Below are 49,137 nucleotides of genomic sequence, written 5' to 3' on the forward strand. Positions count from 1 at the left end.
CGCCGCTCGCCTCGCCGCTCGCCTCGCCGGTGCCTTCGGTGTCGTCCGCGGCCATCTGGGCGACGCGGCGGCTGAGCAGCGTCTCGGCTACCACCGTGACGACCAGCGCCAGCACGACGGAGGAGGCGAGCGAGAAGAAGTAGTTGGCGACCGGGGTGACCGCGTACTCGGGGTCGATGGTGTGGGCCGCCGCCGTGGTGAGCGCGGCGAGCGTGGCGTCGGACGGGGTGACCAGCGGGCTGGCCGCGTGGCCGCCGGAGACCGAGACGAACGCGACCACGGCGCCGAGCACCGGGCTGCGCCCGATGGAGCGGTAGGCGATGGCGCCCAGCGGGATCATGACCACGAACGCCGCGTCGGAGGCGATGTGGGCGATCATGCCGGTGAAGGCGATCATGAAGGTGACGGCCCTGACCGGCACCCGGGCCAGCGCGGCCCGCAGCATGGCGGTGAGCAGCCCGGCCTTGTCGGCGACCGAGACGCCGAGCATCACGACGAGGACGACGCCGAGCGGCGGGAAGGCCGCGTAGTTCTCGATCAGCCCGTCGAGCATCATCGTGACGCCGGCGTCCGAGATCAGGCTCTTGACGGCGACGGTCGCGCCGTCCGTCGGCGACTCGGCGGACACGCCGGCGGCGTTGAGCGCCCAGCTCAGCACGAGCAGCACGCCGCTGAGTATCACGAAGAGCCAGAAGGGATGGGGCAGTCTGTTGCCCGCCCGCTCGATGACGCCGAGCACGCGCAGGGTGACGGCTATCGAGCCGGTGGGGCGGTCCCCCGCTGTCCTGGTCTCCACACCCGGAACCTCTCTCGTCCGATGGTCAACCACCCGGGCGCACGCTTGGCGCAGCAGGTGGCGTATTGCGCCATCATGAGACGCCACTGTGAATGAATGTGTCAATGGCTATGCGCTTCGCGGTTGTTTCGCCCGCGTAACTTCCCGGCGATGGACGCGCCCCCTCCCGCGCCGACTAGGATCGACGCCATGCCAACGGCCACCGTCACCACCCGGCGGTCATCGAAGCGCCCGGAGGAACGGCTGCTCGACGACGTCGACCTCGATCTGGTCGCGGCGCTCCAGATCGCGCCCCGCACCCCGGTCAACGCGCTCGCCGAGGTGCTGGACAGCTCGGCCAGCACCATCGCGCGCCGCCTCGGCAGGCTGCGCTCCGAGCGGCTGCTGCGCGTCGTCGGCCGCCTCGACTGGCCGCTGATCACCACGGAGAACCCGCGCCAGGTGTGGATCAACTGCGTGCCGGGGCGGTCGGCCGAGGTGGCGGGCCACATCCTCGAACTGGCCGAGGTCCAGACGCTGTTGCTGACCACGGGCAAGGCCGACATCTACTGCACGGTCTACCCGCTGCTCGGCACCGACATCTTCGACCTGCTGACCAACCGGCTGCCCGGCATCCCCGGCATCGTCTCCACCGAGTCCCAACTGGTGCTGCGCGCCCACACCATGGGCCAGAGCTGGCGGCTGCACCGGCTCGACGCCGAGCAGACCGAGCGGCTGCGCGAGCACGCCGTCCAGGTCACGGGCGAGCGGCTGACCTCGCCTGAGCAGCTGTCGGACCTCGAGCGCAGCGCACTGGAGCTGATGGCGGCCAACGGCCGGATCACCGCCGCCGACATCGCCCGCGAGCTGGGCGTCAGCCGCTCCACCGCCTACCGCACCTCACAGCACCTGCTGGAGTGCGGCGCGCTGTGGCCGCGGGTGGAGATCGAGCCGACGCTGCTCGGCTACCCGCTCAACGCCCTGGTGTCGCTGACCGCGCAGCCGCAGGCCATCCCCGAGCTCCTCGACACCCTCGGCGGCCACCCGTCGGCGCGCTATGTCTCGATGGTGGCCGGCTCCTCGTCGGTGATCCACTACGGCGTCTACCGGGACGAGGAGGACCTGGCGCGCTTCATCACCCACGATCTCGGGGCCTTCCCCGGCGTCACCGGCGTCGACACGTGCGTCGGCGTCCGGGTGCTGCGCCGGCACTGGACCGCGCGGGACGGGGTGCGGCTCGGCCCGCGCCTGGACGGCTTCCTGCGGCGGGGCGGGCACGACACACGAGAGCCCGGTGACGGTCACTGACCGCCTCCGGGCAGAAGAAAGACCTGCGAGGTGGGCTCCCTGCGCCGGCATGACCCGGATCAGGTGGTGGAGGTCGCCGTTGGTCCGTCTGCTCGACCTTCGGCCTCTCAGCCCGACCTTCGAATCTCGGTCCGATCTGGTCTCTAGCCAGTCTTCCGAGTGATCTCCGGTTCGAACTCCCTCGCTCGCCCCACAGGCACTTTCTACGATAAAACGACCCATACCCCCCGTCAAGCGGCTGGCTCGCCGGGGCCCCCGCGGAACATCGCCCGGAACACCCGCCGCGCCACGGCCTCCGGATCCTGCCCCGGGTCGCGGGCCTCGGGCAGCGCGCCGTCCAGCCAGAGGCCGGCGAAGCCGTGCGCGGCCGACCAGGCGGCCAGGGTGACCGCCCGGTCCCCCGCCGGCTCTGCCGAGAGGCGCCGCGCGCCGGCGGCGAGCACGGCACCGGCGCGGTCGCGCGCCGCGACCAGCGCCGGATCGTCCGGCCGGTAGAGCTCGGGGCGGAACATCACCGCGAAGTGCGCCCGGTGGCGCACGGCGAAGCGCACGTACGCGACCCCGACCTCCTGGAAGTCCCCCTCGGCCGCCCGCGCCTCCAGCGCGTCCGCGAACAGCTCGTACCCCTCGGCGGCCACGGCCGTCAGCAGCCCGGCCTTGTCCCCGAAGTGGTGCACGGGCGCGGCGTGCGAGACCCCGGCGCGGCGGGCCAGCGCGCGCAGGCTCCAGCCGGTGGGCCCGGACTCGTCGATCGCCTCCAGCGCCGCGTCGATCACGGCCCGGCGCAGGTTTCCGTGGTGGTAGCCGCTCGCCTGACTGATCTGCCGACTGATGTGCCCCACGCTCCCTTCCTCTCCCGACACCCGGTCTTTCCACTGACAAGTTATAGTCGACGCCAGGATCTTTCCAATGACAAGATTTGGGGTGGGCAGATGGCTCCCTTCGTCTTCCTGGTCGGCGGGTTCGCCGTCCTCAGGCTCCTCGGCCTGGTCGGCGTCGACGCGCTCGACGCGTGGCAGCCGGCGCTGCGCGGGGGCCTCGCGCTGATGTTCCTGGCCACCGGCCTGGCCCACTTCGTCCAGCCGAAGCGCGACGAGCTGATCGCGATGGTCCCGCCGGCCCTCCCCCGGCCCCGGCTGCTGGTCGACCTCACCGGCGGTCTCGAGCTGGTCGGCGCCGCCGGCCTGCTGATCCCGCCGGTGGCGCCGTACGCCGCACTCGCCCTCGTGCTGCTGATGCTCGCCATGACCCCGGCGAACGTCTCGGCCGTACGCCGCCGCCTGCCGGGCGCCACGCCGCTGCCCACCCGGATGGCGCTCCAGGTGGTCTTCGTCGGCGCCGCCGTCGCCGCGGCCCTCTGACGCCGGTCCCTCAGGCCGCGCCGCTCCTGGCGAACTGCGCGGCCTGGATGCCGTACATCTCCGCGTACCTGCCGCCGCCCCGCAACAGCTCGTCCGGCGTGCCGGACTCCACCAGACGCCCGCCGTGCAGCACGTGCACCAGGTCCGCGTCCCGCACCGAGGCCATCCGGTGGGTGATCAGCACCACCGTCCGACCGGCGTCGGCCAGCGCCCGGATCCGGTCGAAGACCTCCTGCTCGGCCCGCGCGTCCAGCGCCGCCGTCGGCTCGTCGACGATCAGGATCGGCGCGTCCCGGTAGGCGGCCCTGGCGATCCCCAGCTTCTGCCACTGCCCGCCGGAGAGCTGGTGACCGCGCTGGAAGACGCGGGACAGCAACGTCCCCCAGCCGTGCGGCAGCCCCGCCACCACGTCGCCCGCGCCGGCCTGGGCCGCCGCCGACTCGAGCCGCTCCTCGCTGATCGGCACCGCCGTCCGCCCCACCGCCACGTTGACCCGCGCGGTGAACGGCCAGCGGTAGAAGTCCTGCCCGACGACCGCGAACCGCGAGAAGAGGTCCTGCCGGTCGGCCGCCGCGATGTCCTGCCCACCGAACCGGATCCGGCCCGCCTGCGGCTGGTACAACCCGCACAGCAGCTTGATCAGCGTGGACTTGCCCGAGCCGTTCTCCCCCACCAGCGCCGTGACCCGCCCCACCGGGATCGTCAACGACACCCCGCGCAACGCCGGCGGCCCCTCCGTGCCGGGGAAGGCGAACGTCACGCCTTCCACCTCGATGGACTCAGGCCGCTCCGGCAACGGCGCCCCGCCCACCGGGATCTCCCGGCCGGTGGACTGCTCGACGATCTGGTGCAGGTCGGTCACGAACAGGCTGTCCTCGTGCATGGAGTTGACCTGCGCGATCAGGTTGTCCAAGGACGAGGAGCCGGTGCGGATCGCCACCACCGCCGCCCCGGCCGCCGCGACCTCCATCGCCCCCGACCACAGCAGGCCACCGAGCACCAGGTACGTCGCCAGCGCCGTGGTCCCGGTCAGCGCCGACGCGACGAGCCGGGTGCCGGCCGCCTCCCGCGCCAACCGCGCCTGCTCGCCCTCGTACGACTGCGACATCGCCCGGAAGTGCCGCAGCAGGAAAGGACCCACCCCGTGCACCCGCACCTCGGCCGCCGCGTCCGCCTCGATGATCAGCCGGGACAGCGTGTTCGCCGCCCGCGAGTGCTGCACCCACTCCTGGTACGACTGGTAACGGCGGCGCGCGATGGTCAGCGCCGACCAGGCGCTCGGCATCGTCATCAGCAACAGCATCGGCATCAACACCGGGTGCAGCACCGCCAGCACGCCGGCCGCCGCCGCCAGCGACAGCAGCGCCGAGATCACCCGCGTCCCGTGCCCGATCATCCGCCGCGCCGACGACGCCCCGAACTGCGCCGACTCCAGCAGCTTGTGGAACGCGTGGTCCTCGATCGCCTGGAGCTCGACCCCCAACGCCCGCTCCAGGTAACGCTCCTGCGCGTGCCGCTCCACCTTCGGCTGCAACGTGCCGTCCGCGTACGTCGACACGGCCCGCGCCACCGCGCCGACCGCCCCCACCACCGTCATCACCGCGATCGCCGGCATCGCGTCCCGTAACCCGTCGGTGACGTCCGCCGGCTCCAACAACGCCACCAGCACCGCCTGCACGCTCAGCAGCATCACCGCCTGCGCGACGCCCCGCGCCACCTCCGCCAACGCCACCGCCCGCGTCGCCCGCCGATCCGCCGCCCACGCGAGCCGCACGCTCATCGCCACCATCTGCGGCAGCCGCACCAGCGTGCGGCGCAACGTCAGCTCCAACACGGCGTCGTCGTGCCGCGACCACCCCATGTCGTACCGCAACCGCCCACCGAACAACAGCCGTTCGGACTCGGTGACGAACTCCCCGGACTCCTTCACCTTCCGGCCCCACATCGGCATCCCGCCCTCCACCCCTCGACGCACACCGTGACCATCCCAGCACGTCGGGTAGCGGCGGCGCATCCGAATTAACGAGGCGACCGCCGGTGGGCGAACTCGGCGAGCGCCAACGCCCCGGCCTCCACCACGGCCGACGCTCACCCTGCGACCTAGACTCTCGGGAAGTTCCGCTGGAGCCAGTGCTGCACCGTTTCGACGGTGGTCTGACCGTGCTGCCGGAGGACATCGACGATGTCTTTGCCGCATACAAGCGCTATGGGGTGACCATCGTCGTGTATTTCCTCCTGGACCTGCTTGTGGAAGTAGGACGTGGTCACGAGCACGCCGAAGTTGCGGTGCCTGAGGCGCGAGATGAGGCGGGACACCTCTCTCACACCGACCGAGTTGCTGGCGGCATAGCACTTGGCTTCGAGGGCGAAGTCGATGGTGATCGTGGCAGCTGGAGGCCCCAGGATGTACTGGCCTACCGCGTCCCGCCCGCCGTCGCGACTGGGGCGGGTGATGTCGCAGGCGCCGGTGCGGGGTGCGATGAGGCGCCATATGGCGACCGCGCAGGCTTCGAAGTCGTGCTCCCGGCCTCGGAAGTGGCTGCGGATGGCTTCGAGGATCGCGTTCCCCTCCTGATTCCCGGGAAGTTGATCAGCAGTCGAGCGTATGGCAGTGGTCGCCGGAGCCAACAAGGAACTGTATGTGCGCCCCGCAATCCAACTCGCCCAAGCCGGCGGGCAGTCGCCCTCCACCGAGCTGCCACCACTCAACAGGTGCTCGATCCACGACCGAGAGATGTGGCCCTCGTCCAAGACGGTGAAGCGGGCGCGGTAGTTCTGGAACCGGTCGCCGGCGCGCGACCTCCAGATGGCGGCGAGTTCGTCGTCCGGCGTGAGAGCCGGCCCGCCGGGCGCGAGTAGTCCCCGGAACCGCACGGCACGCCCAGCACCCGCCGCCTTCTCGAAGAGCAGAAAGGGCGGCACGTACCTCAGACGGTCTTCCGCCGTGCCATGAGACGCAGCGAAGGCGTCCCGCAGCAGTATGTTGCCTCCGGGAGCGGTGCCATGGAGATCCTGGCCCGGCTTCTTGTTGTCTCCGTAGTAGGTGAAGGTCCCTGTCTCCAGGTCCAGGTGATCGGGCCAGTCGACATCGGTGCCCGTCGTATACAGCACTGCCAGACGTACCGTGCGCTTGGCCGGAGAACCGGCGCTCCGGATCCCACCCTGGTTGCCGACCCCCCTGATCAGCGGGGCGATCGGGTCGTCCCCAAGGTTCCCCTTCGTCCCGCCGGCATAGACGGCGTCCACGACCAGGTCTGCAGTCGCCAGGTCCTCGAAGGCCACGTGGGGCTCAGCAGGGTCGACAAAAGTCATACGGTACGTCTATCACCCGGCTCGGACGCTCGGCCTTGGCTAGATTGCCCAACCGTGTCCGAGCAGTGGGTGGGGACGTCGCACGCCGCTCCAACGCCGCGTCCAACTGTCGACATGGTCGGGTTGACCATCCGTCACAGATTCCCCACAAACGACGCCCGGCACGTGCGAAAATCCACCCGGTCGCCATCGCCACCCGCAGGCTCCGCGCCGCCTACCGCGCGCGGGAGAGGAAGCCCAACATGGCCCTGCTGTCGTCGAGCCCCAAGTGGCCCACCGCTCCTGACTACTTCCACGACTGGGCGCTCGTGGATGTGGAAACCAGCGGGCTCAGGCCCGGCCGGGACCGTGTCCTGTCCCTTGCGGTTCTCACGCTCGACGGACTCGGCCGACAGACAGGAGAGTTCTCCACCCTCCTCAATCCGGGCTGTGACCCCGGCCCGGTGCACGTCCATGGCCTCACACCGGCGCGTCTTGCGGGCGCGCCCGCCTTCGAGGAGATAGCGCCGCAGGTGGGGGCGCTGCTCAGCAGTCGCGTCCTCGTCGCTCACAACGCGCAGTTCGACTACGACTTCCTGGCCCATGAATTCGCCCGCGCCCGTTCCTGGGTTCCCGTCAGCAGACGCCTGTGCACTCTGGCGCTCAATCGCCTGGTTGGGCCCGCGACGCCCGATCTGAAGCTGGGCACTCTTGCCGCGCACTACGGTGTGCGCCAGGAACGGGCCCACGATGCCCGAGACGACGTGCGGGTGCTCTCCGGCGTCCTGCGCGGCTCGCTGGGCGCCGCCGAACGTTTAGGTCTGCCCTTGCCACTGTTGACCTGCCCGCCTCGCCAGGACTACAAGCCCTATGTACCCAAGACCCCATGTGCTTACCGCAATCCGGGCCGCCTAGCTGCGGGCGGTCCGCTGGTGCAGGGGATGAAGGTCGCCATCTCCGGGGACACACACGTCTCCCGTGAGGAACTAGTCGCCCGTTCGGTGACGGCCGGGCTGAACATGATGACCTCGGTCAGCAGCCAGACGAGCCTCGTCGTTACCAACGATCCTGGCGCCGCATCCGACAAGCTGCGTCGCGCCGCAGCCGAGGCGATTCCCCTCGTGGACGAGCCGACGTACCTCCAACTGCTGGAGCATGTGCAGCCCGGCCAGGCCAAGGGCGCCGCCCGCGCTGGCGCCCCAGCGGAACGCCGCACAGCCCAGAGGGCTGGAAGCGCGTCGACTACACAGTCCAGGACCGCGCCGACCGTCCCAGCGCCGCGCACCACCGCACCGACCACAACCTCTGCCGGCGCGGACCGGACGCTCACCGGACGTCGGGTCCTGGTCCTGGGCGGCACTCACGGCGAGGCGGCGGCGGCACGCTCTCGCGCTGTCGAACTCGGAGCCTCCGCAGCGGTCAACCTGTCGGCAAGAGTGACCGATGTCGTGGTGCTTCCCGGCGGCGAATCGGACCGGCGCATGAGCCGCATCGCCTCTCTCGGACTGAGCCTGCACGCCGCCGACTGGCTCCTGGAAACCGCTCTTGCCCCATCGCCCGGGGCTACACCGCGCACGCCGGAAAACCCGCCGGACACGAGAGAAGTGCTGGTCCGAGGCGCCGTCATCGACCTGCCAGACAGCGACACAGCCTGGACGGTCGCAGCCACGTGGGACCAACACACCACCTGCGACGTGGACGTCGTCGCTTTTACACTCGACGATCGCGAGCAGGTGGCGGGGGATGAGGACTTTATCTTCTACAACGCACCCGAACACCCGGACGGCACCGTACGACTCGCCACGGACGGCCCGACGGAGCAGGCTGTCACGGCCCACCTGGAGCGACTTCCCTTGGAGGTCAGCCGGATCGTTGTCGCCGCCGCGATCGATGGCGTCGCCACCTTCTCCGACGTCGGCGCCATCGAGATCACCGCAACCTGCGGTATCGGCGCAGCCCCCACGGCCCGGGCTACCCTCGACGCCGCCACCACCGAGCGGAGCATGATCCTTGCCGAAATCTACCGCCGAGGCAATGGCTGGCGACTGCGTGCCGTCGGACAGGGCTACGACCACGGCCTGGCCGACCTAGCCCGCGGCTACGGGGTCGACGTCACCGAATGACCGCCAGATCGGCAGCGATGGCGCTTTCTCGGGTTTTCGGATCGGGGTTGCGGCCCCGGTGCGCACCGGGGCCTCTGTCCCACGTCACCGGATCGTTCCTACTCCGCACCTGATAGGTCGTCCACCAGAAGGTCGAGTGTCGCCTCCTCATGGAGCGCGACCCCGAGGGCGGTCATGGCAGGGGCCAGACCCGGGTCCCAGGCCGCGCTGACGGGCTGGCCGTCGAGCGGTAGCTGAGGAATCCCCGCGGCCTGGCTGCGAGCGGCCAGCTGCTCGTAGTCCTCGGCGCCTATGCGCCATGGCCGGGCTTCGTAACGGCCGATGATCCGGTTCGCCAGGGCGATGCCAGGCCAGTCGAAATCGCCGTGGTACGCGAAACGGCAGCCTGTGGCAGCGAGGGCGTCGAGGAGTGTGAGGACCACCGTGGCGGCGCCGCCCGAGGTGCACACCAGGGGGTGGACGCAGGCGGCGTCCGCCGCGGCTTCCACCACGCGCGGGTTCTCACAGATGTGGATCACTGTTTCGGCAGGTAGTCGCAGCCGCATGTCGTGCAGATCGCGTGGCGTGAGATGGGCTTCAGCCTGGTGGTCGGCTCGCTCCCGCAAAGCCTGCTCCCGCCAGCCTCCGCCGACGGGCCGCAGCCCGTAGGTCAGCACGGTGCTGGAGACCTCGTCCGGTGTGACGGACACCAGGCGCCACAGTGCGCGCCGGCCGGCCGCGTCGCCGGGGAAGTCGGTGCCGTGGGCGAGGGCGATACCACGTTGGACGAGGCGTGCGAGCCAGGTGCCGTCGTCCAGCCCGTGCGCGGACCCGGTCGCCAGGGCAGCGAGTTCTCCTCGGCCTCGGTTGCCACGCTGTTCCGGTCCGAGCAGCACGGTGAGGACCTGCACCGCCTGCCGAAGGGTGCGTACCGCCGTCTCAGGCGTCACACCTCTCGGGACGCCGGTACGGCGGAGCAACTCGTACCACCGGCCGGTCCACTCCTGGCCGGCGAGCGGAGAGGCGTCCAGCGCTGAGGCGAGCGACGACCAGACGTGCTCGCGTCGTGCCACGATGCCCGCGCGGACGGCACGGCGGTCGGTTAGCGGAGGGCCAAGTTCCTCCAGGACCTCTCTGAGCCCGAGTCCGGCCGCCGAGGCGCGCAGCCGCGTGTCGAGGGCGTCGAGGCGCACAGTGACGGCAGCACCCGTGACGGGCTTGCCCAACAGGAGCGACAGGTCGTTGCGCTCCTGAGGGTTCATTGAGGTGAGCCGCAGGGAACCGGTGGCCTGCACGCCATTGTTTTCCAGACGCCTGCGCACCGCTTCCCAGAGCCGGGTGAGCCCGGTACCGGAAAGCCAGTCCCGTGTCGCCGCGGGCAGCTTGCTCATACGGACACCAGACGCCGGTGCCGGCCGTTCCAGGTGTAGTGCAGGGTGGCCACCCCGCGCACATGGGGATCACGGAGGCACTCGTAGATGTGCAGGGACGGCACCTCCGGCCAGTTGCCCATGAGCCGTTCGCTGGTGAGGACGAAGTCGAGGTCGAGATCGACGAGGATCCGCCCCAGCCTCCCGTGGGTGGGTTCATCGACCTTGGCGAAGGCGTCGTCGAGCAGGATCAGCCGCGGCGCGTGGGGAGCCGACTCGGCGAGACTGGTGAAGTGGGCGGCGGCCGCGGCAAAGAGCACGAGGTAGGAGAGCACCCGCTGCTCGCCCTGGCTGAGCCCGGTGCGGCCGGTCAGTTTACGCCGCCGTCCCGGAGCGGCGTCCTCGACCACGAAGGTGTGGAAGCGGAACCAGTCGCGATAGTCCAGCGCGGTCCGCAGATGGGCGGCGTAACCGGCTGAGGGATCTGCCCGTCGGGCATCCTCGATCCGTCGTTGCAGCACCTCGCGCAGCTGCTCGGTCTGCTCACGCGTGCGCAGGCTCGACGGACTGCGCAACAGCTCAACGGCCGCCCGTACGTCTGCGTCGACGTCCTCGTCCAGCTTCCACAACAGCTCCACGCCGAGACCGTGAGAGGTGCGCACGGTCCGCAGGGTGTCGTTGAGAGCCGCGACCAGGTTCGCCGCGGTGATGACCTGGGCCGAGAGATGGTCGCCGAGCTCGCCGGTCAGGAACCGCTGGAACACCTCACGTTCGCGCTCGGTGAGCCGTCCCCGGGCCTCTGCCGCCTGGGCGGCGATCCGCTCGCCCACGGCCGCGACATCGTGAGAGCCGTGGTCGTCGATCAGGCGGCACACCTTGATACCGTCACGTTCCTCCAGTTGCGCGTCGTAGCCGCCGGCCAGTTGGTCGCGCAGTTCGGTGTGTCGGTTCAGCAGGGTGCTGTCCGAGACTTCGCCTTTCGGGCGGCCGAGGGCCTGCTGTACCGCGTCGGCCAGGGTCTGCAGCGCGCGCAGCCGGCTGCGGACGTCCATGGCGGGATCGTCCGCCACGTCCTCGGGCAGTGCGGATCGGTGGAGACCGGCGCCGCGCACCACCTCCGGTCGGCCGAGAGCGCCGCGCAGGGCGCCGCCGGTTGCGATGACCGCGGTCTCCTGAGCGGCCAGCTCTTCGCGCAGGCGCCTCTCCTCCTCTTCCCCGCGCACGCGCCGGTCGTGCAGGTCGTTCCACACACGCTGTGCCGCCGGGACGGCCTGGGCGGCGCGCGCGATGCGCTGCCTGGCTTCCTGCTCGCGGCTGAGGATCTCTTCTTTGGTCGCCCCGATGGCCTCTTCGCGGGTGCGCAGGTCCTGTTGCGCGGTACGCAGCCCGACGAGGCGGAGCTGGTAGTTCTCCTCCGCCGCCCGACGGTCTCTACAGGCGCGTTCGTACCGCTCGGCATCGGCGTGATGGGCGCCGAGCCGCTCGCCCGTCCCGGCGACCGCCCTGCGAAGACGCCCGACGCCGGTGAGCAGGTCAGCCAGCGCGGCGCGTACGGGCTCCAGCTCGGCGGGGTCGCTTGGCAGGTCATGGGCGGTTGCGGTGGCGTCCGCCTCGGCGCGTGCGGCTACGGCGAGAGCGCGGGCCTCCTCGGCCAGCCGTGCCGCGCGGGTCGCCTTGGCGGTCAGCTCACGCAGCGTCCTCTCGTCCGAGTCGACCCTGTTCCAGGCGTCGGCGAGATCGCGCGCCCGGGGGAAGCCCTGCTCCGCTGCCCTGAGGGCCCGGCGCTGGGCATCGGCCTCGACGAGTTCGTGGCGGGCGTCGGCCAGACGCTGTTCCGTCTGCGTGAGCCGTTCCTCCAGCTCGGCCAGGATGCGCCGCCGGGTCTCGGCGCGTACGGCGGCTCCCACGTACTCGGCGTCACTCTTGTGGTGCCGGCCGCTGAGGATGCCCAGACGCCAGCTTCCGTCGTAGTACACCGCATTGTGAGCGGCCGTCTCCGCGGCCGGTGCGAGCGCGATGGCGGTCAGCAGGTGTTCCACCTGCTCGGACGTGACTCTGCACCCAGGCTGGGGTGCTGGGCGCAGGGCCAAGGCGAGGGTCGGCTCGTCCGGCGGCGCCGGGCCGGGACGCAGCAGCGTGTCACGCGTGCCGGGGTCGATGAGGGCGCCGTCCGCGCCGACCCATGCGTCCAGGATCCCGCTGGCTTCCAGCGCCGCTTCCAGACCAGCCCGATGCGCGGAGCCCAGATCGTCCACGAAGTCCACCAGCCGATAGAAGGGCGCCCCCGTGCCTGGTGCCCTTTCGGCGGCGCGGTGGTAGGGGACTGGCGGCTCGGGATCGGTACGTCGCTCCCAGTCACGCTTCTGACTCGCCAGGCGGCCGAGTTCCTCGTCAAGCCGGCCAACGGTGAGTGCGAGGGCGTCGCGGCGCCCGGTGAGTTCCTCGCCGTACGGCTCCAGTGCGGCATGGGCCGCCTGCCACGCCTGGCCGTCGATGTCCGCCGGGAGCGTGCGGTCCACGAACGGGGCGTCGGCGGAGCTCTCGCAGGCGACCACTGCCTGGACGGCATCCAGCGGCGGGCAGTCGGCCCCGACGGTGGTCCGCGTGCGGGCGACCCACTCGGCGACCCGTCGGCCATAGGCACCGCTCTCCTCGGCGACCTTCTCGCGGCCGGCGTCGAGACGGCCGGCGGCCTCTTCCGCCTCGTCTTCCAGTCGCTCCCGCTCGGTGTCGGCCTGCACCGCCCGGCTTCTGGCCTCCTCGGCTCGCGCGGTGAGACGCGTCACTTCCTTGACCATCCGGGCCCGGTTCTTCGCAACCGTCTCGGCGTCCCGCAGCTGTCCCTCCCAGGACCGCAGTCCGTCCTGCACCGCGGCCGTGTCCACGCGGACGACCGATGGCTGCCGCATGATGTGCGCTTCCCCGTTCGGAGCGGTCAGCTCCACCTCAGCGGCCTGGGAGCGGTTCGTGTGAGGCAGGGCGACGGCCTCGCCGAGATGGCCGGTGGGAAGCCCTGCCTTCTCCGCCTGCGTCAGCAGTTCTCGGTGTTCAGTGCCCAGTTCGGCGAGCCGACTGCCGAGGTGGTCGACACCGTCGGCCAGCCGCTCGGCCGCGCCCTCCTCTGCGCCGTGCGCGCTGCTGAGGGCGGTGAAGGCCGCCAGGGCGGCGGTGTGCAGCGCCTCGACCGTGGTGCGGCGTTCGGACAGTTCACGCAGGCTGCGGTAGGCGTGGCTGGCGTGCAGGGCGGCCAGGTCGGTCCTGGCGGCCTCTTCCTCTTCATGCAGGGTCTCCAGCCGGGCTTCCGCCTCCTGCTCCCGCGCCCTCAGCTCGCCGGTTCGCTGTGCGGCGTCTCCGGCCGCCCGGCGTCGCTGCGCGAGGACCTCAAGCTCCCGGCTCACCGCCTGCGCGCAGGTGCGCAGGACTCCGGACAGATAGCCGCGGTACGTGGTGAGGAAGGTACGCAGCGCCGTATCGGTGCGCTCCAGGCGGCCGAGTTCGTCGCGCACGGCGTCGAGGTCGTGGAGGTTGCGCGCGACCGTCTCCACCACGCCCTCGTCGAGTCCCGGCAGGGTCTCGCTCAGCAGGGAGGCGAGTCCACCGTGCTCGATGCGGTCCCCGACCGTGGGCCGCCGCAGCCGATGGAGGAGCTGGGTGAGGTTGCGGTAGCGGGTCGCGTCGGTGATGCCGAACAGTTCCCTGGCCACCCGCGAGCGGTGGACGACCGCGCGGTCGGTGTGGTTGTCGGAGCCGACGATCTCCTTGAGCCGGTCGACCGGCAGGGGCCTTCCGCCCTCGACCAGATGGAGGTCCTCGCCGACGCGCAGCGAGGTGACGAAGAATGTCGCCAGCGCCTTCTGCGTCGACTTCGAGGCACGGATGGCGGCGCCGAGGGTGAGGTGGCGGTGGTCGCCGCCCTCGGTCGTGCCTTGGAACTCCACCCACAGGTAGCCGAGACGGTTGGTCTGCTCGAACCCTTCCAGCATCAGCCAGGGGAGGGTGGTCCGGCCGGTGCCCGTCGCGTCCAGGGCCCGCGAGTCGCCGTCCAGCAGATACGGGAGCAGCATTTCCAGGGCCTTGGACTTGCCCGCGCCGTTCTTGCCGCGGAGCAGCAGCCGTCCGTCGCCGAAGGCGAACTCCTGCTCGTCGTATTGCCAGACGTTCTGGATGCCCGCGCGGTGCAGCCGGAAGCGGGTACCAACGGTCGTCGCGGGGCCGGAACGCGGCAGCGGGATGAGGCCACGCGCATCGGTGGTCACAGCGGCAACTCCTCCTGGACGTCGGCGCCCTTTCGGGCCGCGGTGGCCGGGCGCAGGGTCACGCGGGTGGCGTAGCGTGCCGCCCCGGCCAGCAGCACCCAGCCGTCATCGCCGGGCCGCGCCGCACGGACATCGGTCACGGTGCGCCCCTCCGGTGCCTCTTGGCCGTACCCCGCAGGCAGACCCTCTCCGTCAGCACGCAGTCGGCCGGCGCGGGCCATCAGCCGCATGCGGGCCAGCAGGTCAAGCACGGCCTCCCGCAGGGTGGGGACGTCCTCCAGGTAGCCGCGCTGCCAGTTGCTGCGCTGTCCGTACTCGGTGACCAGTTCGGCCAGCAGCTCGTCCACGAGGCCGTCCGAGACGGCCACGCCGATGACGAGCGTTCCTCCCGTCGCCGGGTGTCCTGGCTCCTGTGGCCGAAGCCGCTCCACGAGCCGTTCCACCAGCAGCAGCGCGGCCTGCGCCACCGTCCCGGTGCCCGGCAGGTGCAGATCCGTCAGCTCGTCCTCGGGGTCCACCAGTGCCACCCCCTCTGCGCGGATCTCCGTCTCCAGACCGAGGAGTTCGGAGAACGCCTGCGCTTCGCGGCGCTGCCGGGTGCGCAACCAGTCACGTTCGGCGTCGGTCAGCTCGTCGAGGTAGACGACGGGTGTCTCGACGAGCATCCGGCGCACATAGGTGCGAGGCCCGCCGAACCCCGGGTCCGCTGCCCGCCGGACCAGGTCAGCCCCGTCACGGGCCTGGGCGAGCGGGCCGGCCACGACGACGCGGGCCAGCTCCCGGTCCACTGTGATCAGGGCCTCTCCGCCCCCGTCCTGCGCGAGCGCGGCCACATGGCCTTCGGTCTCGATGAGGACGCCCCAATCGACCAACAGGCGCAGGGCCGCCACCAGGGTCCGCTTCCCGGCCGCCCTGCCGGTCTCCTCCAGCTCGATCTCCGCGTCGGCCGCGGCGGCCCGGATGTCGGTCACCAGCTGTGACAGCAGCAGTTGCTCGGGGGCGGTCACCAGCACGGACAGGGCCAGCGCGAGGCAGGCGTACGTGTGCGGGGTGAAGGGGGTGCCGGTGGAGCGCTCCAGCCGGTGGCCCGCGCCTGTTCCCAGGCCCGCCTTGAACAGCCGGGCGTAGGAGCTGTCGACCAGCAGACGGTAGCCGAGCACCTGCTGAAACCGCTTGCTCAGCCAGTCGGCATGCCTGCGGATCAGCGGGAAGAGGTCGGAGTGCGGGCCGTCCGAGGTGACCAGCGGTTGGGCGAGCAGCAGCCGGGCGGCGCTGCGGCGCTCGGCGGCCAGGGCGACATCGTGCGTCGAGGGAAGGGTCATGACGCGCTCACCTCCGCATCGCGGTCGGCCATGTCAGAGGAGGTACGGCCGACGTCCAGCTCAAGGTCGTCCAACAACAGGTCGCCGTCGACCGAGTGCAGGACGCACCGGGCGCCCGCCGTGCGTCGCACGGTGAGCCGGATCCCCAGCTCGGCGTCCTCACTGTGCGCCTGGTCGAGGTCGAATTCCGTCGCACCCTTCCCGTCCGTGCCGGCGCGACGCCGGAGCTGCGCGTTCCCGAGTGCGGTGGCCAGCAACTCAAGGAGCAGGCCGAGCGCCGCGGAGGTGAGGCGCACCTCCGCGAACCGCCCCGAGGCACTGCGCAGTTCGTCCGCCGCCGCTGTCCTGGCCGCGGCGCGCTCACGGGCGGCCTCCCGCAGCCGCTGCTTCTGCGCGGAGTGGTCCTCCACCGTGGGCGTCCTGCCCCGCTGGGCGCGGCTGCCCCTTTCCCGCAGGGCCACCGGCACCTCGACCACCGGGCCGGTCCACCAGCTCGTGTATGCGGGCACCACCTCGGCGATGGCCGGAGGTATGCCCAGATGGCGCGCGGCGTAGAGCCCGAAGGCGGCGACGGCGATGTCATGCGCGTCCTGCGGCGCCGCTTCGTCGAACCACCGGGCCAGCCGCAGCAGATCCCTGCGCCGGGACATCTCCCCGGTGGCCGACCGCAGCATCCGCTTGGCGTTGGCGAGCAGCGACTGCAACGCACGGAGGGTGGCGTCCCGCAGTTGATCGACCTGGCTGCCCTGCCCGTCGGTGTCGCTGAACCAGCCGCGCAGGCCCTCCCAGTCCGCGAACTCGCGCCCACGGCTGCGCTGGACCCGCGTCTCCAGGCGGCCGTCGCCCTGCGGTGACAGCCCGGTGAGGCCCTGCGCGTGGGCGTCAAGCCGGTCCAGTAGACCCGGAATGTGCGGCCACAACGTGTCCAGCGCCGCTGAGATCCGGGGTGCGCGGAACGCCACGTCCTCCGTGATCGCCTCGACGTAGTCCAGGAGCAGCTCCTTGAAGCCCTGGTACTCGGCGCTGTCCAGGTCGTACCGGGCCAGCACTTGGCCGAGGTAGGCGTAGAAGTCCCGGATGGAGTCCGCGAATTCGGCGAACTGCACGAACAGCGTGCTGACCCGCTCAAGACCGTCCTGCGGTTCGATGCCGCCGGGCGCGGTGACGAGCTCCGCAAGATCCCGGAGTCCCCGCTCAACCAGGGCGAGCAGCTCGTTGCTCACCTCGCGGGCGGCGTCCGCCTCGGCCAGGACGCCATCGGCGTCCCGCTGGATGCGCTCGCCCAGCTTCGACAGCTGGTAGCGAGCACGGGATCGCTGGTACTCGCTGATGCTGGATGCCTTCACGGTGTGGCTGCTGCGCAGCAGGTTGCCCCACTTCACCAGCTGTTCCAGCCGGACGGTAAGAGTATCGGCGTCGAGCCCGGCAGCAGGGCCCCCGGCCTGGCGCAGCTTCGCCAGGACGTCCGGGACTGCCAGGTCCGCCAGCAGGGTCCCGCAGAAGACCCGCATGATCGCGAGGTGCTCCAGCCGCTCGGGCGCGCTGAGATAGCTGTACGCCTCCAGCCGCCGGCGCGCCTCGCTGTGGACGTCCTGCGGTGTGGCGTTGTGCGCTGCCCCGGGTGCGGGTCCCTCCATGTCTGCGAGGCTACGCGGCGCATGCGGCCGCCGCCGTTGTGTTGCCGAAAATTCCACGGACGCATGCCAGGCGGCAGCTCGGTCTCCAGCCACCCTGCGGCCCGGGACCACAGAGGGGCCCGATCTGCAGTGCAGATCGGGCCCCTCTGTGGTGACTCTGTCGGGGTGGCGGGATTTGAACCCACGACCTCTTCGTCCCGAACGAAGCGCGCTGCCAAGCTGCGCCACACCCCGGTTCAACGGGGACTACTCTAGCCGACCGCCTGGCGTACGGGAAATCAGGTTTCGCGGGGGGTGAGGGTCAGGAGGGTGGCCTCGGGGGGGCAGGCGAAGCGGACCGGGGTGTAGCGGTTGGTGCCGCAGCCGGCGGAGACGTGGAGGTAGCTGGTGTGGCCTGGCGTCTCGTGGGTGGAGAGGCCCTTGACGCGGTCCGGGTCGAGGTCGCAGTTGGTGACCAGGGCGCCGTAGAAGGGGACGCAGAGCTGGCCGCCGTGGGTGTGGCCGGCGAGGATCAGGGGGTAGCCGTCGGCGGTGAAGGAGTCGAGGACGCGCAGGTAGGGGGCGTGCACCACGGCGAGGGAGAGGTCGGCGTCGTGGTCCGGGCCGCCGGCGACCTCCGCGTAGCGGTCGCGGCGGATGTGCGGGTCGTCGAGGCCGGTGAGGGCGATCTCGGCGCCGGCGGCCTTGATGCGGCCGCGGGCGTTGGTGAGGTTGGCCCAGCCGGCGGCGTCGAAAGCGTCGCGCAGCTCCCACCAGGGGTTGCGCGGCACGTTGCGCGCGGGCGCGTTGCCGTTGAGGCCGTGGCGGCCGGAGGCGCGCTCGGCGAGGTAGCGGGCCGGGTTGCGCAGCCGGGGGGCGTAGTAGTCGTTGGAGCCGAAGACGTAGGCGCCGGGGAATTCCAGGAGCGGGCCGAGCGCGTCGAGGGCCTCGGGGACGGCTTCCGGGTCGGAGAGGTTGTCCCCGGTGTTGATCACGAAGTCGGGCCGCAGCCCGGCCAGGGACTGGAGCCAGCGGCGCTTCTTGTTCTGTCCTGACACCATGTGGATGTCGGAGACCTGCAGTAACCGCAGCGGCGGCATCCCGGGCCGCAGGACGGGGACGGTCACGCGACGCAGGCGGAAGGCTCGGGCCTCGTAGCCGGCGGCGTAGGCGACCGTGGCGGCGGAGAGCGCGGTCACCGCGAGCGCGGCTTTGAGGGAGGCCTTCAGGGGAACGGCGTATCGGGCACGCATGGGTCCCATCGTTTCACGACTGCCACAATGGCTCGCATGACCACCTTCAAGTCCCGACTGCAGAGCGACCTCACGACCGCGATCAAGGCGCGGGACGAGCTGCGCTCGGCCACGCTGCGGATGACGCTGGCCGCGATCACCAACGAGGAGGTCGCCGGCAAGGCGGCGCGTGAGCTGTCGGACGAGGAGGTGCAGAAGGTCGTCGCGCGGGAGGCGAAGAAGCGGCGTGAGGCGGCCGAGGCGTTCGAGAGCGGCGGCCGGCCGGAGCAGGCGGCGCGGGAGCGGGCCGAGGGCGAGGTGCTCGCCGGCTACCTGCCGAAGCAGCTGAGCGACGAGGAGCTGGCGGCGCTGGTCGCCGAGGCGGTGGCCGAGGCGCGGGCGGGCGGCGCGGAGGGGCCGCGGGCGATGGGCGCCGTGATGAAGATCGTGAACCCGAAGGTCGCGGGCCGGGCCGAGGGCGGCCGGGTGGCGGCGGCGGTCAAGCAGGCTCTGGCGGGTTGAGCCGTTCGTCCGCCGCACGGGAGCGGGCGGCGCCCGCGAACATGGCGGCGGCGAACATGGCGAACATGGCCACGGTGGCGGCGGCGAGCCGGGTCTGGGCCTTGCGTTGGGCCCAGTACTCGGGCTCGGTGAGGATGATGCGGGTCGCGTCGGCGGTCAACGGGGAGTAGGAGTAGCGGCCGTCGACCGCGTCGATCGAGGCGAGCACGGGGAGCGGGCCCACGGCGACGCAGAGGACGCTCACCAGCAGGAGCCCGCCGGCGGCCCAGGCGAGGGGGCGGGGCACCGACCAGAGGGCCCCGGCGGCTCGCTCGACGCGGCCCGCCCGCGCGAACGAGAAGATCGCGGCGACGAACACCAGCAGGACGAGGATGGCGAGGACCGGCACGGTGCTCACTGGTAACAGTGGGGCGCCGGGTAACAGCGCGAGCGCCATGACCAGGACGCAGGCGCCGCAGAGGGTCAGGGCGAGTGGCACGGGACGGCCTCCTCAGGTCGGGCGGCGGCGGACGGCGATGGCGGTGGCGAGGACGGTCGCGGCCGCCAGGGTCATGACGACCGGGTTCATGTACCCGGGCACCGTGTCGATCGAGTGCCCGTCCTGCCAGCGGCAGACGTAAACGAGTGGCAGGTAGCTCTCGTCAGCGTCGGAGAAGAGTGGCTGGACGATGGAGGGCGCGACGGTGCCGTAGCGCTCCTCGGAGCACTCGGGGAAGGGGCCCTCGCTGTTGAGCATGTTGAGCAGGCCGAGGAAGTAGGCCCCGGCGGTGAGCCCGAGCAGGAGCAGGGCCCGTGAGCGACCAGGACCATCTCCTGCCGAGGCCGACGGCGATGCCGAGCCCGAGGATCAGGACGAGGGCGGACACGAGTGAGGCCCAGAAGAGTACGTCGTACACCCCTGGGCCTCCTCACCTCGTCCGGCTGTGGGTCAGTCTCGGCCTCGGCCGCCTCCGTTGCCGTTGCCCCAGGTGTCGGGCCACTCGATGTCGGGGAAGTCCGGGATGTCGGGGATGCCGGTGTCGCCGGAGTCGTTGCCCCCGCCGCCGTTGCCGTTACCGCCGCCGTTGTCGTTGTCCCGGTCGTCCTCGTCGCGGTCGCGGTCGCGGTCACGCTCGCGGTCGCGGGCTCGGGGGACGTCGACCTCGTTGAACTGGTTGTTCGGGACGCCCTGCAGGGCGCCGATCATCGCGCTGCGCCAGATCGGGCCGGCCACGCCGGCGCCGCTGGCGCGTTCGTAGTACTGGCCGCCGATGGTGATGTCCTCCATCGAGATCAGTTCGTTGAGGCCGCCGACCCGGACCGCGGTGGAGACGTCCGGGGTGTAGCCGACGAACCACACGTTCTGCCGCTCGTCGGTGGTACCGGTCTTGCCGGCGTTGTCGCGGTCGGTGAGGCCGACCGCCTGGCCGGTGCCGTCCTCCAGCACGCCGCCGAGCATCTCGTTGATGGTGTCGGCGGTGTTCGCGGACATCACCGGGGAGCACTCGGACTCGGGGACGTCGAGTTCCTCGCCCTCCGCGTTGGTCACCGAGGTGATCGCGACGGGGGTGCAGTAGGTGCCGCGGTTGGCGAACGTCGCGTAGGCGTTGGCCATCATCAGCGGGCTGGTCTCGTGGGCGCCGAGGGTGGCCGCGGCGTCGGCGGGGATCGGGTCGCCGTTGCCGAGCCTGACGCCCAGGTCACCGGCCATCTGGATGGTGTCGCACAGGCCGGCCTGCTGCTCGAGAAGGGCGAAGTAGGTGTTGATCGACTCACCGAGCGCGGAGGTCATGTCCCACTCGCCCTGCTCGTCCTCGCGCTCGTTGTTGACCTCCCACTCGCCGGTGCCGGTCGGGCGGTTCTCGCAGTCCCGGAACTCCGACTGATCGAGGATGACCTGGTTGTCGGTCTCGTAGGTCTGGGCGGGCGAGATGCCGTTCTCCAGCGCCGCGGCGGCCGTGAACGGCTTGAAGGTGGAGCCGGTCTGGAAGCCGTTGTCCGGACCGCCCATGGCGGCCGGGACGTTGAGGTTGATCGCCGTCTGGTTCTGCGTGGCGTCGACCCCGTACGGCTTGCTCTGCGCCATGGAGAGGATGCGGCCGGTGCCGGGCTCCACCTGGACGACCGAGGCGACGATCGGGTCGGTCTCGGCGGCGCCCTCACGGGCCGCCGCCGCGGCGGCGGCCTGGGCCTGGGGGTCGAGGGTGGTCTGGATGGTGAGGCCGCCGAGGCGCCAGAGGGCCATGCGGTCGTCCTCGGTCTCGCCGAAGACCGGGTTGTTCAGGATCTCCTGGCGCACGTAGTCGCAGAAGAAGCCGGAGTCGTCGACGGCGGTGGTGCAGCCGGTGCGCGGTTCGCTGACGTCGAGGCCGAGGTCCTGCTCGGCGGCCGCGTCGGCCTCCTCCTGGGTGATCGCGTCGTTGTCCACCATGCGCTGGAGGACGACGTTGCGCCGGTCAAGGGCCGTCTCGGGGTTGACCGTCGGGTCGTAGCGGGACGGGGACTGGACCAGGCCGGCCAGCATGGCGGCCTCGTGGAGTTCGAGGTCGGCGGCCGGCTTGGAGAAGTACCGCTCGGCGGCGGCCTGGATGCCGTACGCCTGCTGACCGAAGTACGTGATGTTCAGGTAGTTCTCCAGGATCTCGTCCTTGGTGAGCTCCTGTTCGAGCTGGATCGCGTACTTGATCTCCTGGATCTTGCGGCCGAGGCCGGCGGCGCCGGTCTGCTGGGTGGCCTCGGCGATCGCCTCCTGGTCGTCGCCCGCGGCCTCGACGAAGACGTTCTTCACGTACTGCTGGGTGAGGGTGGAGGCGCCCTGCTCCACGGAGCCCGAGCCGAGGTTGGTGGTCAGCGCGCGGATGATGCCCTGGAGGTCGACGGCGCCGTGCTCGTAGAAGCGGGCGTCCTCGATGGCGACGACGGCCTGCGGCACGATGCCCATCGCGTCGAGGTCGACGACGGTCCGGTTGCGGAAGGAGACCTCGGCGATCTGGTTGCCCTCGGCGTCCAGGATGGTGGACGTCTGGCTGAGCGGGGGGCGCTCCATCTCGGCGGGGATCTCGTCGAAACCCTCCATGGTGCCGCGCGCCGCGAGGCCGAGCGCGCCCACCGCCGGCAGCGCGAGGCCGGCGAGAACCGCGCCGGACACCGCGCTCACCCCGAGGAACCTGGCGATCTGCCCCGCGGCGTTCTGCCCGCCGCCCGGCCGCTTGCTACCCATGGCGCAAGCCTACGGTCTCGAACACCGGACTCGGGAGCCGGCGTTCCCCTAGGCTGGCCGAAAGCCGTCCGCTTCCCGGCACCCCGCCTATCACTCTTTCGAGTGAACTTGGGTGTGGGGTAGTCGGAATGGGCCATCCAACGTTGGCCTGGTGGGGGTGTTGGCGGTCGCCGCGGCTTACGTAACGTCCTCCGCATGAGTCTGGCTACCGACCGGAGTGAGCGGGGCGAGATGCGTGACGGGCGCGGCGGTTGGACCGCGCGGGCGGCCTGCCGCAAGGCGGACCCCGACGAGCTGTTCGTCCAGGGCGCGGCGCAGAACCGGGCCAAGGCGGTGTGCAACGGCTGCCCGGTGCGGACCGAGTGCCTGGCCGACGCGTTGGACAACCGGGTGGAGTTCGGCGTCTGGGGCGGCATGACGGAGCGGGAGCGGCGGGCGTTGCTGCGGCGGCGGCCGACGGTGACGTCCTGGCGGCGGCTGCTCGAGTCGGCGCGCAGCGAGTACGAGCGGGGCGCCTGCGAGCGGGACGGGTACGAGCGGGGTGAGGGGTTGGCGCGGGTCAGCTGAGGGACGGTTCGGCGCCGTCGGTCTGGCCGAGGCGGTCGCCGATGGCGCGCAGCCCGGCGAGGTCGTGCACGTCCTCCGAGAGCGCGGGCACCTCGACGACCGGCACCCTGGGGTGCACGGCGGTGAACCGGGCCATGGTGCGGGCCTCGCGGGTCAACTGGCGCATGCGTTCCGCGTGCACCCGCAGCAGCCCGGCGGCGCGGGCGTCGTCCTCGGTGTCGGACGCCTCCAGGACCTCGGCGGCGGCGACGGCGCGCTCCGCGGAGAGGTGGGCGGCGTCCGAGGTGTGCACGCGGTTGAGGACGAGGCCGGCGAGCGGCATCCGCTCGGTGGCGAGCCGCTCCACGAAGTAGGCGGCCTCGCGCAGCGCGTCCCGCTCCGGCGCGGCGACGACGAGGAAGGCGGTGCCGGGCGCCTGGAGCAGCTGGTAGGTGGCGTCGGCGCGGGTGCGGAAGCCGCCGAACATGGTGTCCATGGCGGCCACGAAGGTCTGCACGTCGCGCAGCAGGGCGGTGCCGAGCACCTTGCCGAGCGTGCCGGTGACGAGGGACAGGCCGGCCATGCCGAGGCTCATCACCTTGCGGCCGGCCCGGCCGCCGGCCTTGGCCGGGGCCATCAGCACCCGGATGAACCGGCCGTCGAGGAACGAGCCGAGGCGCTGCGGGGCGTCGAGGAAGTCGAGCGCGGAGCGGCTGGGCGGGGTGTCCACGACGATCAGGTCCCACTCGCCGCGGGCCGAGAGCTGGCCCAGCTTCTCCATCGCCATGTACTCCTGGGTGCCGGCGAATCCCGCGGAGAGCGACTGGTAGAAGGGGTTGTCGAGGATCGCCCGGGCGCGGGCGGGGTCGGCGTGCGCCTCGACTATCTCGTCGAAGGTCCGCTTCATGTCGAGCATCATCGCGAACAGTTCGCCGCCGGCCGACGTGTCGATCCCGGGGACGGGGCGTGGCACGTTGTCCAGCTCGGTGAGGCCCATGGACTGCGCGAGCCGTCGCGCCGGGTCGATGGTCAGCACGACGACGCGCCGGCCGCGCTCTGCGGCGCGCACGGCGAGGGCGGCGGCGGTCGTCGTCTTCCCGACCCCGCCGGAGCCGCAGCAGACGACGATGCGGGTGCCGGGGTCGTCGAGCAGGGGGTCGATCTCCAGCGGGTCGGTCTCGGCGGCGAGCGCCGGCGCCGGCGCCTGGCCGGTGGGGCGAGCCGCCTCGCCGGCGGCGCCAGCGGGGCGGCGTGCGCCGGGCACGGCCGTGGCAGCGGCCTGCGGCCGCACGGCCGGGAGCGGCGCGGCAGCGCCGACGGGCGGCTCCGCCCCGCGGCGAACGGTGGCGGCGGAGGCCGGTGCGGGTGCCGCCTCGCCGGCGGCAGCGAGGCCGGAACCGGCCGCACCGAGGCACGGCTCCGTCGCGGGGCGAGCGGCGGGGGTGGACGCCGGCGCGGGTCCTGGCCTCGCGGCCGTTGCCGCCTCGTCGGCGAGGCCAGCCGCCTGGCCGGCGGCGCCGGCGGGGCGGCGTGCGCCGGGCACGGCCGTGGCAGCGGCCTGCGGCCGCAGGGCCGTGCGTGGCGTCTCGGCGGCGGTGGCCGCCGGGCGTGGGGGGTGGGGAAGGAGCCGCATGGTCACCAGTCCTGGGCGCGGAGGAGGCGGGCCAGCCGGTAGAGGCCGGCGATGTCGACGCCGTCGGGGAGGAGGGGGAGTTCGCGGACGGGGAGGTCGAGGCGGGCGAGTTCGGCGCGTTGGGCGGCTTCGAGGGAGAGGCGGGTGGCGTGTTCGCGGCCCTGGGTGAGGAGCGGGCCGGTCAGCGTGGTCGGGTCCTTCAGGCCGGCGCCGGTCAACGCGGCGGTGAGGGCGGCCGGTTCGGGGAGGGTCGCGGCGGCGTCGGCGACGGGGGCGCGGACCATGTTGACCACCGCGCCGCCCACCGGGAGGTCGGCCGCGCGGAGTTCGGCCACCCCGTCGGCCGTCTCCTGGACCGGCATCTCCTCCAGCAGCGTCACCAGGTGCACCGCCGTCTCGGCCGATTTCAGCACCCGCATCACGGCCTGCGCCTGGTGGTGGATGGGACCGGTCCTGGTGAGGCCCGCCACCTCGTCGTTGACGGCGAGGAAGCGGGTGACGCGGCCGGTCGGCGGCGCGTCCATCACGACGGCGTCGTAGGCCCAGCCGCCGTCCGGGGAGCGCCGCCGGACCGCCTCGCAGACCTTGCCGGTGAGCAGCACGTCCCGCAGTCCTGGCGCCACGGTCGTCACGAAGTCGATGGCGCCGATGCGGCGGAGGGCGCGCCCGGCGCCGCCGAGCTTGTAGAACATCTGGAGGTAGTCGAGCAGCGCCCGCTCGGCGTCGATGGCGAGCGCGAACACCTCGCCGCCGCCGGGGCCGATGGCGATCCGGCGTTCCTCGTAGGGCAGCGCCTCGGTCTCGAAGAGCTGGGCGATGCCCTGCCTGCCCTCGACCTCGACCAGCAGGGTCCGCCGCCCCTCCTCGGCCAGGGCGAGCGCGAGGGCGGCGGCGACGGTGGTCTTGCCGGTGCCGCCCTTGCCGCTGACCACGTGGAGTCTGCGCACCGATGTCACATCGGCGAGCCTAAGCGACGACGAACGACTCGATGGCGCGGGCGAGGCTCGCGCTGCCGTGGCCCTCGGCGGCCTGCCGTTCGAAGAGGTCGAGCAGCGGCGCGAGCAGCCGGTCGTCGACGCCGCGCGGCCGGCCGGCGGTGAGGATGGCGCCCAGGCCGGCGCGGTTGATGTCGATGGTGGAGGTCTCGGTGGCGTCGTAGTCGGCGGCGTCGATCTCGCGGGCGAACTGGGGGAGGGTGGCGACGGCCGAGGTGAGCCAGCGGGTCATCGGTTCGGTGATCTCGGCGCCGCTGATGCCGGCGGTCCTGGCGAGGGCGATGCCGTGGAAGAAGCCGGCGAACATGCCGTACATGGCGGCGAGCACGGCCATGTCCTGGACGGAGGCGAGCGTCGGGTCGGTGCCGGCGAAGAGGCCGGCGCCCAGGGTGGGGTCGAGGATCTCGCGGGCGGTGTCGAAGGCGGCGCGTGAGCCGCTGTAGAGGACGAACGCCTCGGAGGTGCCGATGGTCTGGGGCACGGCGTAGACGGCGCCGTCCAGGTAGCGGGCGCCGTGTTCGGTGGCCCAGTCGGCCAGCTCCCGCACCGGTTCGGGGGTGCCCGAGGTGATGTTGACGAGGGTCCGGTCGGCGAGCGCGCCGGCGGCGGGGGCGAGGACGCTGGTGGCGGCCGGGTAGTCGAGCACGCAGACGACGACCAGCGGGCTGGCGGCCACCGCCTCGGCGACCGTCTCGGCGCGGCGCGCGCCGCGCGCCACCAGGGCGTCGGCCCGGCCGGGGGTGCGGTTCCAGACGGTGGTGGGGTGGCCGCGGTCGACCAGCGCCCCGGCGAGGGCCCGGCCGAGGTTGCCGAGGCCGATGACGGTGACCGGGGTCGGGGCCTGGGTCGGGGCCTGGATCGGGGTGGTGCCGCTCATGGGACGCGCTCCTTCGGTGGTGGGGGTCGGTGTCGCAACCCACGGTGCGAGTACCGGCTGTCGGAGCGCTGTCGGAACGCTGTCGGCGCCCACGCCAGTTGTACGATGAGCGTCGAACTAAGGGACGAGCGAAGGGAACGGCCATGACCGCCCTGCCGACCGAGCTGCGCGACCTGATCGCCTCGGGACCCATGGCGCACCTGACCACCATCAACGCCGACGGCAGCCCTCAGGTGACCGTCGTCTGGATCGGGTTGGACGGCGACGACGTGGTCAGCGGCCACCTGAGCTGGTACGCGAAGCTGCGCAACATCGAGCGGGACCCGCGGGTCGTGCTGTCCTTCGACGCCCCGCGCGTGCCCGGCGTCTTCCTCAACGAGTACGCGGTGCTGCGCGCCCGGGCCACCGTCGAGCCGCGCGAGGACGCGTGGGACCTGCTCGACCGGCTGGCGAAGGTGTACATGGCGCCGGACGCCGAGTTCCCCGCGCCCAGGGCCCCGGGTTACGTCGTGCGGTACCGGGTGGAGCGCGTCGGCGGCGTCGGCCCCTGGGCGCCCGCGCGCCGGTAGCCGGCCGGCGGCCGGCGGCCGGCGGCCGGCGGCCGGCGGCCGGTGGCCGGCGGCCGGCGTTATCGTGGCCGGATGCGATTCGGGGTCCTCGGCCCGCTGGCCCTGTGGGCGCCGGACGGCACGCCGGTGCGGCTGCCCGAGCCGGGGGCCCGCGCCCTGCTCGCCCGGCTGCTGGTGCGGCCGGGGCAGCCGGTCTCCGGGGACCGCCTGGTGGAGAGCCTGTGGGGCGCCCACCCGCCGCGCCACCCCGCCAACGCCCTGCAGGGCCGGGTCTCGCGGCTGCGCCAGGCGCTCGACCGGGCCGAGCCCGGCGGCCGTCGGCTGCTGACGTTCGGCCCCGCCGGCTACGCGCTCGACCTCACCCCGCCGCACGACACCGACGCCGGCCGCTTCGCCGAGCTCACCGCCGCGGCACGCGGCGCGGCCGGCCCCCGGGAGCGGGCCGAACTGCTGGCCGAGGCGCTGGGGTTGTGGCGGGGCGAGCCCTTCGCCGAGTACGCCGACGAGCCCTTCGCCAGGGCCGCCGCCGACCGGCTGGCCGAGCAACGCCTCGCCGCCCGGGAGGAGTCGGCCGAGGCCCGCCTGGAGCTCGGCGAACACCTGCCGGTGGCCGCCGAGTTGGCCGAACTCGTGGCGCGGCACCCGCTGCGCGAGCGGCTGCGCGCCCTACACCTGCGGGCCCTGCACCGCGCCGGCCGGCGCGGCGAGGCGCTGGCCGGCTACGCCGAGCTGCGCCGCGCGCTCGCCACCGAACTCGGCCTCGAACCCGGCCCCGAACTGACCGCCCTCCAGCGGGAGATCCTGCGCGGCCCCACGGCGCGCCCCACGGCGCGCCCCACGCCCGCCGGGCGGCCCGCCGTACTGCCGGCCCCCATCGCGCCGTTGGTCGGCCGGGAGGACGACGTGGCCGGCCTGTCCGCGCTGCTCGCCGGCGGCGACGGCCGGCTCGTCACGCTCCTCGGCCCCGGCGGGGTCGGCAAGTCACGGCTCGCCCTCGAGGTGGCACGCGACCTCCAGGACTCCGACGCGTACCCCGACGACGTCCACCTGGTCGAGCTGGCCGGCACCGAGCCGGCCGGCTGCGGCGACGAGGCGCTGTGCGCGCTGACCGAGACGCTGCTCGCCGCGCTCGGCCTCACCGATGTCGCGGGCCCCGGCGGGGACGCGGGCATCGCCCGGCTCGCCGCCGCGCTGCGCGGCCGGCGCCCGCTGCTGGTGCTCGACAACTGCGAGCACCTGACGGCCGACGCCGCCGCCCTGGCCGAGGGGCTGCTGCGCGCCGTGCCGGGGCTCACGGTGCTGGCCACCAGCCGCGAGCCGCTGGCCGTCGCCGGCGAGCGGCTGTGGCGCGTCGAGCCGCTGGCCCTACCGCCCGCCGAGGCGGCCGACTGGCCGGCCGCCGTCGCGGCGTCGAGCGCGGCCCGGCTCTTCCTGGCCCGGGCGGCCGGCACGCCCGGGCTCGGCGCCGGCCGGCTCGCCCCGGAGGCGGCCCGGGCCGTGGCGGTGATCTGCCGCCGCCTCGACGGGCTGCCGCTCGCCCTCGAACTGGCCGCGTCCCGGGCCAGGACCCTGGGCCTGCACGGCCTGGTGGCCAGGCTCGACGACCGGTTCGCGGTGCTGACCGGCGGCCATCGCGGCGCCCCGCCGCGGCAGCGCACGCTGCGCGCGGTGCTCGACTGGAGCTGGGAGCCGCTGGGCGACGCCGAACGCGCGGTGCTGCGCCGGCTCTCGGTGGTGGCGGACGGCGCCACCGCGGAGGCCGCGGCCGCGGTCTGCGGCGGGGACGGCGTGCGGCCGTCCGCCGTGCTCGACGTGTTGGGCCGGCTCGTGGACCGGTCCCTCGTGGTGCTCGACGACCGCCGGGAGGGGCCGCGCTACCGGCTGCTCGAGTCCGTTCGCGCGTACGGCGCGGAACGGCTGCGGGCGGCCGGCGAGGAGCCGACGGCGCGCCGCCGGTACGTCCGCCACCACCGGGAGTTCGCCGAGCTGGCGGCGCCGGCGCTGCGCGGCCGGGAGCAGCGGCGGTGGCTGGCCGCGCTCGACGCCGAGGCCGGCAACCTGCGGCGGGCGATCGACCTGGCCACCTCGGGCGAGGCGCTGCGGCTGGTGAACGCGCTCGCCTGGTACTGGGTGCTGCGCGGCCGGCTCGGCGAGGCCCGCCGGGCGCTCGCCAGGGCCGCCGCCGGCGCGGGCCCCCAGGACGCGGCCGCGGCGGCCCTGGCCCGGGTCTGGGCGCACGGCCTCGCGCTGCTCCAGGGCGAGCCCGCGGACCCGGCGGCGCCCGCGATCGGGGCGACGCTGCGGACCCTGGCCGACGCCGGTGCCCCGGAGGACCTCGCCACGGCCCGCTGGTTCCTCGCCCACGCCGGGCTCGGCACCGCGGCGGTGGCCGACGGCGAGCGGCTGGCCGGGCTGGCCGCCGCCGACTTCGCGGCGCTCGGCGACCGGTGGGGCGAGGCCGCGGCGCGCGGGGTGCTGGCCCGGCACGCGCTGGCCCGGGGCGAGCTCGCGGCGGCTCGGCGGCACGCGGAGTGGGCGGACGCGGTCTTCCGCGACCTCGGGGACGGCTGGGGCCGCTCCGGCACCGTCTTCCCGCTCGCCGCGCTGGCCGAGATCGCCGGGGACCACGCGCGGGCCGCGGCGCTGCACGCCGAGGGGCTGCGGGCGGCCGAGGAGGCGGGGCTGTGGACGGCGGCCGTGCACCGGCTCAGCGGCCTCGGCCGGATCGCCCTGCTCACCGGCGACCTGGCGGCCGCCGAGGCACACCACGCGCGGGCCCTGGCGCTCGCCACCGAGCTCGGCTTCCGGCAGGGCCGGGCCGCCGCCGAGCTCGGCCTGGCGCTCGGCGCCCGCCGGGCCGGCGAGTTGGCCGCCGCCGAGGAGCGGCTGACCGGGCTGCTCGACTGGTACCGGGCGGCGGACTACGGGCCGGCCCTGGCGCTGGTGCTCGCCGAGCTCGGCTTCGTCGCGGAGCTGCGCGGCGACCACGCGGCGGCGCGGGAGCGCCACCTGGCCGGCCTGGCCGAGGCGCGGCGGCTCGGCGATCCACGGGCCGTGGCCTTGGCGTTGGAGGGCCTGGCGGGGGCCCACGCGGCGGCCGGCGAGCCGCGCGGGGCGGCGGAGCTGCTCGGCACGGCCGCCGCGGCGCGCGAGTCCGTGCGCGCGCCGCTCGCGCCCGCCGAGCGCGGTGACGTGGACCGCGCGACGGCGGCGGCACGCGCCGCCCTGGGCGCCGAGCCCTTCGACGCGGCCTTCCGCGCGGCGTTCGTCTCGGGCCTGGACCCGGGGGCGGACGTGACGCCCGTGCCGGCTGGTTAGAGTGAGCCGCATGACCAAGTGGGAATACGTCACCGTGCCGCTGCTGGTGCACGCGACCAAGCAGATCCTCGACAACTGGGGCGAGGACGGCTGGGAGTTGGTGCAGGTCGTCCCGGGCCCCAACCCGGAACAGCTGGTCGCCTACCTCAAGCGCCCCAAGGGCGGCGAGGCGTGAGCGCCGTCGAGCGGCGGCTGGCCGAGCTCGGCCTTCAGCTGCCGCCGCTGGTGCCGCCGGTCGCCGCCTATGTGCCGGCCGTGGTGACCGGCCCCTACGTGTACACCTCGGGCCAGGTGCCGCTCGTCGACGGCGCGCTGCCGGCGGCCGGCAAGGTCGGCGCCGAGGTCAGCCCGGAGCGGGCCAGGGAGCTGGCGGCCGTCTGCGCGCTCAACGCGCTGGCCGCCGTGAAGTCCGTGGTCGGCGACCTGGACCGGGTGGCCCGCGTCGTCAAGGTGCTCGGCTTCGTCGCCTCGGCGCCCGACTTCACCGGCCAGCCGCAGGTGATCAACGGCGCCAGCGAGCTGCTCGGGCAGGTCTTCGGCGAGCGCGGCCAGCACGCGCGCAGCGCGGTGGGCGTGGCGGTGCTGCCGCTCGACGCGCCCGTCGAGGTCGAGATCCAGGTGGAGCTGGCGCCGGACGCCTGAGCGTCCACGGCGGCGAAAGGGCCGGGCGGTACGCGAAGGGGTTCGGGTAGAACTGAGCCATGACCGACGACGTGAAGCCCGACGAGACGCCCGACCGGCCCGACTGGGAGAAGCGATTCCGCGCGCCCCGCGTGAGCCTGCCGCAGTGGGCCCACGAGGCGCCCGCGCGGTCGCTGTTCGTCTCCAACGCCACCGGCACCTTCGAGCTGTACGCCTGGGACCGGGAGAGCGGGAAGCAGCGCCAGGCCACCGACCGTCCCAACGGCACGGTGCACGGCACGCTCACCCCGGACGGCGCGTGGATCTGGTGGTTCGCGGACACCGACGGGGACGAGTTCGGCGTCTGGCAGCGGCAGCCGTTCGGCGGCGGCCCCGACGAGCCGGCCGTCCCCGGGCTCGACCCCGGCTACTCGGCCGGCCTCGCCCTCGGCCGGGACGGCACGGTCGTCGTCGGCCGGATGACCGAGGAGGTCGGCACCACCATCCACGTCGCGCGGCCCGACGCGTCCGAGGGCGGCGAGCCCGTGGAGATCTACCGGCACCGCCAGTCCGGCGGCGTCGGCGACCTCTCGCACGACGGCACGCTGCTGGCCATCGAGCACACCGAGCACGGCGACGCGATGCACTCCGCGATCCGCGTCGTCCGCCTCGACGGCACCCGGGTCGCCGAGCTCGACGACACCGAGGGCGGCACCAAGGAGCTCGGCCTGACCGTGCTCGGCTTCGCGCCCGTCGACGGCGACCCGCGGCTGCTCATCGGCCACCAGCGGCGCGGCCGTTGGGAGCCGGCCATCTGGAACCCGCTGACCGGCGAGTTCACCGAGCCGGAGCTCGACCTGCCGGGCGACGTCGACGCCCAGTGGTACCCGGACGCCAGCGCGCTGCTGGTCGAGCACAGCCACCAGGCGCGCTCCGAGCTGTGGTCCTACGACCTGGCGCGGGCCGAGAAGCGGCGCGTGGAGACCCCGGCCGGCACCATCTCGGGCGCCACCGCGCGCCCCGACGGCTCCACCGAGTACCTGTGGTCCTCGGCCGCCGAGCCGCCGCGGATCCGCTCCACCAGCGGCGCGACGGTGCTTGACCCGCCCGGCATCCGGCCGCCCGCCTCGCTGCCCGTCACCGACGCCTGGGTCGAGGGCCCGGGCGGCACGGTGCACGCGCTGATCCAGCGCCCCGCCACCGGCCAGGCGCCCTACCCAACGGTGTTCGACATCCATGGCGGCCCGACCTGGCACGACAGCGACTCCTTCGCCGCCGGTCCTGCCGCCTGGCTCGACCACGGCTTCGCGGTCGTCCGCGTCAACTACCGCGGCTCGACGGGCTACGGCCGCGAGTGGACCGACGCGCTCAAGCACCGGGTCGGTCTGATCGAGCTCGAGGACATCGCCGCCGTCCGCGAGTGGTGCGTGGCCGAGGGCCTGGCCGACCCGGAGCGCCTGGTGCTCACCGGCGGCTCCTGGGGCGGCTACCTGACGCTGCTCGGCCTCGGCACCCAGCCCGAGGCGTGGGCGGTGGGCGTGGCGGCCGTGCCGGTCGCCGACTACGTCACCGCCTACCACGACGAGATGGAGGCGCTGAAGGCGATGGACCGCACGCTGCTCGGCGGCACGCCCGAGGAGCAGCCGGAGCGCTGGGCGGCCTCGTCGCCGATCACCTACGTCGACGACGTGCGGGCGCCGGTCTACATCTCGGCCGGCGTCAACGACCCGCGCTGCCCGATCCGGCAGATCGACAACTACGTGGAGCGGCTCGCGGCGCGCGGCGCGACCCACGAGGTGTACCGGTACGACGCCGGGCACGGCTCGCTGGTGGTGGAGGAGCGGATCAAGCAGGTGGCGCAGGAGATCCGGTTCGCGCGGGAACACCTGCCCGCCGCGGAGTGACCTCGGGCGCGACGTCGACCAGGCCGAGTTCGACGTCGCGCCTGGTCTCCACCTCGCGCCGCACGAGGCGGAACCACATGAAGACGACGAAGGCGGCGAAGACGAACCACTCGGCGGTGTAGCCCAGGTTCTGGAACGCGTCCATGTCGAGCCCGGTGCCGCTCGGCGCGACGGCCGGCACCGGCGACATGGGCGCGGCGGCGTCCGTGACGGTGAGCCACGGGTCGCCGACCTCGTACGGCAGCAGGTTGATCAACGAGGCGGCGCTGATCACGCCGAGCTGCCCTGCCGGCAGCCCGTCGGTCGGCCCGTCCACCTCGCTGGGCGACTCGGCGGCCTGCACCGCTCCGGCCACGGTAACCTCGCCGGCCGGCGGCGCGGGCACGGCGGCGGGGTCGGCGTCGCCCGGCAGCCAGCCGCGCACCACGGGCACGGCGGCGCCGCCGTCGGCCGGCCGCAGCACGGTCAGCACGTAGAAGCCGCGCTCGCCGTCCACCGTGCGGTCCGGCACGAGGAGTTGGTTGTCGAGGTCGTAGCTGCCGCGCACCTCGGCCTGCTCGCCGACCGTGTCGGTGGTCAACGGCAGCAGCTCGGCGAGCGGCACGGGATCACCCGGGCCGCGCTCGACCCGCTCCTGCTGCTCCCGGTGATTGTCGACCTGGTCCTCGAAGCGGCCGAGCTGCCACATGCCGGCCACCAGGCACACCGGGATCGCCAGCAGCACGAAGACGTTGATCGCCAACCAGCGCGGCGTCAGCAGGAACCGGTACACGCCCCAACGGTACTTCCCGGGCGTCGGGTCCTATTCGGCCGGGGCCTGGAGAACGCCCGTTCGGTAGATCGTTCCCGAGCAGGAGCCCTCGAGCAGGATCTGCGCCGCCTCCGGCTGTCCGGCGGCCGGGGTGTACCGCAGCACCACGGCGTCCGTGGGCGAACCGGTGTCGCCGCCGCCGGTCGCGGTGCCGGGCGACTCGCCGCCGCCGGTGTCGGTCGTCGCGCCGTTGTCGGTGCCGGTGTCGGGCGACTCGCCGCCGCCGGTCTCGCCGCCCACGGAGCCGCCGCCGGTCGTCTCACCGCCGCTCGTCGTCTCGCCGCCGGTCGTGGAGCCGGTGTCGCCGCCGCTGTCGCTCTCGGAGCCCGCTCCGCTGGTGGCCGTCGGCTCGTCGACGGCCGACTCGCTCCGGCCCCCGTTGGGCGATGGTCCCTCCGCGCCGCTCTCGACGGGCTCGGCGGCCACGGCGCAACTGTCGACGGCCTGGCCGGTCGGCACCCAGGCGAACCGCACCTCGTACGCCTCGCCCGGCGGCAGCACCAGCTCCTCGTACGTCTGGTCGGGGGTGGGCAGCCGCTCGGCCCGGTCACCCTCGGTCCGGTCGACGACCTGGATCCCGTCGGTCGACGCCATGCCGACCGGCAACGCGGCCAGCTCGCCGTTCCCGGTGACGCGACACGGCGAGTCCGAGACGTTGACCAGCCGGATCGTGCCGTAGACGCGGCCCTCGGCGTCGGGCGACTCCGTGGTGGTCCGCGCCTGCCCGAGCTGGGTGCGGGCGCAGGTCGGCGAGGTGAGGCCCATCTCGGAGCCGTCCCTGGTGGTGGCGTGCCCGTCGTCCGCGTCGCCGTCCAGCGGCTGCCCGCCGTTCTCGGCGTCCTCGCCGGGCCGCCCGGGCGCCTCGCTGTCGCCGCCCGCCGGATGCGAGTCGGCTCCGCCGGCGTCGCCACGGCCCTCGGGCTCCCCGCCGGCCGCGCGCTCCGCGCCGGCGTCCAGCGTGGCCCCGCCACCGCCGCCGCGCACGTGCTCGGCGGCGGACATCACGACGGGCGCGCCGACCCCCAACAACGCGACGGACGCCGCCGCGCCCAACAACAACCGCCGCCGCCGACGCCGCCGCATCGGCACGGCCTCCCGCAACTGCGCCAACGCGCCACGGGAAGGCTCCAACGTGCCGACCACGTCGCGGAACAACGCCCTGATCTCGGCCTCGCCATCCGCCCCAGCGGGCGCGCCTTCGGCGCCGGACTCAGGCGGCAGGTGCGCGTCGCCGGCGGCAGCCGGCCGGTGTGAGGCGCCTTCGGCGCTCGACGCCGAACGCCCGCCGGAAACGTCCAGCCCGCTTTCGGCCGCACCCCCCGTGGACGCGCCGTCAGGCCGGCGGGCATCGGCATCGGTGTCCGTCTCAGCCGGCAGGCCGGCCTCACCGGCGAAGCCAGGCGCGCCTTCCGGCGCAGCCGGACCACCACCGCCGGCCTGCGGCCGGCGTGACGCGCCTTCGGCACCCGACTCAGCCAACCGGCCCGCCTCGCCGGCGCCGGGCACGGCGCCCGGCGCAGCCGGTTCGCCGCTCGGCGCCAGTGGGCCGCCTTCGGCGTCAGCCGCCGCGGTGCCGTCATCGTCCGCAGGCGCGGGTCCGTTGTCCGGGGTGTCGATGTCGTGTCGTGGCTCGTCACCGACCTCGCGCCGCGCGGGCTCGGGTCCCTTCGAGCCGTTCGGTCCGGCAGGGCCGACGCTCATCGGGCCGCCTCCATGGCGACCCGCAGCGCGGCGATGCCGCGGGAGCCGTACGCCTTGACCGAGCCGGCCGAGATGCCGAGTGTCCTGGCGACCTCGGCCTCCGTCATGTCCGCGAAGTACCGCAGCACCAGCACCTCGCGCTGCCGCCGCTGGAGGCCCCGCATCGCCTGGATGAGGTCGGCCCGCTCCAGTTGCTCGTAGGCGCCCTCCTCCGCGCTCGCCATGTTCGGCAGCGGCTTGGAGAGCAGCTTGAGCCCGAGGATGCGGCGCCGCAGCGTGGAGCGCGAGAGGTTGACGACGGTCTGCCGCAGGTAGGCGAGCGTCTTCTCGGGGTCCCGGACGCGGCCGCGTGCCGAGTGGACGCGGATGAAGGCCTCCTGGACGACGTCCTCGCAGGAGGCCGTGTCGTCGAGGAGCAGCGCCGCGAGGCCGAGCAGCGAGCGGTAGTGCGCCCGGTAGGTCTCGGTGAGGTAGTCGATGGTGGTGCCTTCGGCCATCGCGTCGCCCGTGGCCTCAGCGGCGGGGCTGTCGGGCGTGCTGACGCCCGCCGGCGCGATCACCGGCATGCCTCCGTGGCGCGTCCCGCCCCCACGCGACGGTCCTGGTCGCGGGAGACGTCGCGGGGGCGCTGCCGTGAAATCCAGGACCTCTGCCACGCCAGTTGGACACGTTCTCCCCCGCGAAGGTTGTACGTGGCTCGGCATGGGCGACGTATCGACGGTTTCGCCCCCACATCGACCACCTGCCCGAAATGCCCTGCCCGAAGAGCCTCTTGCGCCCCGGCGGAGGGCAGCCAAAAGACGCTCCCCGCACCGCCGTCGGTTGCGCTCGCGGTACGGGGAGTTGAAATGGTCTCCTGTGGGCTCGGCCTGGAGCAAGCCATCCAGCCCTACGACTTGGTCACGGGAGCTTCACATCTGGCCAGCCTCGGCCAGATTCCACCCTGATACCCCCTCTATCCCCTCATCGCCCGGTTCCGCCGTAGACCACGGCCTCGTCCGACTCGCTGTCGAGGCCGAAGGCCGTGTGCACGGCGCGGACCGCCGACTTGACGTCGTCCTCGCGGGTCACGACCGAGATCCGGATCTCGGAGGTGGAGATCAGCTCGATGTTGACGCCCGCGTTGGAGAGCGCCTCGAAGAAGGTGGCCGTGACGCCGGGGTTGGTCTTCATGCCGGCGCCGACGAGCGAGATCTTGGCGATCTGGTCGTCGTACCGGAGCGCGTCGAAGCCGATGAGGTCGCGGCGCCGCTCCAGCGCCTCGATGGCCTTGCGGCCCTCGTCCTTCGGCAGCGTGAAGGAGATGTCGGTGAGGCCGGTCGAGGCGGCCGACACGTTCTGCACGACCATGTCGATGTTGACCTCGGCGTCCGCGATGGCTCGGAAGATGGTCGCCGCCTCGCCCGGCTTGTCCGGCACGCCGACGACCGTGATCTTCGCCTCGGAGGTGTCGTGGGCAACACCCGAGATGATCGCCTGCTCCATCGGTTGACCTCCAAGCGGTGCGGTGCTGACCCAGGTGCCGGGCAGTCCGGAGAAGGACGACCTGACGTGGATCGGGATGTTGTAGCGGCGGGCGTACTCGACGCAGCGGTGCAGCAGGACCTTGGAGCCGGAGCTCGCCAGCTCCAGCATGTCCTCGAACGAGATCCAGTCGATCTTGCGGGCCTTCTTCACCACGCGCGGGTCGGCGGTGAAGACGCCGTCGACGTCGGTGTAGATCTCGCACACCTCGGCCTGGAGGGCGGCGGCCAGCGCCACGGCGGTGGTGTCGGAGCCGCCGCGCCCGAGGGTGGTGATGTCCTTGCTGCTCTGCGAGACGCCCTGGAAGCCGGCGACGATCGCGATGTTGCCCGCGTCGACCGAGCTCTGGATGCGGCCCGGCGTGACGTCGATGATGCGCGCCTTGTTGTGCACGGAGTCGGTGATGACCCCGGCCTGGCTGCCGGTGAAGGACTGCGCCTCGTGGCCGAGTGCCTTGATGGCCATGGCGAGCAGCGCCATGGAGATGCGCTCGCCCGAGGTCAGCAGCATGTCCAGCTCGCGGCCCTGGGCCACCGGTGACACCTGGCCCGCGAGGTCGATGAGCTCGTCCGTCGTGTCGCCCATCGCGGACACGACAACGACCACCTGGTGACCGTTCTTTTTCGCCTCGACCACACGCTTGGCGACGCGCTTGATGCCCTCGGCATCGGCGACGGAGGAGCCACCGTACTTCTGCACGACAAGGCCCACGGGTGCTCGCCTCTCGTTTCTCTCGTTCTCCCGTGGCCGAAAAACGACCACGGCCGGACGAATTCTATCGAGCTGACCACGAGGTCCGCCCGCTCAGCGACGACCCCTGCCCACCGCGCCCCGCGCACACACGGAAACGCGCCGGAAACGTGCCCGAACTCACACACGAGCAATTCGCTGACGACTACTTCCTCCACAGGCGATGCTCATGACAATATCTTCCGCCAAGCGACCCACGCGACACCAAGGCAACTCCAAGCGCATTCCCCCCACGCTTCTCCTCTGGAGGATCCATGCGACGTGCCACGGTCTCCGCCCTCGCCGGCGCGGCCCTGTTAGCGACCCTGAGCGCGGCTCCCACCGCCCAGGCGGCCGACGAACGGACGGTCGACTACCGCGGTTACGAGATCGACGTGCCCGCCGACTGGGCGGTGTTCGACCTCGCGCAGGACCCCACGACCTGCGTCCGCTTCGACCGCCCCGCCGTCTACCTGGGCACGCCGGGCGAGCAGCAGGACTGCCCGTCCCACCTGGTCGGCCGCACCACCGGGCTCACCATCGAGCCGCTGACGGCGGACGCGGTGCGGGCGACGGCCGACGGCACCATCCGGGTGCCGGTGCCCGAGGCCGGCCTGCTGGTCTCGGCCGCCCACGGCCCGGCGGCCGGCGAGGCGGACCTCGTGCGGGAGGTCCTGGCCACCGCCCGCGTCACCGCCGACGCCGAGCCGACGCCGATGCCCGCGCCCACCAAGGACTCGGCCGCCCCGCTGGCCGCCGCCGGCCCACAGCCCGGCACCTACACGGGACGCGGCTTCGACGCCTGCGCCGCGCCCTCGCTCTCCGCCATGAACACGTGGCGCGACAGCTCCCCGTACCAGGCGGTGGGCGTCTACATCAGCGGCGGCCTGCGCGCCTGCTCGCAGCCGAACCTGACCGCCAGCTGGGTCACCAACACCACCGCCGACGGCTGGCACCTGATGCCCATCGACGTGGGCCGCCAGGCGCCGTGCACCAACTACGCCAGCCGGATGTCGACCGACCCCGCCACGGCACGCTCCCAGGGCTCGACGGCCGCGGCGAGCGCGGTCACCGCGGCCCAGAACCTCGGCATCCCGGCCGGCAGCGCCATCTACAGCGACATCGAGGCGTACACGCGCGGCGGCTCCTGCACCACCGCGGTGCTCAACTACGTCCAGGGCTGGACCCAGGCCCTGCACGACCGCGGCTACCTGTCCGGCGTGTACTCCAGCGCCGCCTCCGGCATCGCCGACCTGGTGGCGGCCGTGCCCAACACGCCGGCCGAACTCCGCGTCGACCACATCTGGTTCGCGTGGTGGAACAACGTCGCCGACACCGACGGCGGCTCCTACATACCCGACAACTACTGGAACCAGCGCCAGCGCATCCACCAGTTCCGCGGCGGCGCGACCGAGACCTACGGCGGCGTCTCGATCAACATCGACCGCAACTACCTGGACGTGGTCACCCGCTGATCCGCTACCTCAACGGTGCCAGCGGCCCGTCCTCCCTGGCCGGATCCAGGCAACTCGCCAGGCTGTCCACCAGGTTGCAGAGGCCGGGCCGCTGCGCCAGCTCGTACCCCGCCGGCACCCCGCCGTTGGCGGTGAGCGCCGCGTACGCGGCGACCGCGTCCGTCGGCCGGCGCTCAAGCGTCGGGTCGTCCAGCACGTCGACCGTGTAGAGGCCGAACCGCGCCCGGTAGGTGCCCCACTCGTAGTTGTCCGTCAGGGACCAGTAGTTGTAGCCGATGACGTTCATGCCGTCGGCCTTGGCGCGCTGCACCCAGTAGATGGTGTCGTTGAGGTTGTCGGCCCGGGTGGTCTCCGGGTCGCGCGGCGCGCCGTTGTTGGTGGGCATGCCGTTCTCGACGATGAACAGCGGCAGGTCGGGGAAGCGGCGGTGGTAGGCGCGCAGCGCGTAGTAGATGCCCTCCGGCTGGAGCCTGACGTCCCAGAACGCGCCGGAGGCGGCGGCGATCACCGAGAGGTTGTCCAGGCTGAGGCCGTAGTAGTAGTCGATCCCGACGAAGTCGAGCTTGTCCGCGAACTGTTCGAGGAAGAACAGGTCGGTCGCGCCGTTGAAGCCGCTGATGAACGCCTGGTTGCTGGTGACCTTGGCGTCCTCGTCGACCGAGTGGATCAGGTCGTACGCCCGCCGGTGCGCGTCGACGACGTTGGCCCTGGCGGCGGGCAGCTCCCACCACTCCAGCGCGCCCACGGTCATCTCGTGGCCGAGCAGCACCAGCGGCTCGTTGAACGTCACCCACAGCGCGCCGGTGTCCTGGTAGCGCTCGACGATCCGCTCGCCGTAGGCGAGGAAGTCGTCGACGGTCTCCGCCGCCGCCCAGCTCCCCTGGTCGGTCACCCACCCCGGCTCGGTGAAGTGGTTGAGCGTGATCATCGGGGTCATGCCGGCGTCGAGGACGTGCGCGACGACGTCGTCGTAGTACGCCAGCTCCGCCTCGTCCCACACGCCGGGCGCGGGCTGCACCCGCGCCCACTCCACGCCGAACCGGAAGGTGTTCACGCCCATGTCGGCGGCGAGTTGGATGTCCTCGGCGTACCGGTGCCGGAAGTCCACCGCGTCCCGGTACGGGTCGACGCCGTCACTGCCGGCGTTCTCCTCGACCCACCGCTGCCAGTTGCTGTCCGGAGCGTCCCCCTCGACCTGGTAGCCGGAGGTCGCCACCCCCCAGTAGAAGGACCGCGACCACCCGTCGTCCCCCTCGTCCACGGCCCCGGCCCCGGGCGCCGCCGTCAGCACGGCCCCCAGCGTGGCGAGCACCACGGCGGGCCGGTAGAAGCGAGCTCGCACCACGTCTTCTCCCTCAAGTTGACGCGCCAGTAAGTTCCTGCACCGTATTCGCGGGCGCGACGACTGTCAGGGGCTGATTCAGGACTCGTCCTCCGCCTCCAGCCAGAAGCCGGTGCGGGTCAGCCAGAGATCGAGGAGCGCCGCGTCGCCCGAGACGGCGGTGTTCGGGGTGGGGCGGCGGTAGACGGTGAGCAGGAGTTCGGTGAGCGGGCCGCGCACGGTGACGGCCGCCGGGGCCGACGTCCGGGACCAGGTGGGGCGGTCGCCGGTGAGGTCCACCCGCCAGGTACGGTCCACATCGGTTGCTTGGAAAAGCAAAGCGCGCCCGGGGCCGAGCAGCGGGGGCAGGTCGGGGCGTGGCTGGTATGCCTCGGAGACCCCGGCGAACGTCATCCACTCGTCGAGCCCGTCCGCCGCGACGACGGCCTCGACGGCGAACGGCCGGCCGGTGGTGAGGGCCGCGTCGCAGCGGTGCAGCACGGTCTCGAAGGTCATCCGGCGGCCCCAGAACCGCGCCGTCGTCTCGCCCTCGGCCGGCGTCCACGCCGGGGCGTCGGGGCCGGCCTCGCGCAGCGCCTCGGCCAGCCGCGCGGCGCCTTCGGCCAGCCAGCCGTCCAGCGCGGCCAGGTCCTCGTCGACGCCCGTGCCGACGTCCTCGACCAGGTCGTCCGGCACCTCGGCGCCCCCGGCGCGCACGCTCTCCGCCGCCCACCGGTGGGTGCCGCCGACGTGCCGCACCAACTGGCCCAGGTTCCACTCGGGGCAGCTGGGCACCCGCGCCCGCACGTCGCCGCCTCGCACGGCCTCCCGCAGCAACTCCGTCTCCTTCAGGATCTCTTCGGCGTAGTCATCCACCATGGCCTCACCATCGCACCCGGCCGGCGCCGGCGTCACGCGTTCCAGCCGGGTCCAGCCGGTCCAGCCGCGCCGCCGCAGCAGCTCGACCAGGCGACGGGCCGGCGGCGCCGCGTCGAACGCCAGCGTGTCCATCAGCCGGGCGAACGGCGGCTCGACGTCGTTGTCGGCGACGTACCCCTCGCCCCGCTCCTCGGCCAGCCGCGTGAGGTAGGCGGCCAGTTCGTCGGCCAGTTCGACCAGCCGGGGATCGTCGTCGGCGTGGTCGAGGGCCCGGCCCAGGGTGCGGTAGAAGTCGGCGAGCCGCGGGTCGGCGAGCTGCTCCCGCTTGCGCTCCGCCCACTCCCTGACCCGCTCGGGCGGGTGCGCGGCGGCCAGCGGTATCCAGCCGTCGCGTTCGACGCGGACGAGCCGCTCGTCGACGCCGAGCGCGCGCAGCCGGTCGAGGAGCGCGACCACCTCCGGCGGCAGCGCCAGGCCGTCGCCGGCGGTGAGGCGGGCGATCCGCTCGCGGTGCCGGCGCCGCTCCCGGATCTCGGCCCGCAGCCGTGCGTCGATCTCGCCGACCGCCGCCGCGAACTCCGCCGCGTCGGCCCGGAGCAGCTCCCGCACCCGCGCCAGCGGTACGCCGGCCTCGGCGAGGGTCCTGATCCTGATCAGCTCGACCACGGCGTCGGCGCCGTACCGCCGGTAGCCGGAGGCATCCCGCGCCGGCTCGGCCAGCAGCCCCGTGGCGTGGTAGTGCCGCACGGCGCGCACCGTCACCCCGGCCCGCGCCGCCAGCTCGCCGATGGTCAGCACAGCAGCACCCTCCGGATGATCCGGGCGATCTCCGGGGCGTGGGTGAAGACCAGCCGGTGGTCGGCGTCGAGCCAGTGCGCGGCGACGTCCGGCCGTTCGGCGACGAGGCGGTTCACGCCGGCGCGCCAGAGCCGGTTGTGCCGGGGCGCCCGTCCCGCGTCGCTGTCGCCGGCGATCGCGGTCGACATGATCATGGTGATCGGGCGGTCGATCCTCAGGTACCGGTCGAGGATGCGGGCCCTGACGGCGTCGATCTCGACGCCCAGGTCGAAGATCTCGTCGGCGGTGAGCGGCCCGGTCGCCTGCTCCCGCGCCAACTCGCGGAACCACGCCAGGTCCTCGTCAGTCAGGAACGGCTCGGGCAGCGGGTTCGCCCCGTCGACGAGGACGAGTCCTGCGACGGTGTCGGGGTGGGCGGCGGCGTGGTGCACGGCCAGGTCGGCGCCCAGCGAGTAGCCGACGAGCACGGGCGGGGTGGGTAGTGCGAGCTCACCGAGGACCGCGCCGAGGTCGCCGAGGAACGCGTCGAAGGTGTAGCGGTCGGCGGCCGAGGCGAGGCCGTGGCCGCGCAGGTCGAAGGTCACCACGTGGTGGTCGCGGCGCAGCAGTTCGGTCAGCTCGCCCAGGTCGGCCTGGGTGGAGCTGAGCCCGGGGCAGAGGACCAGCGGTCGCCCCCGGCCGCCACGGGACACCGGGATCGTGACGCCGTCGTGCTGCACGGCGAGGGTCGTCGTCGTCATGCCGGCCATGGTGGAGGGTTGCCGCTGCGTCAGGGTCAAGTGTCAGGCGTCGGCGGTCGCGTAGTCGCCGAGGGCGGGCTCCAGCAGGTCGAACACCAGGGCCGCCTCGCGGGCCACGACGGCCGCGATCTCGTCCTCGTGCCGCCCGGCCAGCGTCAGTTCCTGGATGCGCTGGAACAACACCCGGTGTGCGGCGCCGAGTTGGGCGGCGACGGCGCGGGGCGTGAGGTCGTCGTCGGCGGCGCCGGTCTCCGCCGCCAGGGCCTCGGCCAGCGCGTGCTCCCGCTGGTCGTGCAGGTCGCGCAGCCGGGTGGTGAGGGTCGGGCTGTCGGCGACCATCCGGGAGAACGCCGGCCCGCTGAAGCCGGCCACGGGGTCCCGCGTCTCGACGGCCGCGAGGAACGCCCGCCGCAGCGCGGCCAGCGCGGACTCCCCCGCCGCCCGGCCGGCCACGGCGCCGGCCAGCCCTGCGACGAACGCCTCGTGGTGGTCGAGCGCCAGGTCCTCCTTGCGCGCGAAGTAGTTGGTGACCGTCTTCTTGGCGACCCGGGCCGCGCCGGCGATCTCCGCGATGGTCGTCCGCTCGAAACCCCGCGCCAGGAACAGCCGCGTCGCCTGGTCGGAGATCAGCTGCCGCGTCTCCCGCTTCTTGGACTCCCTGAGCCCCGTCGTCTCGTCCACCACGGAGGAATCTTACCCCCGACGTAAAAATACGTTGACACCGCGATCGCCCCGACCTAAAGTTACGTCGGTCGTAAGTTTCTCCCGAGAGGACCCCTCTTGCAGATCACCGCGTCAACCGTCTCGCTCACCGTCGACGACGTGGCCGCGTCCCAGGCGTTCCTCACCACCCACCTCGGCTACCGCGAGCAGGCCGCCGCCGACGGGTTCGCCTCCCTGACCCGCGACGACGCGGCCTGCGACATCGTCCTGCTGCGGCGCGGCATCGACGTCCTCCCCGCCGAGCAGCGCGACCGGCACGCCACCGGCCTGATCCTGGCGTTCACCGTCGACGGCGGCCTGGAGGCCGAGGAGCGGCGGCTGAAGGACGAGGGTGTCACCATCACCATGCCGCTGCGCGAGGAGCCGTGGGGCGAGCGGCTCTTCCAGATCACCGACCCCAACGGAGTGGTGGTCCAGTTCGTCGAGTGGGTCAAGGCCGAGGCGTAGCACCGGCGGCCACGAAGAACGGGATGGCGACGAGGAAGCGGCCGGCCTCGGCGCGCCGGCGCTGTTCGGCGAGCCACTGGTCCGCCTGGTCACGGCTGACGGCGCCGCTGGCGCAGGCCGGCTCGGCGAGCCTCGCGAGCAGCGGCAGCGACGCCGGATCGGTGAACACGCTGGTGTGCGCCTCGACCGTGACATCGGCGAAGCCGCCGGCCAGGAGCAGGTCGCGGTACTGGCGGCCCGCGCGGGGCATGCCGAGGAGGTCGGCGCGGGCGTGCACGATCGTGCGGGTGAGCGCCGCGTCATCCGAGTCGATCATGATGGCGTCCCAGTCCTGACCGACCAGGACGATCCTGCCGCCCGGGCGGAGGACCCGTCGCGCCTCCGCCAGCGCGCGCCCCGGCTCCTGGAGCAGGTGGAGGACCTTGTCGGCACGGTAGCCGTGCACGCTTCCGTCGGCGAACGGCAGCTCCTCCGCCCCCGCCTCCCGGAACTCGCCCCCCGGCCACCGCGTCCGGGCCGCCGCCAGCATCACGGGGCTGGGGTCCACGCCCACCGCGTGGACCCCCCGTTCGGCCAGCTCGGCGACGGCCCGCCCGGCGCCGCAGCCGACATCCACGACCGTCGAACCCGGGACGAGAGACAGCAGTTCGTAGGAACGGTCCCGCAACCGGACCGCGCTCGGCATCCGGTCCGCGGCGTCGAGTACGGCCAGCAGCGCCTCGGTGTCGCGGTGCTCGGCCACCACTTCCTCGTTCTTGGACATGGCCGTCATGCTCCGACTTAATGTCGGCATGAAGTCAAGCGAAGTCGGCGCCGTCGCCGGCACGTTGAGCATCGGCGACCTCGCGGCACGGTTCGGCCTTGCCACGCACGTGCTGCGCCACTGGGAGGCGATGGGCCTGCTGCGCCCCGCACGGGACACCGGCGGACGCCGCCGCTACGGCACGGACGACCTCACCCGCGTGGCCACGATCCTCATCCTGAAGGAGGCCGGCCTCGGCCTCACCACCATCAGGAGCCTGTCCGCGACCACCGACCGCGCCACCCGGCACGAGATCCTGCGCCCGGCGGCCGAGGAGCTCCGGTCGAGAATCGCCGCGGCCCGGGCCTCGTTGGAGCTGATCGAGGGCGGCCTGAACTGCGAGTACGAGGACGTCACCCACTGCCCGAACTACCGGCAGCGACTCGCCGAGCGGATCGACGCGCGTCAGGAACGCAACGAGCCGATGAACCGGCCGAACACGGCCGGTGAGAAGGTGAGTTGAGGGCCGACCGGGACCACCTTGGAGTCCCGGACGTGGATGGTGGAGGGCGTGGCGGCCAGCTCGACGCAGGCGTTGCCCTGGGTGTCGCTGTAGGTCGACTTGCGCCAGGCCAGGGCCACTTCGACGCAGTCGCTGCCCTCGGTGTCGCTGTAGCTGGACTTGAACCAGGTCAGTTCGTCGCTCATAGCTCATCAACCAATCGCTGGATGAACCGCATCGACTCCTCTGCGCTCAGAGCCTGCATGCGGATCATTCCATAGCGTTGGGTGAGCATGCTGACCTCCTCAGGATCGGAGGTGAACTGGCTCAGGGACTGTCCCTCGACCAGGCTGAAGTGCTCGTGGTTCGTGGACTCCAGCAGCACCATCGGACCGTTCAGCCCCGCGTGCGCGCCCCGCTCGTACGGCAGCACCTGGATGGTGACGTTGCGCAGCTCGGCCAGCTTGAGCAGGTGCAGAAGCTGCTCCTTGTGGACCTCCGGGCCGCCGACCGGGCAACGTAGGGCGGCCTCGTAGATCACGAAGCAGCAGTCCATCATCGGCTTTCGGGTCAGCACCCGCTGGCGCGCGATGCGGAACTTGAACCGCTCCTCCAGGGTCTCGTCGTCGAACGCGGGGCGATGCGCGTTGAGCAACGCCCGGACCGTGGCCTCCGTCTGCAACAACCCCGGAATCAACAGCGGCTGGTACGAACTCAGCGCGATCGCGTCGCCCTCGTACTCGAAGAAGTCCTTGGACCGCTCCGGGATCTTCTTCTCCTGGTTCAGGTACGAGAGCCCGGCCACCAGTTTCCCCCTCGCCCCGCACATCTCGTCGGCGATCTCGGCGAGGCGCGGCGGCACCGGGCGGCGGCCCTGTTCCACGGACTTGACGGTGTCGACGGAGTACCGCGCCGCCTCCGCGATGTCCTCGCGACGGACCTGCGCGCCGGCTCGCCACAGCTGGAACTGCTGGCCGAAGTACCGGTGAACGACGGGGAGTTGGGGTTCCTTCGCCATGACGCCGTCTCCTCCGCGAGCCGGTACGCACAGTGCGTACCTGATCCGTCACTGGGCAGAGTATGGCGCGCTCGGCCACCTTCTTTCCCATGAACGACGAAACTTCCGCCCTTTCGTGGGCGGTGGCCGCCGGGGCGGCCGGCGAAGTGGTCCTCGACCGGTGGCGGTGGAACCGTGCCATCGAGGTGCCGATCGGTGGGCTGTGGGAGGCCGTGCGCGTGACGCGTGACCTCGGGGAGGCGGCGCTGCACCGGTTGCGGCGGGCCGGGGAGCCGGTCGGCCTGGTGTTGGAGGTGCCGTTGCGCGGGGCGGTGGAGTTCCTGGTGCCGTGCGGCACGGCGGCCAGTTGGCCGACGATCGGCGGGACCGTGGCCGTCGCGGACGGCGTGATGCGGTGGCCCGCGCCGGCGGCCAGCGCCGCCAACGGTCGGCGGGCGATCTGCGGCCGCCGCTGGCTGGTCGCGCCGGCCGCCGTCACGACCGTGGTCACGGACGCCGACGCGCTCTGCGAGGCCGTCGCGGCGGCCATCGCCCACGAGCGGTTCGCCGGGCGGATCGGCCAGTCGGGATGACCAGATCGCCGCGCGGGCGTCAGTCCTCCGCGTCGCGGACCAGGAGGGCGATCTGCACCCGGTTCTCGACCGCCAGCTTGGCGAACAGGTTGCCGGTGTGCGCCTTGACGGTCGCGACGCTGATGTTCAGCCGCTCGGCGATCTCCGGGTTGCCGAGGCCGTCCGCGATGGCCCGGGCGGTTTCGCGTTCCCGTTCGCTCAGCGCCTCAAGACGTCTCCGCGCGGCCTGGCGGGTCGCGTCGCGGGCGTCCCGGGAGCCGGGGCCGGTGGCCGCGGCGATCACCCGGGACATGGCCGCCGGGGACAGCACGGGTTTCCCCTCCGCGACCGTCCGCACCGCGTCGACGATCCGCGGCGGCGGGGTGTCCTTGAGGACGAACCCGAGCGCCCCGGCGCGCAGCGCGCCGAGTACCAGGTCGTCGGAGTCGAAGGTGGTCAGCACGAGGACCCGTGGCGGGGCCGGTCGGGTCAGGATCTCGCGGGTCGCGCTGAGCCCGTCCCGGCCGGACATCCGCACGTCCATCAGCACCACGTCCGGGCGTCGCTCGTCCACCACGTCGATCGCGGCGTCCCCGTCGGCCGCCTCCGCGACGACGGTCAGGTCCGGTTCGCCCTCGATGACGAGTCGCAGCGCCAGGCGCACCAACTGGTCGTCGTCGACGATGACCACCCGCACCGGCTCCCGCTCGCTGGCCGCCACTCGCTCACTCCTTCGTCGGTGTGCCAGGCGGCCAGGGCAGGCACGCGGTGAGGACGTACCCGTCGTCCGGCGTGGGGTGGTGGTCGAGTTCGCCGCCGGCGAGGGCGATCCGTTCGGCGATGCCGAGCAGGCCGAACCCGGAGGACGGCGGCCGCGTGGTGCCCGCGGTGGCCGGGGAGTTGCGGACGGCGACCCGGAGTTCGCCGCCGGGCTTCCCTTCGACGGTGATGTCCACGGCCGCGCCCGGGGCGTGTTTGGCGGCGTTGGTCAGTCCTTCCTGGACGATCCGGTAGCAGGTTCGGCCGACGGTGTCGGACGGCCTGCCCGTCACCGTGGTGTCGAGCGTGACGTCCATCCCTGACGCGCGGGCGTCGGTCACCAGCTCCGGTAGGTGGTCGAAGGACGGCTGTGGTGGTTCCGGGCGGTCCGGGTCGGCCCGGAGCACGCCGAGGACGTCCCGCAGTTCCTCCAGGGCCTGGTGGGAGCTGTCGGCGATGCCACGGACCAGCATGCGGTGCTGCTCGGCCGTGAGGTCGCTGCGGTGGTCGAGCACCCCGGCCTGCATGGCGACCAGGGAGATCCGGTGCGCGAGCACGTCGTGCATCTCACGAGCGATCCGGTTCCGCTCCAGGGCCCGCGCCTGCGCGGCCCGGGCGAGCTGTTCCCGCTCCGCGCTCTCCGCCCGCTCGCGCAGGGACCGCACCTCGGCGCGCCGCGCGCCGACGGCCGCGCCCACGGCCACCGCGATCCCCGCGGTCAGCGCCGGGAGCGCGAGGCGGAGCCACAGCGGGCCGGTCGGGCCCGCCACCGGGTAGAACACGAGGGCGATCTGCGACGAGGTCACATAGGCCAGCACCACGACCCCGAGCTCCACGGGCCAGCGTCGGGTGGCCATCGAGCCCAGCGCCAGCAGCGCCGCGCCGGAGGAGAGGGCCGACGCGGCGGAGGCGAGCGCGACCGCCATGGCGACGGCGAGCGGGAAGCGCCGCCGCAGCGGAAGCACCGCCAGACACCCCAGGGCCACCAGCGGATCGCCGAACTCCCACCAGGAACCCGGTCCTGTCCCCTGTTCCCGCGCCAGCAGCACCCCGGTGGAGAGCCAGAAGGGCACGCCCAGGGCGGCGGCCGCCGCCAGCCGCCCCGCCTGTTGCCACCCTCCGAGCCGTGGCGCCGCCTCCGCGTTCACCCGACCAGTATCGCGACCGCGCCCGGCCGGCGCGTCAGACCAGCGGCCGAGGCGCCTTCGACCCGAGTCGAACCGCCACCTCGACCCGGGTCGAAGGCGGTTCGAGCCGCCGGGCCGATGTGCCGGCCGGGGCCCGGCGGACAGAGTCGGACCCGCACCGGGAGAAGAGGAGACCGACAGATGCACAGAAGCCTGGCTCTCGCCCTCGCCGCCACGGCGGTGGTGACGACGGCCCTTCCCACAGCCGCCGCGGCGACCCCCGACACGGTGACGGTGACGGTGACGCCCGAGACCGTGGAGTGGGGACCGTGCCCCGAGGAGGTGGCCACACCACGCCTGGAGTGCGGGACGCTCGATGTCCCGCTTGACTACCGGGATCCGGACGGCCGGCAGATCGAGATCGCCGTCTCCCGGCTGGCGAGCGAGAACCCGTCGCGGCGCCGGGGCGTGTT

At 73.0% G+C, this 49,137-nt stretch carries 42 protein-coding genes, 1 tRNA gene, 2 pseudogenes and 1 riboswitch (1 of these 46 cut by a window edge); of the genes and pseudogenes, 15 read left to right on the forward strand and 30 right to left on the reverse strand.

All coding sequences use genetic code 11. The annotated features are described in order from the left end of the window. On the reverse strand, window positions 1-796 hold the 5' portion of the coding sequence (locus tag ACFWI8_RS08230) for an AbgT family transporter (RefSeq protein WP_387087215.1). It extends 794 nt beyond the left edge of the window; 796 of the gene's 1,590 nt are visible here — the first part of the coding sequence; it begins with the start codon at window positions 794-796; its stop codon lies off the left edge, out of view. Window positions 797-985: 189 nt separating this feature from the next. Here ACFWI8_RS08230 and ACFWI8_RS08235 point away from each other — a divergent pair, with 189 nt between their 5' ends. Then, entirely contained in the window at window positions 986-2,083 is a 1,098-nt protein-coding gene (locus ACFWI8_RS08235) for an Lrp/AsnC family transcriptional regulator (protein WP_387087217.1), read from the forward strand. Window positions 2,084-2,102: 19 nt separating this feature from the next. Continuing rightward, window positions 2,103-2,276: riboswitch (TPP riboswitch) on the reverse strand. 37 nt (window positions 2,277-2,313) lie between these two features. Here the strand turns inward: ACFWI8_RS08235 and ACFWI8_RS08240 are convergent. Next, window positions 2,314-2,904, reverse strand: coding sequence for a TetR/AcrR family transcriptional regulator (locus ACFWI8_RS08240; protein WP_387087291.1), 591 nt, complete (start codon window positions 2,902-2,904; stop codon window positions 2,314-2,316). 111 nt (window positions 2,905-3,015) lie between these two features. On the opposite strand from ACFWI8_RS08240, the gene ACFWI8_RS08245 reads away from it, so the two are divergent. Continuing rightward, on the forward strand, window positions 3,016-3,444 hold the full coding sequence (locus ACFWI8_RS08245; protein WP_387087219.1) for a DoxX family protein: 429 nt from the start codon (window positions 3,016-3,018) through the stop codon (window positions 3,442-3,444). Between the two features lie 10 nt (window positions 3,445-3,454). Here the strand turns inward: ACFWI8_RS08245 and ACFWI8_RS08250 are convergent, their stop codons facing one another. Both ACFWI8_RS08250 and ACFWI8_RS08255 read right to left on the reverse strand, forming a co-directional pair. Then, complete coding sequence (locus tag ACFWI8_RS08250; RefSeq protein WP_387087221.1) at window positions 3,455-5,395, reverse strand: ABC transporter ATP-binding protein; 1,941 nt, start codon at window positions 5,393-5,395, stop codon at window positions 3,455-3,457. Window positions 5,396-5,544: 149 nt separating this feature from the next. Continuing rightward, the gene (locus tag ACFWI8_RS08255) at window positions 5,545-6,756 is read right to left on the reverse strand and encodes a restriction endonuclease (RefSeq protein WP_387087223.1); all 1,212 of its coding nucleotides are present in this window, start codon (window positions 6,754-6,756) and stop codon (window positions 5,545-5,547) included. Window positions 6,757-6,998: 242 nt separating this feature from the next. Here ACFWI8_RS08255 and ACFWI8_RS08260 point away from each other — a divergent pair, with 242 nt between their 5' ends. Then, window positions 6,999-8,858, forward strand: coding sequence for a TerD family protein (locus ACFWI8_RS08260; protein WP_387087225.1), 1,860 nt, complete (start codon window positions 6,999-7,001; stop codon window positions 8,856-8,858). A gap of 98 nt (window positions 8,859-8,956) precedes the next feature. Here ACFWI8_RS08260 and ACFWI8_RS08265 read toward each other — a convergent pair whose 3' ends face one another. The 6 genes from ACFWI8_RS08265 to ACFWI8_RS08290 form a co-directional block, all read right to left on the reverse strand. Beyond that, entirely contained in the window at window positions 8,957-10,228 is a 1,272-nt protein-coding gene (locus ACFWI8_RS08265; protein ID WP_387087227.1) for a TIGR02679 family protein, read from the reverse strand. After that, window positions 10,225-14,463, reverse strand: coding sequence for a TIGR02680 family protein (locus ACFWI8_RS08270; protein WP_387087229.1), 4,239 nt, complete (start codon window positions 14,461-14,463; stop codon window positions 10,225-10,227). The genes ACFWI8_RS08265 and ACFWI8_RS08270 overlap by 4 nt, the downstream gene beginning before the upstream one ends. Beyond that, entirely contained in the window at window positions 14,460-15,785 is a 1,326-nt protein-coding gene (locus tag ACFWI8_RS08275) for a TIGR02678 family protein (RefSeq protein WP_387087231.1), read from the reverse strand. The genes ACFWI8_RS08270 and ACFWI8_RS08275 overlap by 4 nt, the downstream gene beginning before the upstream one ends. After that, the gene (locus ACFWI8_RS08280; RefSeq protein WP_387087233.1) at window positions 15,782-17,422 is read right to left on the reverse strand and encodes a TIGR02677 family protein; all 1,641 of its coding nucleotides are present in this window, start codon (window positions 17,420-17,422) and stop codon (window positions 15,782-15,784) included. Before ACFWI8_RS08280 ends, ACFWI8_RS08275 begins: the two co-directional genes overlap by 4 nt. A gap of 160 nt (window positions 17,423-17,582) precedes the next feature. Continuing rightward, window positions 17,583-17,656 (reverse strand) — tRNA-Pro (locus tag ACFWI8_RS08285). 44 nt (window positions 17,657-17,700) lie between these two features. Further along, window positions 17,701-18,654: a metallophosphoesterase gene (locus ACFWI8_RS08290; protein WP_387087235.1), complete on the reverse strand. Its 954-nt coding sequence runs from the start codon at window positions 18,652-18,654 to the stop codon at window positions 17,701-17,703. A gap of 36 nt (window positions 18,655-18,690) precedes the next feature. Between ACFWI8_RS08290 and ACFWI8_RS08295 the strand changes: the two genes are divergently transcribed. Beyond that, window positions 18,691-19,155, forward strand: a complete 465-nt coding sequence (locus ACFWI8_RS08295; RefSeq protein ID WP_387087237.1) for a GatB/YqeY domain-containing protein — start codon at window positions 18,691-18,693, stop codon at window positions 19,153-19,155. On the opposite strand, the gene ACFWI8_RS08300 is transcribed toward ACFWI8_RS08295, so the two are convergent. The 3 genes from ACFWI8_RS08300 to ACFWI8_RS08310 form a co-directional block, all read right to left on the reverse strand. Continuing rightward, window positions 19,133-19,633 (reverse strand): hypothetical protein, encoded by a 501-nt coding sequence (locus ACFWI8_RS08300; protein WP_387087239.1) that lies wholly within the window; start codon window positions 19,631-19,633, stop codon window positions 19,133-19,135. The two genes, ACFWI8_RS08295 and ACFWI8_RS08300, sit on opposite strands and share 23 nt — an antisense overlap. A 12-nt stretch (window positions 19,634-19,645) precedes the next feature. Continuing rightward, on the reverse strand, window positions 19,646-19,891 hold the full coding sequence (locus tag ACFWI8_RS08305; RefSeq protein ID WP_387087241.1) for a hypothetical protein: 246 nt from the start codon (window positions 19,889-19,891) through the stop codon (window positions 19,646-19,648). 192 nt (window positions 19,892-20,083) lie between these two features. Further along, a complete protein-coding gene (locus ACFWI8_RS08310; protein ID WP_387087243.1) occupies window positions 20,084-22,354 on the reverse strand; it encodes a transglycosylase domain-containing protein in 2,271 nt (756 codons plus the stop codon). Between the two features lie 231 nt (window positions 22,355-22,585). Here ACFWI8_RS08310 and ACFWI8_RS08315 point away from each other — a divergent pair, with 231 nt between their 5' ends. After that, on the forward strand, window positions 22,586-22,921 hold the full coding sequence (locus ACFWI8_RS08315; protein ID WP_387087293.1) for a WhiB family transcriptional regulator: 336 nt from the start codon (window positions 22,586-22,588) through the stop codon (window positions 22,919-22,921). On the opposite strand, the gene ACFWI8_RS08320 is transcribed toward ACFWI8_RS08315, so the two are convergent. The 3 genes from ACFWI8_RS08320 to ACFWI8_RS08330 form a co-directional block, all read right to left on the reverse strand. After that, window positions 22,914-24,068 carry an ArsA family ATPase gene (locus ACFWI8_RS08320; RefSeq protein WP_387087295.1) on the reverse strand — a complete coding sequence of 385 codons (1,155 nt, stop codon included), beginning with the start codon at window positions 24,066-24,068 and terminating at the stop codon, window positions 22,914-22,916. The genes ACFWI8_RS08315 and ACFWI8_RS08320 overlap by 8 nt on opposite strands. 467 nt (window positions 24,069-24,535) lie before the next feature. Beyond that, on the reverse strand, window positions 24,536-25,480 hold the full coding sequence (locus ACFWI8_RS08325; RefSeq protein ID WP_387087245.1) for an ArsA family ATPase: 945 nt from the start codon (window positions 25,478-25,480) through the stop codon (window positions 24,536-24,538). Window positions 25,481-25,499: 19 nt separating this feature from the next. Then, the gene (locus tag ACFWI8_RS08330; RefSeq protein ID WP_387087247.1) at window positions 25,500-26,405 is read right to left on the reverse strand and encodes an NAD(P)-dependent oxidoreductase; all 906 of its coding nucleotides are present in this window, start codon (window positions 26,403-26,405) and stop codon (window positions 25,500-25,502) included. A 143-nt stretch (window positions 26,406-26,548) separates the two neighbouring features. Here ACFWI8_RS08330 and ACFWI8_RS08335 point away from each other — a divergent pair, with 143 nt between their 5' ends. From ACFWI8_RS08335 to ACFWI8_RS08355, 5 genes are all read left to right on the forward strand, one after another. Beyond that, complete coding sequence (locus ACFWI8_RS08335; protein WP_387087249.1) at window positions 26,549-26,974, forward strand: PPOX class F420-dependent oxidoreductase; 426 nt, start codon at window positions 26,549-26,551, stop codon at window positions 26,972-26,974. A gap of 72 nt (window positions 26,975-27,046) precedes the next feature. Further along, a complete protein-coding gene (locus tag ACFWI8_RS08340; protein WP_387087251.1) occupies window positions 27,047-30,292 on the forward strand; it encodes a BTAD domain-containing putative transcriptional regulator in 3,246 nt (1,081 codons plus the stop codon). A 10-nt stretch (window positions 30,293-30,302) separates the two neighbouring features. Next, window positions 30,303-30,467: a DUF4177 domain-containing protein gene (locus ACFWI8_RS08345; RefSeq protein ID WP_132933834.1), complete on the forward strand. Its 165-nt coding sequence runs from the start codon at window positions 30,303-30,305 to the stop codon at window positions 30,465-30,467. Continuing rightward, window positions 30,464-30,934: a RidA family protein gene (locus tag ACFWI8_RS08350; RefSeq protein WP_387087253.1), complete on the forward strand. Its 471-nt coding sequence runs from the start codon at window positions 30,464-30,466 to the stop codon at window positions 30,932-30,934. The genes ACFWI8_RS08345 and ACFWI8_RS08350 overlap by 4 nt, the downstream gene beginning before the upstream one ends. Window positions 30,935-30,993: 59 nt before the next feature. Beyond that, complete coding sequence (locus ACFWI8_RS08355) at window positions 30,994-32,817, forward strand: S9 family peptidase (RefSeq protein WP_387087255.1); 1,824 nt, start codon at window positions 30,994-30,996, stop codon at window positions 32,815-32,817. Here the strand turns inward: ACFWI8_RS08355 and ACFWI8_RS08360 are convergent. The 4 genes from ACFWI8_RS08360 to ACFWI8_RS08375 form a co-directional block, all read right to left on the reverse strand. After that, window positions 32,759-33,589: an SURF1 family protein gene (locus ACFWI8_RS08360; protein ID WP_387087257.1), complete on the reverse strand. Its 831-nt coding sequence runs from the start codon at window positions 33,587-33,589 to the stop codon at window positions 32,759-32,761. The genes ACFWI8_RS08355 and ACFWI8_RS08360 overlap by 59 nt on opposite strands. A gap of 30 nt (window positions 33,590-33,619) precedes the next feature. Further along, the gene (locus tag ACFWI8_RS08365; protein WP_387087259.1) at window positions 33,620-34,759 is read right to left on the reverse strand and encodes a hypothetical protein; all 1,140 of its coding nucleotides are present in this window, start codon (window positions 34,757-34,759) and stop codon (window positions 33,620-33,622) included. 566 nt (window positions 34,760-35,325) lie between these two features. After that, window positions 35,326-35,985 (reverse strand): SigE family RNA polymerase sigma factor, encoded by a 660-nt coding sequence (locus tag ACFWI8_RS08370; protein WP_387087261.1) that lies wholly within the window; start codon window positions 35,983-35,985, stop codon window positions 35,326-35,328. A gap of 307 nt (window positions 35,986-36,292) precedes the next feature. Then, window positions 36,293-37,564 carry an aspartate kinase gene (locus tag ACFWI8_RS08375; protein WP_311596351.1) on the reverse strand — a complete coding sequence of 424 codons (1,272 nt, stop codon included), beginning with the start codon at window positions 37,562-37,564 and terminating at the stop codon, window positions 36,293-36,295. A 293-nt stretch (window positions 37,565-37,857) separates the two neighbouring features. On the opposite strand from ACFWI8_RS08375, the gene ACFWI8_RS08380 reads away from it, so the two are divergent. After that, window positions 37,858-39,057 carry a DUF1906 domain-containing protein gene (locus tag ACFWI8_RS08380; protein WP_387087263.1) on the forward strand — a complete coding sequence of 400 codons (1,200 nt, stop codon included), beginning with the start codon at window positions 37,858-37,860 and terminating at the stop codon, window positions 39,055-39,057. A 4-nt stretch (window positions 39,058-39,061) separates the two neighbouring features. On the opposite strand, the gene ACFWI8_RS08385 is transcribed toward ACFWI8_RS08380, so the two are convergent. The 5 genes and pseudogenes from ACFWI8_RS08385 to ACFWI8_RS08405 all read right to left on the reverse strand — a co-directional run bounded on the left by ACFWI8_RS08385 (window position 39,062) and on the right by ACFWI8_RS08405 (window position 43,479). Further along, a complete protein-coding gene (locus tag ACFWI8_RS08385) occupies window positions 39,062-40,402 on the reverse strand; it encodes a glycoside hydrolase family 1 protein (RefSeq protein WP_387087265.1) in 1,341 nt (446 codons plus the stop codon). A gap of 75 nt (window positions 40,403-40,477) precedes the next feature. Next, window positions 40,478-41,257, reverse strand: coding sequence for a maleylpyruvate isomerase family mycothiol-dependent enzyme (locus ACFWI8_RS08390; RefSeq protein WP_387087297.1), 780 nt, complete (start codon window positions 41,255-41,257; stop codon window positions 40,478-40,480). Between the two features lie 27 nt (window positions 41,258-41,284). Next, window positions 41,285-42,055: pseudogene (locus ACFWI8_RS08395) on the reverse strand (MerR family transcriptional regulator); the annotation flags it as partial. Then, on the reverse strand, window positions 42,049-42,795 hold the full coding sequence (locus ACFWI8_RS08400; RefSeq protein ID WP_387087267.1) for an alpha/beta fold hydrolase: 747 nt from the start codon (window positions 42,793-42,795) through the stop codon (window positions 42,049-42,051). The pseudogene ACFWI8_RS08395 and the gene ACFWI8_RS08400, both read right to left, overlap by 7 nt. 42 nt (window positions 42,796-42,837) lie before the next feature. Further along, window positions 42,838-43,479, reverse strand: coding sequence for a TetR/AcrR family transcriptional regulator (locus ACFWI8_RS08405; RefSeq protein ID WP_387087269.1), 642 nt, complete (start codon window positions 43,477-43,479; stop codon window positions 42,838-42,840). Window positions 43,480-43,575: 96 nt separating this feature from the next. On the opposite strand from ACFWI8_RS08405, the gene ACFWI8_RS08410 reads away from it, so the two are divergent. Beyond that, window positions 43,576-43,965: a VOC family protein gene (locus tag ACFWI8_RS08410; RefSeq protein ID WP_387087271.1), complete on the forward strand. Its 390-nt coding sequence runs from the start codon at window positions 43,576-43,578 to the stop codon at window positions 43,963-43,965. On the opposite strand, the gene ACFWI8_RS08415 is transcribed toward ACFWI8_RS08410, so the two are convergent. Then, on the reverse strand, window positions 43,949-44,728 hold the full coding sequence (locus ACFWI8_RS08415; protein WP_387087273.1) for a methyltransferase domain-containing protein: 780 nt from the start codon (window positions 44,726-44,728) through the stop codon (window positions 43,949-43,951). The two genes, ACFWI8_RS08410 and ACFWI8_RS08415, sit on opposite strands and share 17 nt — an antisense overlap. Window positions 44,729-44,756: 28 nt before the next feature. On the opposite strand from ACFWI8_RS08415, the gene ACFWI8_RS08420 reads away from it, so the two are divergent. Continuing rightward, entirely contained in the window at window positions 44,757-45,230 is a 474-nt protein-coding gene (locus ACFWI8_RS08420; protein ID WP_387087275.1) for a MerR family transcriptional regulator, read from the forward strand. Here ACFWI8_RS08420 and ACFWI8_RS08425 read toward each other — a convergent pair. Both ACFWI8_RS08425 and ACFWI8_RS08430 read right to left on the reverse strand, forming a co-directional pair. Further along, window positions 45,173-45,415, reverse strand: coding sequence for a DUF397 domain-containing protein (locus ACFWI8_RS08425; protein WP_387087277.1), 243 nt, complete (start codon window positions 45,413-45,415; stop codon window positions 45,173-45,175). The genes ACFWI8_RS08420 and ACFWI8_RS08425 overlap by 58 nt on opposite strands. Then, the gene (locus ACFWI8_RS08430; RefSeq protein ID WP_387087279.1) at window positions 45,412-46,227 is read right to left on the reverse strand and encodes a helix-turn-helix domain-containing protein; all 816 of its coding nucleotides are present in this window, start codon (window positions 46,225-46,227) and stop codon (window positions 45,412-45,414) included. Before ACFWI8_RS08430 ends, ACFWI8_RS08425 begins: the two co-directional genes overlap by 4 nt. A gap of 89 nt (window positions 46,228-46,316) precedes the next feature. On the opposite strand from ACFWI8_RS08430, the gene ACFWI8_RS08435 reads away from it, so the two are divergent. Next, a complete protein-coding gene (locus ACFWI8_RS08435) occupies window positions 46,317-46,799 on the forward strand; it encodes a hypothetical protein (protein WP_387087281.1) in 483 nt (160 codons plus the stop codon). A 19-nt stretch (window positions 46,800-46,818) separates the two neighbouring features. On the opposite strand, the gene ACFWI8_RS08440 is transcribed toward ACFWI8_RS08435, so the two are convergent. Both ACFWI8_RS08440 and ACFWI8_RS08445 read right to left on the reverse strand, forming a co-directional pair. After that, window positions 46,819-47,499 carry a response regulator gene (locus tag ACFWI8_RS08440; RefSeq protein ID WP_387087283.1) on the reverse strand — a complete coding sequence of 227 codons (681 nt, stop codon included), beginning with the start codon at window positions 47,497-47,499 and terminating at the stop codon, window positions 46,819-46,821. Between the two features lie 4 nt (window positions 47,500-47,503). Then, window positions 47,504-48,685 carry a sensor histidine kinase gene (locus ACFWI8_RS08445; protein WP_387087285.1) on the reverse strand — a complete coding sequence of 394 codons (1,182 nt, stop codon included), beginning with the start codon at window positions 48,683-48,685 and terminating at the stop codon, window positions 47,504-47,506. Window positions 48,686-48,865: 180 nt separating this feature from the next. Here ACFWI8_RS08445 and ACFWI8_RS08450 point away from each other — a divergent pair. Next, a pseudogene (locus ACFWI8_RS08450) lies at window positions 48,866-49,137 on the forward strand (alpha/beta hydrolase); the annotation flags it as partial.

Source organism: Streptomyces sp. NPDC127098 (genome assembly GCF_042722465.1).
GTDB lineage: Bacteria > Actinomycetota > Actinomycetes > Streptomycetales > Streptomycetaceae > Streptomyces > Streptomyces millisiae.

What these genes read in the sequence shown, in the direction of transcription:
- ACFWI8_RS08290 (WP_387087235.1), bottom strand. Translation starts at nt 18,654, where the DNA reads ATGCGTGCCCGATACGCCGTTCCCCTGAAGGCCTCCCTCAAAGCCGCG.
- ACFWI8_RS08430 (WP_387087279.1), bottom strand. Translation starts at nt 46,227, where the DNA reads ATGGCGAAGGAACCCCAACTCCCCGTCGTTCACCGGTACTTCGGCCAG.
- ACFWI8_RS08250 (WP_387087221.1), bottom strand. Translation starts at nt 5,395, where the DNA reads ATGCCGATGTGGGGCCGGAAGGTGAAGGAGTCCGGGGAGTTCGTCACC.
- ACFWI8_RS08355 (WP_387087255.1), top strand. Translation starts at nt 30,994, where the DNA reads ATGACCGACGACGTGAAGCCCGACGAGACGCCCGACCGGCCCGACTGG.
- ACFWI8_RS08340 (WP_387087251.1), top strand. Translation starts at nt 27,047, where the DNA reads ATGCGATTCGGGGTCCTCGGCCCGCTGGCCCTGTGGGCGCCGGACGGC.
- ACFWI8_RS08310 (WP_387087243.1), bottom strand. Translation starts at nt 22,354, where the DNA reads ATGGGTAGCAAGCGGCCGGGCGGCGGGCAGAACGCCGCGGGGCAGATC.
- ACFWI8_RS08245 (WP_387087219.1), top strand. Translation starts at nt 3,016, where the DNA reads ATGGCTCCCTTCGTCTTCCTGGTCGGCGGGTTCGCCGTCCTCAGGCTC.
- ACFWI8_RS08435 (WP_387087281.1), top strand. Translation starts at nt 46,317, where the DNA reads ATGAACGACGAAACTTCCGCCCTTTCGTGGGCGGTGGCCGCCGGGGCG.
- ACFWI8_RS08345 (WP_132933834.1), top strand. Translation starts at nt 30,303, where the DNA reads ATGACCAAGTGGGAATACGTCACCGTGCCGCTGCTGGTGCACGCGACC.
- ACFWI8_RS08400 (WP_387087267.1), bottom strand. Translation starts at nt 42,795, where the DNA reads ATGACGACGACGACCCTCGCCGTGCAGCACGACGGCGTCACGATCCCG.
- ACFWI8_RS08295 (WP_387087237.1), top strand. Translation starts at nt 18,691, where the DNA reads ATGACCACCTTCAAGTCCCGACTGCAGAGCGACCTCACGACCGCGATC.
- ACFWI8_RS08275 (WP_387087231.1), bottom strand. Translation starts at nt 15,785, where the DNA reads ATGACCCTTCCCTCGACGCACGATGTCGCCCTGGCCGCCGAGCGCCGC.
- ACFWI8_RS08335 (WP_387087249.1), top strand. Translation starts at nt 26,549, where the DNA reads ATGACCGCCCTGCCGACCGAGCTGCGCGACCTGATCGCCTCGGGACCC.
- ACFWI8_RS08390 (WP_387087297.1), bottom strand. Translation starts at nt 41,257, where the DNA reads ATGGTGGATGACTACGCCGAAGAGATCCTGAAGGAGACGGAGTTGCTG.
- ACFWI8_RS08415 (WP_387087273.1), bottom strand. Translation starts at nt 44,728, where the DNA reads ATGTCCAAGAACGAGGAAGTGGTGGCCGAGCACCGCGACACCGAGGCG.
- ACFWI8_RS08380 (WP_387087263.1), top strand. Translation starts at nt 37,858, where the DNA reads ATGCGACGTGCCACGGTCTCCGCCCTCGCCGGCGCGGCCCTGTTAGCG.
- ACFWI8_RS08305 (WP_387087241.1), bottom strand. Translation starts at nt 19,891, where the DNA reads ATGCTCAACAGCGAGGGCCCCTTCCCCGAGTGCTCCGAGGAGCGCTAC.
- ACFWI8_RS08255 (WP_387087223.1), bottom strand. Translation starts at nt 6,756, where the DNA reads ATGACTTTTGTCGACCCTGCTGAGCCCCACGTGGCCTTCGAGGACCTG.
- ACFWI8_RS08280 (WP_387087233.1), bottom strand. Translation starts at nt 17,422, where the DNA reads ATGGAGGGACCCGCACCCGGGGCAGCGCACAACGCCACACCGCAGGAC.
- ACFWI8_RS08330 (WP_387087247.1), bottom strand. Translation starts at nt 26,405, where the DNA reads ATGAGCGGCACCACCCCGATCCAGGCCCCGACCCAGGCCCCGACCCCG.
- ACFWI8_RS08425 (WP_387087277.1), bottom strand. Translation starts at nt 45,415, where the DNA reads ATGAGCGACGAACTGACCTGGTTCAAGTCCAGCTACAGCGACACCGAG.
- ACFWI8_RS08235 (WP_387087217.1), top strand. Translation starts at nt 986, where the DNA reads ATGCCAACGGCCACCGTCACCACCCGGCGGTCATCGAAGCGCCCGGAG.
- ACFWI8_RS08260 (WP_387087225.1), top strand. Translation starts at nt 6,999, where the DNA reads ATGGCCCTGCTGTCGTCGAGCCCCAAGTGGCCCACCGCTCCTGACTAC.
- ACFWI8_RS08265 (WP_387087227.1), bottom strand. Translation starts at nt 10,228, where the DNA reads ATGAGCAAGCTGCCCGCGGCGACACGGGACTGGCTTTCCGGTACCGGG.
- ACFWI8_RS08315 (WP_387087293.1), top strand. Translation starts at nt 22,586, where the DNA reads ATGCGTGACGGGCGCGGCGGTTGGACCGCGCGGGCGGCCTGCCGCAAG.
- ACFWI8_RS08420 (WP_387087275.1), top strand. Translation starts at nt 44,757, where the DNA reads ATGAAGTCAAGCGAAGTCGGCGCCGTCGCCGGCACGTTGAGCATCGGC.